The 57,671-nt window shown below is 50.2% G+C and carries 23 protein-coding genes (1 of these 23 running past the window's edge); 15 read left to right on the forward strand and 8 right to left on the reverse strand.

Going from position 1 to position 57,671, the window contains the following annotated elements; all coding sequences use genetic code 11:
• The coding region (locus MXE39_RS08545; protein WP_247073985.1) for a hypothetical protein at nucleotides 1–318 on the forward strand (318 nt) is incomplete at its 5' end.
• 891 nt (nucleotides 319–1,209) lie between these two features.
• Nucleotides 1,210–4,230, forward strand: a complete 3,021-nt coding sequence (gene glnE / locus MXE39_RS08550) for a bifunctional [glutamate--ammonia ligase]-adenylyl-L-tyrosine phosphorylase/[glutamate--ammonia-ligase] adenylyltransferase (protein WP_246978267.1) — start codon at nucleotides 1,210–1,212, stop codon at nucleotides 4,228–4,230.
• A gap of 3,025 nt (nucleotides 4,231–7,255) precedes the next feature.
• On the opposite strand, the gene MXE39_RS08555 is transcribed toward glnE, so the two are convergent.
• The 4 genes from MXE39_RS08555 to MXE39_RS08570 form a co-directional block, all read right to left on the reverse strand.
• Nucleotides 7,256–8,173, reverse strand: coding sequence for a flagellin (locus MXE39_RS08555; protein WP_246978266.1), 918 nt, complete (start codon nucleotides 8,171–8,173; stop codon nucleotides 7,256–7,258).
• A gap of 359 nt (nucleotides 8,174–8,532) precedes the next feature.
• Nucleotides 8,533–8,982, reverse strand: coding sequence for a DUF4156 domain-containing protein (locus MXE39_RS08560; RefSeq protein WP_246978265.1), 450 nt, complete (start codon nucleotides 8,980–8,982; stop codon nucleotides 8,533–8,535).
• A 663-nt stretch (nucleotides 8,983–9,645) separates the two neighbouring features.
• Complete coding sequence (lpxL, locus tag MXE39_RS08565; RefSeq protein WP_246978264.1) at nucleotides 9,646–10,674, reverse strand: LpxL/LpxP family Kdo(2)-lipid IV(A) lauroyl/palmitoleoyl acyltransferase; 1,029 nt, start codon at nucleotides 10,672–10,674, stop codon at nucleotides 9,646–9,648.
• Nucleotides 10,675–11,535: 861 nt separating this feature from the next.
• On the reverse strand, nucleotides 11,536–12,549 hold the full coding sequence (locus MXE39_RS08570; protein ID WP_246978263.1) for a substrate-binding domain-containing protein: 1,014 nt from the start codon (nucleotides 12,547–12,549) through the stop codon (nucleotides 11,536–11,538).
• 2,842 nt (nucleotides 12,550–15,391) lie between these two features.
• Between MXE39_RS08570 and galE the strand changes: the two genes are divergently transcribed.
• The 4 genes from galE (at nucleotide 15,392) to melB (ending at nucleotide 28,247) form a co-directional block, all read left to right on the forward strand.
• Entirely contained in the window at nucleotides 15,392–16,411 is a 1,020-nt protein-coding gene (gene galE / locus MXE39_RS08575; protein WP_246978262.1) for a UDP-glucose 4-epimerase GalE, read from the forward strand.
• 629 nt (nucleotides 16,412–17,040) lie between these two features.
• Nucleotides 17,041–18,081, forward strand: a complete 1,041-nt coding sequence (locus MXE39_RS08580; RefSeq protein ID WP_246978261.1) for a UDP-glucose--hexose-1-phosphate uridylyltransferase — start codon at nucleotides 17,041–17,043, stop codon at nucleotides 18,079–18,081.
• 6,114 nt (nucleotides 18,082–24,195) lie between these two features.
• The gene (gene galK / locus MXE39_RS08585) at nucleotides 24,196–25,350 is read left to right on the forward strand and encodes a galactokinase (protein WP_246978260.1); all 1,155 of its coding nucleotides are present in this window, start codon (nucleotides 24,196–24,198) and stop codon (nucleotides 25,348–25,350) included.
• A gap of 1,031 nt (nucleotides 25,351–26,381) precedes the next feature.
• A complete protein-coding gene (gene melB / locus MXE39_RS08590; protein ID WP_246978259.1) occupies nucleotides 26,382–28,247 on the forward strand; it encodes a melibiose:sodium transporter MelB in 1,866 nt (621 codons plus the stop codon).
• Nucleotides 28,248–29,246: 999 nt separating this feature from the next.
• Here the strand turns inward: melB and MXE39_RS08595 are convergent.
• Nucleotides 29,247–30,419 carry an aminotransferase class I/II-fold pyridoxal phosphate-dependent enzyme gene (locus MXE39_RS08595; protein WP_246978258.1) on the reverse strand — a complete coding sequence of 391 codons (1,173 nt, stop codon included), beginning with the start codon at nucleotides 30,417–30,419 and terminating at the stop codon, nucleotides 29,247–29,249.
• Nucleotides 30,420–31,913: 1,494 nt separating this feature from the next.
• The gene (locus tag MXE39_RS08600) at nucleotides 31,914–32,294 is read right to left on the reverse strand and encodes a RidA family protein (RefSeq protein WP_246978257.1); all 381 of its coding nucleotides are present in this window, start codon (nucleotides 32,292–32,294) and stop codon (nucleotides 31,914–31,916) included.
• A gap of 606 nt (nucleotides 32,295–32,900) precedes the next feature.
• On the opposite strand from MXE39_RS08600, the gene MXE39_RS08605 reads away from it, so the two are divergent.
• On the forward strand, nucleotides 32,901–33,065 hold the full coding sequence (locus MXE39_RS08605) for a hypothetical protein (protein WP_246978256.1): 165 nt from the start codon (nucleotides 32,901–32,903) through the stop codon (nucleotides 33,063–33,065).
• A 463-nt stretch (nucleotides 33,066–33,528) separates the two neighbouring features.
• Here the strand turns inward: MXE39_RS08605 and MXE39_RS08610 are convergent, their stop codons facing one another.
• Nucleotides 33,529–35,463: a polysaccharide deacetylase family protein gene (locus tag MXE39_RS08610; protein WP_246978255.1), complete on the reverse strand. Its 1,935-nt coding sequence runs from the start codon at nucleotides 35,461–35,463 to the stop codon at nucleotides 33,529–33,531.
• Between the two features lie 870 nt (nucleotides 35,464–36,333).
• On the opposite strand from MXE39_RS08610, the gene MXE39_RS08615 reads away from it, so the two are divergent.
• The 7 genes from MXE39_RS08615 (at nucleotide 36,334) to MXE39_RS08640 (ending at nucleotide 55,863) form a co-directional block, all read left to right on the forward strand.
• Complete coding sequence (locus MXE39_RS08615) at nucleotides 36,334–36,957, forward strand: sugar O-acetyltransferase (protein ID WP_246978254.1); 624 nt, start codon at nucleotides 36,334–36,336, stop codon at nucleotides 36,955–36,957.
• A gap of 1,823 nt (nucleotides 36,958–38,780) precedes the next feature.
• Nucleotides 38,781–40,226, forward strand: coding sequence for a helix-turn-helix transcriptional regulator (locus MXE39_RS08620; RefSeq protein ID WP_246978253.1), 1,446 nt, complete (start codon nucleotides 38,781–38,783; stop codon nucleotides 40,224–40,226).
• A gap of 554 nt (nucleotides 40,227–40,780) precedes the next feature.
• On the forward strand, nucleotides 40,781–40,909 hold the full coding sequence (locus MXE39_RS12980) for a hypothetical protein (protein WP_281503490.1): 129 nt from the start codon (nucleotides 40,781–40,783) through the stop codon (nucleotides 40,907–40,909).
• A gap of 433 nt (nucleotides 40,910–41,342) precedes the next feature.
• On the forward strand, nucleotides 41,343–47,066 hold the full coding sequence (locus MXE39_RS08625; protein ID WP_246978252.1) for a DEAD/DEAH box helicase: 5,724 nt from the start codon (nucleotides 41,343–41,345) through the stop codon (nucleotides 47,064–47,066).
• 258 nt (nucleotides 47,067–47,324) lie between these two features.
• Nucleotides 47,325–50,477, forward strand: coding sequence for a helicase-related protein (locus MXE39_RS08630; RefSeq protein ID WP_246978251.1), 3,153 nt, complete (start codon nucleotides 47,325–47,327; stop codon nucleotides 50,475–50,477).
• A 157-nt stretch (nucleotides 50,478–50,634) separates the two neighbouring features.
• Entirely contained in the window at nucleotides 50,635–54,840 is a 4,206-nt protein-coding gene (locus tag MXE39_RS08635; protein ID WP_246978250.1) for a hypothetical protein, read from the forward strand.
• A 213-nt stretch (nucleotides 54,841–55,053) separates the two neighbouring features.
• Complete coding sequence (locus MXE39_RS08640) at nucleotides 55,054–55,863, forward strand: hypothetical protein (protein ID WP_246978249.1); 810 nt, start codon at nucleotides 55,054–55,056, stop codon at nucleotides 55,861–55,863.
• 646 nt (nucleotides 55,864–56,509) lie between these two features.
• Here MXE39_RS08640 and MXE39_RS08645 read toward each other — a convergent pair.
• Nucleotides 56,510–56,722: a hypothetical protein gene (locus tag MXE39_RS08645; RefSeq protein ID WP_247073987.1), complete on the reverse strand. Its 213-nt coding sequence runs from the start codon at nucleotides 56,720–56,722 to the stop codon at nucleotides 56,510–56,512.
• A gap of 693 nt (nucleotides 56,723–57,415) precedes the next feature.
• Between MXE39_RS08645 and MXE39_RS08650 the strand changes: the two genes are divergently transcribed.
• Nucleotides 57,416–57,671: the 5' portion of an aldehyde dehydrogenase family protein gene (locus MXE39_RS08650; RefSeq protein ID WP_246978248.1), read on the forward strand. The gene runs 1,238 nt beyond the window's last position; 256 of the gene's 1,494 nt are visible here — the first part of the coding sequence; its start codon is at nucleotides 57,416–57,418; its stop codon lies off the right edge, out of view.

Genomic DNA, 57,671 nt, shown 5'->3' on the forward strand with positions numbered 1-57,671 from the left:
AAGAACAAGAAGACTCTTGAGCGCGAGGCGGCTATGGCTGCTGCTGGTGAGGTATCGTCAGCTGCAGGGGTATTCTCTGAGTCTGACAAGCCTCGCAGAGGCCGTCCTAAAGGCAGCAAGAACAAGAGGACTCTTGAGCGCGAGGCTGCTATGGCTGCTGCTGGTAAGGTATCGTCAGCTGCAGGGGCATTCTCCGAGTCTGACAAGCCTCGCAGAGGTCGTCCTAAAGGCAGCAAGAACAAGAAGACGCTTGAACGAGAGGCGGCTATGGCTGCAGCAGTAGTAGACTCGTTAGACATTAGCAATCCATCAGTCTGACACGCTACGTAGAAGTTAAGCTCAAAACAGCCTCACTAAAGATGATTTACGATCATTCGTATTAGTGAGGACATGCAAAACTGAGAGGTAACGTATTATGAAAAGTTTTCTTTAACTGTTCCAATTAAGGTTGTCGATCCCACCACATAAAGCTATTACATATTTAGATTTATAGATTAAATTTATTCTATTATTTTAGAAAAATAGATCTGGGGTGGGACAAAAAATTTCAAAATTAGCGTATACAGTATCTATAGAAGCGAGAATAAAAATATAAAGGCAGAAATTTCTCCTTCAGACGAGGCTTTTGATGCGTTCTGTGCTGAATATTGCCTTAGCAGGGGCGCCAAACTGGAAACTCCTTTCTGACAAAATGACTGACCTTTGACATGCTCCGGCATATTCAGGCATGAATGTCAGAATCAAAGAGGCAAATCACTGCATGCATACTGGACATATTGGATAAGGGAATATCAGGAACAATAGGCCCCTGTAGCCAGGCATATGAGGCACGCATAGTGCCTTTGGCCAGGCATATCCCCTTGTACCGTCTTACACAAAGAGCATGCGACCATCTCAAAATAAGAGTAGTCCTTACTCCCCCCAGGTCTTAACGGCCGTGGACTTTATTACAGCTCCTGCATGAAAGGGCACATAAGCCCCGCAACATGCAGGAGCTGTCTTTTCTGGAGCTGGCCATATCACCCTGGCTGTGCCAATGACCAGCTTCATGGCAATGGCAAAAGTCATGGCCAGCCCGGCTGCCCCTGCAGTGGAGCTGTAAGGGGACAGGCACCGTAATATGCGGCTGTGTGCGGTCGGTACTTGCATTCTGTATGAGTACAGGATAATTTGTTGGTAATAACCGACTGGCTGTCCTGAGGAGTCTACATGCTGGTATTGAATGATTATCCTTATGCTATTTTCCCTAATCCGGCCCGTTTGCCGGAACTGCCTGAGGAGCTGCTGACTGATGGTCAGAACTACTATGAGCGTCTCAGGCAGAGGGCTGCGCCTGAGCTGATGGATGTGTTTGAACACCGTCCTGACCTTATGTATGTCCTGTCCATGTCAGAGTTCGTGGCCAAGACTCTCATTCAGTATCCGCGTGAGTGTGCTCAGCTGATTTCTCAGGGAGCGCTTGATGATCCTGCCTTTTCCCTTGATCCTGGAGATGCTGTTAATGAGGCAATTGTTGCCGGTCTGAGCGACATTGAGCTCAAGAAGCGTCTTCGTGTGCTGCGTCGCTGCCGCATGGTTATCATTGCCTGGCGTGATCTGACCGGTGCAGCAGAGATTGAGGAGGTATTCGTTTCTCTGTCCAATCTTGCCGAGTGCATAGTAGACCGTACTGTAGAGGTAGTGCGCGAGACTCTCAAGCCTGCCTTTGGCGATGCCTTTGACAAGGAAGGCAAGCAGATGCCTCTGCTTATACTGGGTATGGGTAAACTGGGCGGCGGTGAGCTCAACTTCTCCTCAGACATTGATCTGATGTGCTGTTACCCTTATGACGGCCAGACCGAGGGCGGCTCACGCTCCATCACCTTCCAGGAATACTTCACCAAGGTAGTTCAGCGCCTTTCCAATCTGTTAAGTGAAGTTACTGCTGACTCTTTCTGCTACCGTATCGATCTGCGACTGCGTCCTTTTGGCGATGCCGGTCCGCTTGTGTCATCATTTGATGCTCTTTCTGTCTACTATGAAACTCAGGGGCGTACCTGGGAGCGTTATGCTCTGGTAAAAGCCAAGCTCATTGGTGACTATCACCGCTGGGGTGATTACGGTGATGAGCTCATTGAACTGCTTCGTCCTTTTGTGTACCGCCGTTACCTTGACTACGGTGCCATTGAGTCCCTGCGCAAGCTCAAGCGCATGATTGAATCTGAGGTGCGCCGCCGTAATCTTGGCGATAACTTCAAGCTCGGTTCAGGTGGCATTCGTGAGATTGAGTTTATTGCCCAGGTGTTTGAGCTGATGCGCGGTGGCCGTATCCCTGAGATGGTTGAGCGCAGTCTGCGCCGTACTTTGCGCAATATCAGCAAGCTGCAGCTGCTGCCTGATGAGGTCTGCGTTCGTCTTGATGAGTGCTATATCTACCTGCGCCGTCTGGAAAACATTACCCAGATGCTTGCTGACAAGCAGACTCAGACTCTGCCAGTTTCCCCTAAGGATCAGATGCGTGTTGCCATAGGCATGTGCAAGGGCAGCTTTGAGGAGCTTACCGAGGAGCTGGGTCGTATCAGAGATATGGTTCATCAGGAGTTTGTCTCCATCATGCGCGACAGCGATGATGACCGGGAGGCTCAGCTGGCTGAAAGCGCAGAGCTTTGGGAGTCAAGCCTCAATGCTGATGAGCTTGAACCTGTGCTGGTTCCATTCATGGCAGAGCCTGGTATGCCAGAGAGCAGCAGTGAAGGTCGTGCCACTTCCTCAAGGACTACTAATGCTCATGCTCTGGCTCAGGGCATTATTAACCTGCACCACACTCTCAACCGTATGCCGGTAGGACCTAAAGGCCGTGATACCCTGGTAAGACTGATGCCTAAGATCATCAAGGGTGTTGCACGCTACAAGGATGCTCCGGCTCTGTTTAACAAGGTATCACTGCTGATTGAAAAGGTAGCCCTGCGTACCACCTATCTGCAGCTGCTGGTAGAAAATGATGGTACCCGTGAGAAGCTGCTTAACCTGCTCAACGGCAACAACTTCGCCGGTGCGCTCATAAGTGCCTATCCTATTTTGCTCGATGAGCTGATTGCTCCACGCTATTTCACCTCACCGCCTCATACAGCCGAATACATGGGATGGCTCAATGAGCGCCTGCTGCGCATTGATCCCGAGGACCTTGAGGAGCAGATGGAGGAGCTGCGTCTGTTCAAGAAGACCATGGTGCTTCGCATTGCCATGTCCGATCAGTCACAGTCTCTGCCTCTGATGAAGATTTCTGATGCCCTTACCTGGCTTGCTGAGGCTATCCTTAAGGAAATTGCTCTGCTGTCATGGCGTCAGACTGAGAAGAAATTCGGTACTCCTGAGGGCAAGGACGCCAGTGATCCGGGCTATGCAATTATTGCCTATGGCAAGCTCGGCGGTATTGAGCTTGGTTACAAGTCCGATCTGGACATGGTATTTATCCGTGACGTTAATGACGGCATGACCACGGGTGATAACCCTGTATCTGCAGCCATGTTCTATCAGCGACTTGTACAGCGCTTTATGCATCTGTGCACCACCCGTATGTCTGGTGGTGTGATTTACGAGCTGGATATGCGTCTGCGTCCTGATGGCGACTCAGGCCTGCTGATGACTGATCTCGAAGCCTATGAAAACTATCAGCTCAACCGTGCCTGGACGTGGGAACATCAGGCTCTGGTACGCGCCCGTCCTGTAGCCGGTTCTCCTAATGTTATTGAGGCCTTTAACCGTATTCGTGATCAGGTACTGCGCACCAGGCGTGATGAGGTAAAGCTCAGTGACGATGTATACGCCATGCGTATGAAGATGCGCAATTACCTTGATCGCAGCTCAGATAAGCTCTTCGATCTCAAGCAGGGACGCGGCGGAATGGTTGATATTGAGTTTATCGCTCAGTACCTGTTGCTGCGTGAGGCTCCAAACCATGCTGACATGGTGCTGTGGTCAGATAATGTACGTATTTTTGATGAGTGTGCCCGTCTTGGCATTCTTACCGAAGATACTACTGTAAAGCTCAAGCAGGCCTATCTTGCCATTCGTGAGTGTTACCACCGCGTCAGCCTTGCTGACCTGCCTCGCATTGTGGCCATTGAGGACCGCCCTGAGGCCTGCGAGGATGTGGCAGTAATCTTTGATGAAATCTTCAAGGACGCAGCCGCCCGCTTTGTACCGCCTCACTACGGCAAGGCTAACGCCCTGCCACCAGGCACTTTATAAAGTACAAAATAACACCATCATCAGCCCAGCTCTGCCACTGCCAGCATGAGCAGGCAGTATCAGTGTGCGTTGCAGCATAAGCAGAAGTATAAGCACCAGCAATAAGCATAAGCATAAGCACCAGCATGAGCATAAGCATAAGCAACAGCATCATCATCCTGAATCTGATACCTGAGCTTAGCAGTCTCGTGTATTGCCTTGATTACAAGGCAGTACATATGCCCAGCAGTGTGCTCAACAAAGACTGACAGTCCAGTCGCATTGCTGCGCAGCAGGCCCAGCCTAAGTGGCAGCAGCATGCCAGTCAGTTATGGCAGAGCAGAGCAAATAAAGAACAAAGGCCAGATACGCTTACCGTGTCCGGCCTTTATTTTTCTCTGAGGATGCAGCGAATCAGGAAAAGCAATTATCTGAAACAATTTCCGCAGCACAGCGTTGCATGGCACCGCCTGAATGGCACATATCTCGCCTCGAACATTTTCCACGGCGCCATATAATAACTAAAACGAGAAGTACAACAATATATGCTACATGACCCCTGGCCCATGGTTTTTTTCTTGTCTGCCGGATTTCTAATGCATACTCCTGTCATTAACACCAACGATAAAGATTGACTCAAAATTGTCATGAAAAAGACGATATTAAAGGAGAAGAAAGCAAATCCTTGCAAGAATGATATGTAAGGCAAGACTGGCAAGGCCATGCCTGGTCCAGCCAGTAATCCCAGATAAGGCTATGCTGTAGCTGTCTATTACTTAGACCTGATGCTTGAGTGCAGAAAATAAGTGACAGACTGCTCAGCTTAGAGCAGCTAATTCTGAAGAAGACAATCTGGTACCGGCCAGCGCCGCTAACCATGCACTGACGGCAGTAAGGCTGCCAGTCAGCGCAGCTAACCTTGCGCTGATGGCAGTAATGCTGCCAGTCATCGCAGCTAACCTTGCACTGACGGTAGTAAGGCTGCCAGTCAGCGCCGCTAACAATGCACCTACGGCAGTGAGGCTGCCGGTCAGCGCAGCTAACCTTGCGCTGATGGCAGTAAGGTTGCCGACCAGCGCAGCTAACCTTGCTCTGACCGAAAGTTAAGGCTCCCGGGAAGGGACGCTCACATTCGCCACTCCGTAAAACTGCAAAAGTACGGACCTTTCCCGGAGTTATGTTATAGGAAGCCCGGTCTTGCGGATCCGGGCTACATGACGGGGCATGTAGCCCCGCCAGCAGTTTATGTAACTCATTTGAATGTCTGATGTGCATGCGCACCGATCTCTCCAGGGACTGTATTTCACAGAAGTTCTGTGACCCAGCCCGGATCTCGATCATGGCATGCACATGAGCGCCTGCGATCAAAGGCGCTTTCAGACAGGAGATCTGACCGGCACAGCTCTATCTGTGCTTTGCCGGTCAGATCAGGCAAATCATATGGCTTTACCAATGCTTGCAGATAGCCGTTTAAGCAGTAAAAGCTGGTAAGCCTGCTAAGCCTGTTTGCAAAGACAGCCATAATCCTTCTCTGATAAAACACAGGCCAGGATAAGGACTGTCTGGGTCATACTCAGCTCAGCTTGCGGCTATATTTGGCTGTTTAGGGAGACCTGGTCCCCTGAAGGAGAGTTATTTATCTAACCTTCAGTTTTTGCCAGCCAATATTTCAGGTGTTTCAGAAAAAGATGCAGGAGTTTGTCTCTCTGCATTATCGGCAATTTAACAGTAATGCCGAAAGGCAAGCTACTTTCAGGGCCTGCCAATTGCTCTGCAGCATGGCAGCATGCACTACACAGCTGATGCGACACTGTCATACCGGATTGAGTATTGCTGTTGTCCTGTAATAAAGGACGCCTCAACAGAGCAGGGGCACAGCATACTGCAGACGTAAGCGCGTTAATAACTAAGACGCAGAGCAAATTTGATTAGCAATCAAATGTTCCAGATCCTGCTGTTTCTCAGATGCATCAGAAAGGACCAGCCAGTCTGTGCTTCTGTCTCTCCTTATAAGTCCTGGTAAAGACCGGCCTAACTCTGCAGTCTTCTGGACCATGTAACACAGGTGTTGTAATGCTCCGGAGCATTGATGGACAGCAGATAACGGTGTGGTAAAAGCTGCTGCCTGTATTAAGTATAACGATGCAGGGGCTTTATCCTTTAACCAATTACGTATGAATATCCCTCATGGGGCATAAGCTCTGACATGCCTTAAAAACCATTAAACAGGCTGTTTGTGGCACGTGCTCGTCACGATAAAACCACACTGAATGCCTTGCATTTTTGTGCATCTTTAAAAAATTATGCTAATGCTCTGTAACTGCAACTCCCCGCATAAACGGCAAATAAAAGGGGATTATGTATGTAAAGTCCTTATAAATCAGGATGTAAATAAGATGTAAATAGATACCGAAGAGACATGATTATGAATATATATGCATTATTTATCAAAACTATGAGATAGATCACACTTTATCGGGAACTCATATTTGCATATATGGAGCAAAAATCCAGCTTTATTATCAGATCATGCTAATTTGTATGTATTTCAAAAAACACGAAATACACATGCCAGACAGGCTCAACAGCCATGCATGCAGACTGCTCTAACATAACCCAGCACTATTCTTATTCTTAAATACTCTGTCTAAGCCACAACAACCATCACCACAACCATGAGAGCGCTCATGGCTGCTGTTACAGTCATAGGCTCGAGCAACGAGTTCCAGAACGGCGTCGTTACCGGCTGAGGCATAGCATGTGCAAATACGGCAAAGCCGTCGTGCTAACAGGTGACACAATGGCTGGCAAAGCTATGAGCCTGTAAAACGGTATGACATACCTGGTAACATAAATGTGCTTCGAGCAGCAAACATGAACAAAGCACCGTCTTATTTGGATTTCACAGGTGAAAGCGTTACGCGTTACAAAACAATTTGTTTGTTGCAATTATCGTGTTTATTATTGCTTTATAAAACAAAAAGGCTCACAACCATAAGGAAGTGAGCCTTTTCAAATTCAGTGTCGGCCGCAGGCCATGTGGATATTAGCCGAGCAGGGAAAGACCGAGCTGTGGACGGGTATTAGCCTGCATAAGCATGGAGGAAGCAGCCTGCTGAATAATTGACTGCTGTGACAGATTGGCTGATTCTTCGGCAAAATCTGCATCGCGAATTCTGCTGCGGGCGTCTGCCTGGTTGGCAGAAACGTTTGCCTGGTTGCGAATTGAGCTCTCCAGTCTGTTCTGCATTGCACCTAGTCCAGCGCGGGCTGAATCTACAGCTGCAATCATTTTATCCATTCCAGAAATGGCATCTGCGATATTGCCTGATGCTGTAAAAACAATACCTTTAGCTGCAGACCAGAACTTTTTGAGGTCATTATCAGCAACACCACCAACCTTTGCGATCTGAGAGAACTTCATTGCATTGATTTCAAAGCTGATGGTATCGCCCTTGTTAGCACCGACCTGCAAAGTCATCTTACCAACTGAATTTACACCACCTTGGTTACCGCCGCCACCCTTGGTCATTACGCCGTAGGCGCCGTCGAGGATCTGGCCACCGCCAAATGTTGTCTGCTGAGCAATACGGGTAATCTCTGTTGCCAGAGCTGTAGCTTCTTTCTGCAGGGCCTTGCGGTCGTCAGCAGTATTGGTGCCGTTGTTAGCCTGGACAGCCAGAGTACGAATCTTCTGGAGCATGCCAGTCATTTCGTCCATGGCGCCTTCGATGGTCTGAGCAAGAGCAATACCGTCAGAGGCATTGCGGTTACCCTGGTTAAGGCCGTTAATCTGAGTTGTCAGACGGCTGCTGATTTGTAAGCCGGCTGCATCGTCTTTGGCACTGTTAATTCTCAGACCAGAGGAGAGTCTCTGGTATGTAGTAGTCAGCTGATTCTGGACATTATTAAGGTATCTGCGTCCGTTAAGAGAGCTTACATTGGTATTTACATATACTGCCATAATCTGGACCTCTGATTTAATACCTCAGCATAAATAAGCCATCTTAACACTGCTGGGGTCTGCATGGGAATAAGCGGTTTCTTATCACTTGTATTCAAGTTAACGCCTGTACAGTTAATTGGTTGATGCGCTGAAATGTTTAGCAAAAAATCTGTGATACAGAGCGCATGCATACGTTATTTATAGATACATAGATCCGGTGTGCGAAAGGCTGGGGCAGTACAGGATGATGTGTGGGGATGTGTACTGGAGCCTGGTCAGGTTGAGCTGGTGTGCCCTGACATCTTTCAAACATGAACAAAAGGATTATTTCCGCAAGGAAATAAGCCTTTTGCGTTGCTGTTCTGCTTATGGCTGGTTTATCGGCCGTAGTAGAAGTAGCGATCGTCCAGGTTGAGGGTTGGCTGAGGCAGGCCGTACTGAATGTGGGCCTGGCCATAAGGGTTATTCATTACGGGACCAACGTCAAGTGGACAGCGGTAGGCACGGCCTGACAGGGCAACACCCACATCGACGCTCAGGCGGTTGAGCAGCTGGCCATAGGCATAGGTCTCTACAAGATGGCTGGCGCCCAATTTGGCAGCTTTAAGCTTGAGGTCATAGCGGGCATTTTCAATGGTCATGCGTGGAGGGGTATCTACATTTCCCAGAAAGGCGCAGCCACGTACTTCATATGGCAGGGCGGTGATAACTCCAAATGCCATGGCCTCGTCATAGGCCGAGGAGCATCCATTGAGCAGTGGCGCGCAGGCAACGGCCGCTGCCAGAGCGGTAGCGGAGCTCAGTTTGCTGATTCGGGAAAGCCTCATAAGCAACCTCAGTATGGTCAAAAAAACGGTTTATTCTCTAAAGACAGGGCCCCTGTTTTCGCCGTATCTGCAAATACGGCAGTTAATATGAAAGCAGGTCAGCAGGACTGTCGGGCACGTGTTGTTCTCTCAATAAAATGAGGCTTGTGCAATGTTAAGCATTTATGGTCTCTCTCTCCTGAGACTGCGCACGTGCGTGATGGCCATTATACAGCCTTGTTATCAAGGCTAAACAGGTGCATCACTGCCACTGGCCAATAATGAAGACCTCGTCACAAAGGGGGATCAAAGCTGTGCACTGTAGTGACGCGCAAAAGGGGCAGATAAAGCCAGAGCGGGCGGATTATTCGGAGGCTTCGTTGATTGACGTTTTTTCAGCCTGATGTGGACTGTGAAGGGATGGAGGTTGTTGCAGCAGCGTTTCATGGATGGGATCTGTGTGTTTTGTGCTTTGGCGACAACAGGGGCGGCTGGATGCAGAGCGTGAGTATATGGGGGATTAGAGCTGGGCAGGATTTATGATGCTTGCCTATTTTGGGTGATTGGAGCGGGGCAGGGTGGAGGATGATGCGGCGGCAGCGTCTGGTGGGGCTGACGCTGCCGTCTGGCGGCTGGGCAGCATGGCGGCTGCGTTTGCAGCTGCCGCTGCTGCCCGTGGAGGGCTTATTCGATGTCAGGGTAGCGGGATGGCTCGCCTTCTGGAGTGGTCTTAAAGCGGCGGTGCATCCACAGGTACTGGGCAGGGTCTGACATGATCATCTGCTCGATAACCTTGTTGGCGCGTGCTGTGTCAGCAACAGGGTCGTCTGTTGGGAAGTTTTCCAGAGGATCAAGTACGCGCAGACGGTAACCGTTCTTTTCACGTACCAGCCAGAATGGCTGAACCTTAACATCCTTAATACGGGCAAGGTCGTGCAGACCGGTTACAGTACAGGCCTTGTCAACACCAAAGAAAGGCACGAATACGGAGCTGCTGCGGCCATAGTCCTGATCAGGGGCATACCAGATGGGATAGCCTTTCATTACTGCCTTGACCATTGAGCGCACGTCAGTACGGTCTACCAGAGCAAGATTGGCGCGCAGACGGCCATTGACCTGAATGAACTCCCAGACAGGGTGGTCGGAGCTGCGGTAAACACCAATACCTGGTTTGATAGCCATGGCATAGAGGCGGGCTCCAATTTCCAGGGTAACCATATGGCAGGTAAAGGCAATGGTACGGGTATTGGCCTCACCAAGCTCACGGGCTTTTTTGAGCTCGTTTTCATCAATGATGAGCAGACGGCGCAGGCGCCAGTCGGGCCAGAACCATGCAATACCTGTTTCAAAAGCGGCTATGCTGGTGTTTTCAAAGATACGTTTTTGCAGCTCGGCACGCTCCTCATCGCTTTTTTCCGGGAATGCCAGTTTGAGATTGGTTGAAACCACATAGCGGCGGGACTTGAAGAAGCGGTGCATGAGTTTGCCAATCAGGCGTCCTGTTGCCAGTATGCAGCGGTAAGGCAGCAGATTGACGATGAGGTAAAGAGTAATAATGGCGGCCCATGAGCCCCAGAAAGCAGGTCGTAGCAGGTCCCAGGTAAAAGGTATTCCTTCAGTCACACCCGTGCCCCAGGAAATATTACGCTGGGTGTTACGGTGTTGTCGGGAACGCTCTTCAAAGGATTTATGAAGCTTGATTTTCCTTGCCATCTGTTTTGAAAATTCCTGCTTAGCTTTGGTATAGCCCGAGTTGTTGCCGCAGATCTGCTCACAGCAGCGCAGGCTGCAGCAAGTGATACGAGTTGAGTTTAATGTTCAGAGGAACAGTGAACAGAGAATCTTTGCAGACATGAGTTTCAGTACCTGGGATCCTGACAGTGCTTGAACGCAGCTCAATTGGGCATTGTGAATTGTGGCATTGATTTGCCTTGCACTGCCGGCCTGATAAGTCCTGAAGCCATGAACAGTCATTAAGTTGCTGACGTACGCTGGCCTGGCCTGGCCTGGCCTGTCTTGTCCTGGCCGGCTGTGGCCGTGTATGGCCTTGCCTTGTATAGCATGGACTGTAGTGGCCTGGCAGGGCTGGCCTTGCATGGCCAGGACTGGCAGAAGCATTGGTGTGACTGTCAGCTGTCAGAGCTGAGAAAAACGGCAGTGGATGACTGGATATGATTTGCTGCTCAGGCAGGTGTTTGATAACAGGGCCCAATGGACTTGATGTCCGTAACTATGACCTCTGTAGCCCGGCAAAGGCCCCAGTTCCATCATTTTAAAGAATAGCACATCAATGCCCCTGTCATTAAACACTTACATCCATTTTGAATGTTTGTGTATGGTTACTTGTGCTCTAAGAGCTAAAAATAAGCCCGGCAGTGCCGGGCATGGTTGCAGTACTGTTTGTCATATCTGGACCAGGGATCAGAGCAATAATCAGGGGCTGTGGCTTGTGATTGCATGTATGGCCAGTGGCAGGTATCTGGTACAGCGCGAATCTGGCTGATAAGTTCAGACTTTTTAAGCGCTTTTGGGGGCCTGACATCTGTGTGATGGACCAGGTGGCAAATGCTGTTATCAGGCTCCAGTTATGTTGAGTACGCTGTCGCGGCGTACCAGGGAGACGTCCATACGATGAGGGGCCTCTACAGTTTCATTGCTGTAGAGCTTGATGGTACGCAGCACGGCTTCCTCGGCCATTTTGATAATAGGGTTATCGACTGTAGTCAGGGCCGGCCACATGCTGTAGCTCAGATAGAGGTTATCAAATCCGGTAATACTGATATCTCCAGGTACTTTCAGTCCCTGGGAGTAGAAGTAAGGTATGGCACCTGCTGCCATTACATCGCTATAGCAGGCAATGGCAGTGAAGTCTTTGCCCGGGGTGCAGCGCTTGAGCAGCTCTCTTGCAGCCTGAGTACCGCCCTCAAGTGATGGAGGGGCTGAAAACACCAGGCCTGGATTGAAGTTTATGCCATTGGCCGTAAGGGTATCGACATAGCCCTGCAGACGCTCTCTGGCGTCAAGAATCTCGTGCTCTGAGTTGAAGAAAGCAATCTTGCGGTGACCGTTGGCTATAAGCTCATTTACGGCCATGCGCTCACCCTCGTAATTGTCTGTGTTCAGACAGCGGGTTTCGTAGCCAGGAATAACACGGTTAATGAGCACCATGGATGGCATCTGCTCCATGTACATGCTCATTTCATCGTCATCAATGGCCATAGCGTGAACTACAAGGCCTCGGCACTTGTAGGCAATCAGGGATTCAATGGCATTGCGCTCGCGTTCGGCATCGTGATGGCCCTGAGCTACCAGCAGGCTCAGTCCATAAGGCTGGATGGCATCATCAGATGCCTTGATGGCAGTAGCAAAGTAGGGATCGGCAACGTCTGAGACCACCATGCCGATAGTACGATAATCGCGCTGAGCCAGAGCTCTGGCATTGGCGTTAGGGTGGAAATTGAGCTCACGCTGAGCCTGAAGCACAGCTTCACGAACTGAAGGGCTTACCCTTGGGGAATTGTTGATAACACGCGAGACGCTGGCAATAGAAACATTAGCCTTCCTGGCTACATCACGAATGGTTGACATATAACTCAACTCCATCAATCCTGTCAGCGCCCATCTCACCGCTGATTTGTGGCGCTATTGCCTGAGCCATGATCTGCATAGATCATTACAGGCCGCATTCTTTATGCGCTAAGGCCGGCCTTACAGCAGGCAGCAAAAACTCTGCCCGGACAGCTTCCTGGTGTTTATGAGGTTTCAGTTAAGCCTCTATCAGCTCCCGGCAGATAAAACCATATTTGTTCTTTACCATGCCTGCCTTTGTGTGCAGGCGTCATGGGCATCTTCACGCAGCTGCTGACCACTGCTGCTCAAATGATGTCTTAAGACAGCCGCTGCACAGCACTGCCATTTTTTCTGCTTTATGCAACGTGCATTTGCTGTGGCTGAAGAGCCATGGCTGTCTGAATTTATGATATTTACTGAAACCTTATTCCTGCAGTGGCATCTGCAGCAGCAGATGCATCTGAGGTTATATCTGCACTCGCAACAGCTGCAAAGCGGTCGGGACGTGATGCATTGACAATCTTCGCACCACCGTCATGCACCTGGCGGAGAAAGCAGATGAAAACAACACTCAGGAGAGCTTTACTCCCGGTGAGATGGTCCTGATGGTGCTGTATTTATCTACAGCTGGCCCGGACCTCTCTTACTGTGCCATAAACTGCAGACAGATAGTGCAGCCCTGAAGTTGTTCTGCAGCTGTAAACTACCAGTTAAGGAGCAGCACGCATAATCTTTAAACTTCTAACCACACAGCAAAAGTTTTGCGCTGCAGTCAGATCAGCCTTTGGCCTCCTGCCTCAGTTGCCTTTCTGATTCTTTACTGGCAGCGTTATGAGTGATAAACACCATACATGAGCCAGAATAACAGCGTAAACACAAGTGCAGGATTGCACGTATTTTATGCTCTGATCCCTGTTAGGGGCTGACCTGTCAGGCAAAGATGGCTGTTGTTCTCCTGCAGTACTGTTTTCCCGAAAAAAGGCGCTTTTTCGCACCTGTGTTCGTATCTGAAAGAAAACAGTTACAGTATGCCCCATTATGGCCTGCCAATGGGCGGGGCAGCGTTTACAGAATTATATAGCCTCAACTGGGCAATCGCTGCAGTCATTGTCACATTTTAGCATCACAGTATGTCCAGCTTTGTAAGTCACAAAAACTGAACCGCTGGGTACGGTGTGCATATATTTGCTATCCCGTGCATGTATCAGGGCATTTTGCTGAAATGATAACGTTATCATCATTTCCGATATTTGTATAATAAACTTTCGATTTGTGCATATGTAAATATATTGTCGAACCTTGTCTGACAGGGCGGCTGAACAGCATATTTGCCGTCACTGACTTTCAATGTTTTGCTCAGCTGCTGACAAAGACCGATCTTGCATTAGACCTCATGCCTTACGTGACACGCCATGACATACCGTTGATACGAGCAAGACCTTAAATTCGAGCGGCAGATCATAAAGCTCAGCAATGTTATGGCCATGGTTGTGCAATGGCCATGGCAGAGAGTGCCGTCCGTAACTGACCATGGCTGCCTTGAGACTGTCGAGAGCTGTGAAGTCTCTCTGTGCAGTTGCGAACTGGCCGCAATGACAGTCGCTTGATGGCTGCGATGAGGTTCAAGTGCTGGACGTCAGTGACAGTAACGAGCAGGCGGTGTTCATGGACGTCAGTGACAGTAACGAACAGGCAGTGTTCATGGACGTCTGTGATGACACGCCTGTAACGGTCATACATGAGGCATGCAGCATATCTGTGGACGTTTCGGGGCACCTCAGAGGTTCAGCGGCGGGACCTTGTGACAGATATGAGTTGGCTGATATGTACATGGTCGTGTACAGAGGGCCCATGGTATCTCAGGCTTTACGGGGCACACTTGCACCAGAGGCTCATGGGACAAACTGTGCAACAGGATAATTCCAGGGCAAGTCACTGCATCCAGTGAACACTTGAGCACACCAGTGCATTGCAGTGCAGTGCATTGAGTGGACGGGCATTATCCTGGCTTTTGCCCTGGTGCTGTGCTGCCTGCCGTGCAGGTGAAAATTGGCGCATATGGCCGAAGAAATTCCGGCTGGCAATGATGGGGCGAGCTTGCGTGCACGGGCAATTTGTGAGCCGGGGCAAGCTTTTGTTACTGCAGACAAAAAAGTTACGTCAACATGATCGGCCCTGGTCAGATTAGGCTATAATGAAACCATAAATTCGGGTTATCGTTTACATCCTGATAAACAAGCCATTTTTATATTTTTTGAGCCTGACGGTGAACACAGAGGTAAAACTCTGATGACAGGCATATAAACAGGCCTGACCGGCAGCTGAACCAGCCCTTAAAGCTATCATTATTATGATGCTGTTTCGGGATAGTGTTCGTAAATTTGAGACAGGGTATATGAGCCTTTTTACAGGCTCACAGATGGCTTTAAATCAGGGTGTTCAGTGCCACTGAGGTCAGATGGAGTTTCATGGGCTCCGTAATGCTGTTCCGACTTTTTCCAAGCTTGCAGACCAGCTCACGGAAAGAGTGATAACAATGCGTTAGACTGACAGTTCAGGGCTGTTGCAGATATAAGTTTTACGAAACCGTGTTCGTAAAAGTTTTTATCACTGGCACCGCATTTACAGGCTGTACACACAGGGCCAGCGGTGCATAACGGCACAGAGCCTCCGGCTCTTTGCCCTGTAAAGCAGGAAGGACGCTGCAGCCTGGATTTAGATACGGAGCTCGTCTCCATTACAGCCCCACAGGCTGAACTGCAATCAGACAAAGCTGCAGGGCATAAGCCCGGGCCTGTTACGGTTCAGCAGGCGCAGTGCCGCTGTGGCCGGGCATTATGACAATTCGAGGACAAAGTTAATGGCTACTATTTTAGTTACTGGCGGTGCAGGTTATATCGGTTCTCACACAGTAGTGGAGCTGGTCAAGGCCGGCTACGAGCCAATCATTTTTGACAACTTTTCCAATGCCAAACCGGCTGTATTAGCCCGTATCAAGCAGATTTGCGGCCGCTCCGTTCCTTTCTACAGCGGTGATATCCGTTACTACGATCAGCTGGCTGCTGTCTTCAAGAACCACAAGATTGACGGCGTTATCCACTTTGCGGGCCTCAAGGCCGTAGGCGAGTCCGTCAAGAAGCCACTTGAGTACTACGACAACAACGTCAACGGTTCCCGTGTACTGCTGCAGGTAATGCGTGACTTCAACTGCCACAGCTTTATCTTCTCCTCATCCTCCACCGTATATGGTGAGCCTGATTCCGTACCATTAACCGAGAGCAGCCCGGTCAAGCGCGCCAACTGCCCTTATGGCCAGACCAAGGTTGATGTTGAGTACATGGCTCAGGAGTTACAGGTTGCAGAGCCTGATTTCTCCATCACCCTGCTGCGTTACTTCAACCCTGTCGGTGCCCATGAGTCCGGTCTGATTGGTGAAGACCCACGCGGTATTCCTAACAACCTCATGCCATACCTCACTCAGGTAGCCGTAGGCCGCCTTGAGTGTCTGTCCATCTTCGGTAATGACTACCCAACTCCAGATGGCACCTGTATCCGTGACTACATCCACGTAGTTGACCTGGCCATTGGTCACGTAGCTGCCTTAAAGAACTGCCTGAACAAGCCTGGTGTTCACATCTACAACCTGGGTACCGGTACCGGCTACAGCGTTCTGGACATGGTCAAGGCCTTCTCCAAGGCTATCGGCCGTGAACTGCCACACAAGTTCGCCGACCGTCGTGCCGGTGACGTAGTATGCTGCTACGCCGACCCATCCAAGGCTGAAAAGGAGCTGGGCTGGAAGGCTACCCACACCCTGGATGACATGACCCGTGATGCCTACAACTGGCAGAAGAACAACCCTAACGGTTACGAAGACTAAATACCTCGGGCTAAGCCCTGGCATTGAGAGCTGAAGCTGGTTAAATCAGATGCTGTTCTCACCCTTAAGATACAGGGCATCAGCGCTCCGCTGGGGCGTAGCTGGCTGAAGCCGCGCTGAGCACGTCAGCGTCGCAGCAAAGACAGCACAAGTCACACCAGCTGCGCCTATCAGGAAATGTCCGCTGAGATAACATCCAGCAGACCTGCAGCCGACCTGCAGCACCGGCAGACCAGCATTACCGGAAGACCTGCAATACCGCAAGTATGCGGCGCTGGCAGTAATGCAGGGTATAACTCACCTTACAGCGCATCTGTCGGCGCTGTGTACAGGGTCAGCTCACAGCCTCTAAGGATAATGCTGCTGTGATAAGCAGCCCCGGCCATGTACAGTTGCATTGAACATGCGCAGGCTAACGAGACTGGCCTTTCCCGGCATCCCCCTGCCCGGAAGTAAAATGCACAGGATTATGGACGTGATCAGGACATGATCAGCACCGATTATGTTCAGCAGTATTGATCGTCCATCCTGACTGCTCTTTCCTGTACAGCGGAGAGATTTTGGTTCAGCTGCCCGACCGGCAAAAGCAGTCTGGCAGCTGACACACAGATTAAAAAGGATTTGTTGCCATGAGTAATTTCAACGTTTCTGATCATCCACATCGTCGTTATAACGCTCTGACCGGTGAGTGGATTTTAGTTTCTCCACACCGTGCCAAGCGTCCATGGAATGGACAGGTAGAGAAGTCTGCCAATGAGGTCAAGCCAAGCTATGATCCTGAGTGCTACCTGTGCCCGGGCAATACCCGTGTAAATGGTGATGCCAATCCAAAGTATGAGCACAACTTTGTGTTCACCAACGACTTTGCCGCCTTAATGCCGGACACTCCACTTGACGGTCCTGAGGGCGACGATATCTTCAAGCTGGAGCCAGCCCGTGGCACTGCACGTGTAATCTGTTTCTCAGCTGACCACTCCAAGACTCTGCCTGTTATGGACGTCAAGGAAATCCGTGGTGTAGTTGATTTATGGGCCACCCAGCTGACTGAGCTGTCTGCACAGTACAAGTGGGTTCAGTTATTTGAGAACAAGGGCGCCATCATGGGCTGCTCCAACCCTCACCCACATGGCCAGATCTGGGCCTGCTCCTTCCTGCCTGAGGAAATCACCAAGGAAGTTGAACAGCAGAACAGATATTTTGCAAAGCACGGCCGTCCTTTATTACTCGACTATGCAGAGCGCGAGCTTGAGCTCAAGGAGCGCATTGTTGTTGAGACCAGACACTTTGTAGCTCTGGTTCCTTACTGGGCATTCTGGCCATTTGAGACCATGATTCTGCCTAAGTTCAAGGTAAAGTCCATCAACGAGCTCAACGACGAGCAGCGTGATGATCTGGCTGACTGCATCAAGAAGCTGACCACCCGCTACGACAATCTCTTTGAGTGCTCCTTCCCATACTCCATGGGCTGGCACAATGCTCCAGCTGACGGTGAGCCACACGATGGCTGGCAGCTGCACGCTCACTACTATCCACCTCTTCTTCGTTCTGCAACCGTCAAGAAGTTCGTGGCCGGTTTCGAGCTGCTGGCTGAAAAGCAGCGTGACCTTACTCCAGAGCAGGCGGCTGACCGTCTGCGTAGCCTTGATGAGGTTCACTACACTCTCAAGTAGTACCAGTCAGGCATCTGCAGCATTCTGATTACTACAGCATTCTGATTAATGCAGCGAGCCCGGCATCCTGCCGCACCTCAAAACAGGCAGGATCATCCAGACTTACATGCATCAGCCTCTTGCCTCCGGGCTGATGCTGCAGCACAAAAGCCGGGCTCGCTAAATTTAAATTATCGACACATCGGCCTGACTGAAACCCAGCCAGGCCGATTTTTTTCAGCCCCCTCAAAGGCAAATCCCGCCCCGACCCCTGTCCCTGACATTGGGGAGACAAATTCTGAATTAAGAACCTCATAAGTATCTGATTTAGCAGACAGGCATGATATGGATGTTGTTTGAAACATTATTCAGTGAATGCCTTTAAAACATAAATTTCCTAGTCTAAAGGCTCATGAGCCACTGCAGACTTATTTTTAGTCATAAGAGTCATAATCAAGATAAATATGCGGATTAGGAAATTAATTTTGGTCTCCCCAATGTCAGCGTCCAGTGAGCAACCTGACTTACGGCTCCAAAAGCCTCCCATCATATTCCCCGCACTAATCTGAATCTCAAGCCCAATACTAATCCCAATCCCAACAGCCTGCCAGGCCCCAGCTCTCAGCGCAGCCAAAGCTCCGGCACATTTGACGTTCTAATCCGCAGCTCCATCACAATCTCAAAATCAATCTAAATCACTGTATCCACAGTCATTTCAATTCCCCGTCAGTAAAGTCCTGCTCTTTAAGCTGGCCGGCTTTTATTGGGGGCTGTCAGTCACCAGTCCAGCTCTTATTGGGGCCGTCAGTCTCCATGCCGACTTTTATTGGGGCCGTAAGTCACCAGTCCAGCTCTTATTGGGGCTGTCAGTCACCAGGCCGTCTCAGTTCTGTCAGCGCACAGGATCTCCATACCAGAAGAAATCACAAGAGGCACAGTTATCTCAGACCGGCATACCCAGCAAGGCACCACCGAACAAAGCCTCTGTATCTCCAGTCATGCGTGCGGACCAAGTCAGCATAAGAAAATCAGTTGCAGCTGTGGCAAATGATGCTGCTGAGGGCAACGACAGCCGTTCAAATATCTGCGGATCAGGGCCATGCATAGCATGCTTTACAAAATAAAAATACTTTACCTTAAAATTAGTAAAGCATAATTATTGTCAGAGCGGTAATGCTATATCAACCAGTTTGTAAAGCGTCAGTAATTATGTAAGTGCATGTACACTGATTAAATATTGCGTGAGCGACTGAGGTCAAAAAGCTTGTTTAACTTAATAAAAGCCGCCAGCACCTGAACATGCATCAGTGCCCAAACTTCGTCAGCAGGGCGGAGGCGGAAAAGGTACAGCCAGCTGCAGATTGTAAGCTCACTCAAAGGGCTGGGCCGGACATTATGGCTGTATGGCGGGTTGTCTGCGGATCAGAAATTGTACTGCCAGAGGCCGGGCTCAGGCTGTGAAAAGGTGGCGTGACATAGGCCGAAACCGGCCAAAGCCGGCCGAAGCCCGGCGGTTGCCGGTATGTTTCAGGGGCTTTCAGAGTTGTTATGTTGTTCCTTGATTACCAAACAGACAAAAATGTAATGTTGGGACTATGCTGCAACTGTTTTTGCCTTATAATTAAGCATCACCACAAGTCTGGCATGAGCTATGAGCCATGCTTTTCTTGACATCAGCGTGCTGACTGCAGTCTTTTGCAGAGCCAGGCACGCAGCGTCGACAGCGTATACTGTGCACCTGTCTGTTTTGCAGCCTTAGAGCCTGTGCTCATTTACAGCCAGTGCTCGTTTGGAGCATGTGCTCACCTTCAGGCAGGGTATGAAGCCCGTAAGCTCATACCTGGTTTATGGCCAGTTCCCGACGGAGCGAATAATCAGCCCGGCTGAACTGCCCTTAAGTCGCATACGGACATGTTTAAAGGCTGGCGGCGTTTAAAGGTACATTGTAGTTTGTATGTAAAGTGTCGTCTGATGCCGGTCAGGAATGCCTGTTTACGGCCGCAGACAGAGCTTGCTGATTTCTGATCTGATACTCCCGCAGAGCAATCTGCCTGAGGCCCCGGCAGCTGTAAGCAGCCCGGGCCTTTTAAAGTGCAGATGCTCTAAGAGTTACCTGTGCTTTAAATGGCTTGAGGTCATATGCATCGGTATGCTCAATGGAGCAGGGAGATTAGCAGTGCTGTGACTGATGTTACGGCGGCAAACAGGCTTGAAAAGCAAAGGCATAACAGATCGTAAGACCGGCTTCATGTCCCGGAGCCGCGATGTCCTGGCTCTTATTCCTGTCAGCCCTGCAGCGGCTGTAGAACTGCAGCCCTGCAGCTTCGTCACTACAGTCATGAGGCTGCGGCACTCCAGCCCTGCAGATCAGTGTTTCTGAGCAGCCGAGTGCTCAATGGCCATGCCTGCAGCCGAGCAGAGGCCAGCCATGGAGGAACTGCGTGCCAGGACCTGCCATGGAGGCAATCTGTGCAGGCCCAGCCATGGACGCGATCTGTGCAGGCCCCAGCCATGGACGCGCCTCATAAGGTATCCTTGGCCGGACATATACACAAATCAGTTTAGCCTTTGCCATAAGGCAAATTCCGCAACATCTGCACCAGGCGACGCACCCTCCATACTTATAAGATCTGTTACAGCATGCTTTGTAAAACTTTAAGTCATACAAAGTGCTGACTCTTAAAGGCCAACAGATATACCTGAGCTTAAACGACATCAAAAGCTCTGCTGGCCACATCACTGCGCCACCCCGGTATAAGAGCTTATGGCGCTGCCCGACTCCGGGCACATTCTGACGAACTTTCTTATATCAGCATCAGCTTGCCGTGAGGCAGGCTGTTCTATCTTATTGTTAATTGCTCTTTGCTTTTACTTTACTCTTGCCTTTACCTTCAATTTACCGGCACCTTTACCAGCATATTTGCCCATTTTCATCGCATTACCAGCATCTTTTCCCGTAACCATCCCTTTACCTTTAGCATCTTTATCACTTCTCTGACTTGCAGAGGCACAGACACCTTTATCTGTTCAGCTCTCCAGTTGTGATGCACGCTGGGTGGCTGGCTGTGCATCGTACCGGGCGATAAACAGTATGACTCCAGGCTATGGCGCTGCTGTCTTCAATGACAGGCGCACCTGGCTGCCATGATGGGGCTTAATGGCGACTCTGAAAAATGAGGGAAAACACTGCAAAAGCTGGCAAAAAATGACGAATAGCTGTGTTTTTTAGCTGGTTTTGCGCGTTTTTAGGGGCTTTGGGCGTGTGGCGTGCCACTTTGCGGGGCCGCGTGAGAACCTCACCTGGAGACAGATTGGACAAAATAGTGAGATAGATCGCACTGTTTGTGACTCTGCGCGATCTGTGTCACAAAACGCGCTATACTTAACGTGTAGCCTGTTTTGACAAGGGTTATTGATTGAGCGGTTATCGTCCTTGCAACCGCCATAGTTTTGTATTCAGGCTCAGGCGGCCTGCAGCTGCGATTTGATCTTGCTGCAAGGTCTGCTAAAGGTATTCTTCCAGATACCTCAGGGTCTGAATGGCGCGCTTTATTATGAAAGCGTGACGTTCCGCCGCAGATGCCGGTCATGTTTACTATGCACCTGGTGCGGCACTGTCACACATGGAGCGGATACGTTTTCATGCTGCAGCTTAATGCAGAAGGTGCTGCAGCGATGAGCCACAGTGATGGCTCTGCGACCACATGAGGAAATCGATGTTCAATTTTTCTGCATGTGTAAGCGTTACCACAGATTTGTATGCTGAGGCTGTGCCGTCAGCATGACTGAAGGTCAGCAAACAAAGAAACAGTGTCGGCGCAAGCTGGCACTACAACAACCCCAAGGTGGTTCAGAGACGGCCTGAAAGCGTGGATCTTTCCATCTCATCAGACTGCTCTCTGGCCTGCCTTTTTGCCCGGACTCCTTTAGTCATTTCACAGAAATATCCTTGTACCTGGCCATGACCCAAAACCGGGCTGGCCTTATCCTTCCTGGTCTTTGTACAGCAGGCTGCATCTTACATCTTAAGGCCCCCAGCGGCCCCATACCTGGCAGCCATTCATACCTGAGCTTTTCCAGTCCCCGTCCCTGTTCAAAGGTCACGCATTCACCCTTGCATTCACTGAGCATGAACACTGAACAGTTGAGAGCACTCTTTCCCCATATCTCTGCCTTACTTATACTCGAACTGTAACTAACTGATTCACATACCTGTACCTTGTTAATCCAGGATACAGTACCTTACTAATCCCCGTACCAGTAACCAGAAGCTCTGCCTATGTCTTTGCCTGAGCCTTCCCTGAACCTTTGCCTAAGCCATAGCCGCTTTCATCACACGACCTGACAGACACTGTCCAGCATGGCCTGACGGCTTCATTGCATCAGGCAGAATGACGGGAATACCGGACGTATGCTCTGCCGGTAGCAAGCTCATCAACTGATCCAGGCACGCTTGCGTTGAAAAGCAGGTTCGCCAGCTGACAGCCAGCTTCCCATGCAAAGCTGCAGCTTATCCTGAAAGCATACAGTTCCACGAGCATAAGATCCCATGCCCATAATGGCCAGCCCTCACTGTAGTATGCGGGGCTCATTAAGCAGACAGACACCTCCCGTAAAGCCTTTCCGTACTCAAAAGCCATCCCTGTCAGTGACAGGCGTCTCTTAGCCCCCAGAATCAGCCCGATGCCATAAGCCCATCCTGTCTGGACAGGCAGCGCTTCTATCCGCAATCAGGCCGCTCCCGACAGAACTGGATGCCTGCGCAGGCAGCACAGCTGGAGCAGATGCTGTTAGGGCCCCAAATGCCGTACCTTGTACCTTATACCTTATACAGGGCACTGACGCTCACTGTAAGAGACGTACGCCTCAATATGTTCCTGTGCAGGCAAAGAGCGTTGCAACAGCAGCAAACCCGTCAAACAGCTGCCTGATGTTTGTTAAAGCATGGCAATAGCTGAACCCCTTGCTGTCTCCTTTAGTACCAGCTTTTCATATGTTCATCCAGCAATATATATGTTCGTCGAGCAATATACAGGCGCAGCCATTTATCCTTATACACGTTAGTGCTTTCAGGTGTCTGTAAATCAAGAGGTCAATCCAGAGGTCAATCTATGGTGCGCTCAATGAGCCAGCCCATGGGGTAAATGGGCAATTATGCAGGCCGTGTGTTCATTATCCGGATAATCTGCCTTCCTTGACAGTATTGAGCCTCCTGGCTGCTGCTCGGGAAGAGGCGCTGGGGAATGAGGTACTGGGCTGCAGCGCTGCTTTGTTCAGGCTGTTGGGGATTTGCTGCCGTTTTGGTGTGCTTTTCAGGCAGGGGATGGAGGCTTGCTGCCTGTTGTTCCGGGCTTTTAAGCAGGGGATGGAGCATTGCCGCCTTGCTGCGTTGGGGCAGCAGCCTGTCTGCAGGCTGCAGGGATGAGATGCTGTCAGCTGGTTTCTTTGGGGGCGGGACGGTTGGAGCTGGATTGTGGATGTTATGTTACAAATGTAATTTTCGAATACGTGTTCGTAAAACGAAAAATGTTTGGGGGTTTTGTCGTGTAAAGCTGATAAATATCATGCTTTATCAGGTGTTGTGGGCAGGGTGGTGGGCCGTGATTATTGCGTGTAACTGTTACTTTTTGAGTGAAAAATATGAATGGGCGGGGTAATTTTTTGTGATTTTGCCATGATGGATGGCATAAATACGGGATTTATTGAGGATGTATGACAAGCTGGGCGGCATTTGGGGAGGTTTTTGTCTGCGGGGCTGTTGTTACATGCTGTTACAGGGCCGGTTTTATGCGGGGTTTGGGGCATTTTCAGGCATTATTTGGGCTTTTGTGTGCTGTGAGCCAGGTCAAAAAACACAGCGTGTAAACGTTTTTTTGATAGTATTTGTCGTATAATGGCCTCAAATTCAAAACAGGGGTAAGTGCCTGTTTCTGGTTGTAGTGCCTGCAGGGGACTTCTGAGTCCCGAAGATGAAGGTCTGAGGCCGGCGGGAGCAGCTTTTGTTCTGTTCTGCCATGGCCTGATGTGACCGGATAACATATGCAGGACGGGCCCATGCCCGCAATATCACAGCCCCCGGTGCTTTGCTCTCCGGTGGTACAAAGGCAGGGTGCTGCCTGTTACAGAGGATTAATCATGAGCGATGTTCGTCTTAAGAGTGCTGAGGAATTTGAGCGTCACTTTGGCTGCAAGCCAGAGTATCTTTCCTATGCTCCTGGCCGCGTTAACCTGATTGGTGAGCACACCGACTACAATGACGGCTTTGTGCTGCCATGTGCCATCAAGTACGGCACAGCCATTACCGCCCGTAAGAACGGCACCGACAAAATGCGTCTGCTGGCTGTAGACATCAATCACGACACTGATGAGTTCGTATGCAGCGCTACTTTCAATGCTCATGAGTCCAAGACCTGGTCAAACTACCTGCGTGCCATGACCTCCCTGATTATGGAGAAAGGCCACAAGGTAGAGGGCCTTGATATTGCCATTTCCGGTGATATCCCATTAGGTTCAGGTCTGTCTTCCTCCGCTTCTCTGGAAGTTACCTTCGGTAATCTCTTATCCCAGGTTTTCGGTCTGAATATTCCTCTTCAGCAAATCGCCCTGACCGGCCAGGCCTGTGAGGCCTTAAACGGCTGCAAGTGCGGCATTATGGATCAGACCATCGTAGCCTGCGGCCGCGCCGACAGCGCTCTGTTAATTGACTGCCGCTCTCTTGAGCTCAAGCAGATCAGCGTTCCTGAGAATCTCGACATTCTGATTGTCAATTCCAACGTCAAGCACGCCCTGGTAGGCGGTGAGTACAATGAGCGCCGTGAGCAGTGTGAAAATGCCGCCCGTATTCTGGGTGTCAAGGCTCTGCGCGATGCCACCATGGAAATGCTTGATGCCCACAAGGCTGACATGGACGACGTAACCTACCGTCGTGCCCGTCACGTCATCACTGAGGATGATCGTGTACTGGAGGCTGTAAAGGCCTTTGAGCAGGGTGATCTGGCCAGTCTTGCTACCCTGATGTACGCCTCTCACTGCTCCATGCGTGATGACTTTGAAATCACCATCCCTGAGATTGATGGCCTGGTTGAAATTATCCGTGAGGCCATTGGTGAGAATGCCGCAGTCCGTATGACTGGCGGCGGTTTCGGCGGCAGTGTGGTAGCTGTTGTCGATCCTGCGAAGGTTGACCAGGTCAAGGCTGCCATCGATGCCAAATATGAGGCTCTGGCTGGCCGCAAGGCAACCATTATTGAAACTCATGCCTTTGATGGCGCAACTTTTACAGCTCTGTAAAAGTTTAATAATGCAGCCGTTTGTGTGTTTGAGGCTGCATGACAGCAGGGAACAGGATTGCAGCTTTCTGTTGAGCTGCACTCCACCGTTAAAAACGGTAATTGTGTGAAAGCCCGATTAAGCTGTCTTTGGCTGCTGCAGAGTGATTCTGCAGCAGGCCTCCCCAGGCTGGTGTGGACAGCCTTATTTTTTACCAGTCAATGTAAACGATTACATGGCCTTAAACAGGCCGGACGGGAGTATGGTGTGTTACTTGCCGACAATTCTGTGCGTAAGCACTCCTGTTACAGGAGTTGCTCTCTGATCTGACCTCACGAGCATTTCTGCTCAAACTCTTATTTCTCCGAATATCCGATACTTAAGATGCCACTGGCATCCCTTTAGCGGTCCGCATTGTAAGCGCTTACATTGGTGTTGTGCGATGTGGTCCGGTGGCCGGGCCGCTGCAGCGGCCCAGGCACCCCTGCCGCGCCCTTTGCGGCTCTGGCAGCAGCTTAAGCCGCGCGTGCGCCACAAGTGAGCTGTGCTGCATGAGCTTCATATGAGCAACAGTGTGACAGCGCAATACAGCTAAACTGCAGGTATTGCAGATACTGCTGCAGGTGCAGGCACTCTGGTGCTGTGAAGCATGGCGGGGACCTGGTGTCCTGGCTGGGAGTCCTGAGCTGGTGGGCGTGATGTGGGTGGCCGGAGATGGTGAGATTTTGAGCAGAAAGGCTCAGCCCCGCAGTGTGACGGGGGTGAGGCATGAAGGCTCAGCCCCGCAGTGTGACGGGGTGAGGTATGAAAGCTCAGCCCCGCAGTGTGACGGGGGTGAGGTATGAAAGCTCAGCCCCGCAGTGTGACGGGGGTGAGGCATGAAAGATTTCGTTTTGTTGTATAGAGGGAAGTAAGCTCTTCTCTGCAAGGTGTGACATGGACAGTCTTTTTGGGACTGTCTTATGGGCAGCGGCAATGGCTGTGTGTGGCCTGAGCTGCAGGTGCGGGGATAAGCTGAGCTTGACTTCACTGTGTGTATCAGGAGTTATATCATGGCTGAAAGTCCAGTTACGCTAAAGGAGAAGGTCTCCTTTGGTCTTGGTGCCGTGGGTAAGGATCTGGCCTACTGGGTCATGGCTGCCTACCTTATGATTTTCTTCACCGACACTGTGGGCCTGAGTGCTGCTTTCGTCGGCTTTATCTTCCTCATAGCCCGACTGTGGGACGCCTTTAACGATCCTTTCATGGGATGGATTGTAGACAATACCAAGACCCGCTGGGGCAAGTTCCGTCCATGGATTCTCATTGGTACCCTGGTTAACTCCGTCATCTCCATCATGATGTTTACCAATCCGATTCATTTCTTCGGTTTCAACATGACCGAGGCCATGATCTACTGCGGTATCTTCTACATCCTGTGGGGTATGTCCTATACCATTATCGATATTCCTTACTGGTCATTTATTCCAGCCTTCTCCACCGATTCCAAGGTACGTGACATCATGTCCGTAATCCCTCGTACCGGTGCCATGATTGGTGGCCAGTTTGTTGTAATTTTCGGTCTGGGCCTGATTACCTTCCTTGGTACCGGCATGGGCGATACCATGTCAGACGGCTTCTTCCGTTACGTTATCTTAATCAATATCGCCTTTATCGTTACCGAGATTATCTGCGTACGCAATATCCGTGAGCACGTTCAGACTCCACTGCGTCAGAAGATTTCCGTAAAGGGCATGATTCAGCTGCTGGTAAAGAACGATCAGCTCCTGGTCATCATTATCCTGACCATTATTCAGCAGGTTGCTCAGAATCTGGTCAATGGCGCTATCCTGTACTACTTCAAGTACGTTATCGTCAGCGAGGAGTCCTATCCTTACTTCATGGCTGCCGGTGCCGTCTTCCAGTTCATCGCTTTTGTAACCTTCCCATATGTGGTTAACTTTACCTCCCGCAAGTTTGTATATATCCTGGCTGCCTTGCTGATGGTAGGCGGCTATATGGGCATGTTCTTCAGCGGTTCAGGTGCTGATGCCTCCATCTTCATGTCCGGTGCCTCCTACTGCATCGCCTCCATGGGTGTTGCCATGTCACTGGTAGCTACCACTGTAATGCTGGCTGACACCGTAGACTATGGTGAGTACAAGTTAGGTACCCGTTCCGAGTCCATCGTATTCTCCATGCAGACCATGACCGTTAAGTTCGGCTCTGCTTTTGCCGGCTTCCTCTCCGGTCTGACCCTGACTCTGGTAGGTTACGTTCCTAACGTTCCTCAGACTGAGAGCACTATCTTCGGTCTGCGCATGGTAATGTTCGTTGCCTCTACCGTAGTTCTGCTGGTAATGCTGGTTCTGTACATCAAGTACTACAAGCTCAACGGCGAATTCTATAAGAACATGCTCTCTGCCCTGCAGTCCTCCCGTGACCAGGCTCAGTCCTCCAGGGAGTCTACCCGCTTTGTCCGTGCCGCTCTGCACGTTCGTACCGTGATGCTGGACTGCGATATCACCGACAAGCAGACTCTGTTATCACAGATGATTGACAAGGTAGCCCTTGTAGAGAACCTCAACGAGTCTGACAAGGAGGCTTTCCTCAAGGACATTATGGAGCGTGAGGCTTTAGGTCCTACCGGCATTGCTGATGGTATTGCCATTCCTCATGCCAAGTCTGACCTCATTAAGAACACCACTCTGGTTATTGCCAGACTCAAGACTCCAATGGACTTCAATGCACCTGACGGCCGCGCCTGTGACCTGATCTGCATGCTGGCCAGCGTCAACGATGGTAATGCTCACCTCAACGTGATTGGCCGTCTGGGTCTGATTCTTGACGACAAGGCCAATGTAGAGGCTATCAGAGCCTGCAATGACCCATACCAGCTCGTTGAACTCATCTCCAACGCTGAAAAGAAGTTCCTCTAAGAGCCTCGCAAGCTCTGTGAGCCCGGGCTGTGCAGCACAGGCTGTCAGCCCGGAGCCTGACGGCAAAGGTCCGCACCGGCATCAGCTGACAGGTCCCATGCCGCCAGGAACAAAATAAAAGGAGGCTGCACTGCCTGCCATAAAGCAGACAAATGCAGCCTCCCTGCAGCCGGCTCAGCTGCCATGATAAGGCAGCACAGGCCAAAGCAAAGGCGCAAGCCCGACTGGTCTGAAAGGACCACAGATTTCAAGATTTCACTGTCTTATCAGCATTCAGGACAGACAAGCGCATCCGACCGGGCGGTCACGATGCCGGCCTGAACCTGGCAATACCGCAGCCCCGGGAACACAAAGCTCCCCGGGCATAAAGCGCCCCTGGCATCAAGCGCCCTGGCAAGAACCCGGCCCTGATGTCGCAGCAGTGATGGCACAGCCATCAGCTGCATAAGTCGCGCTGAGCCCTCACGGGTTGCAATGGATGGGCCGGGATGACCCTGGAGGTCCAGGTAAAGCCCATTGGGGCGGCACGGTAAGAGTAAGACCAGATCTGATAAGAGCAAGACCGTTTTTGCTGAAATTATCAACTCAGCAAAGTTGAGAGCATGTCTGAGGTGTCAGGAACACACCACCACACAGACTGACATAGTAGGACTGCTCTTCTCTCCTCCATGACAAATCCTCTAAGGCCAGAGTCCACATGCTCTGGCCTTTTTTAATTCAGGCCAGAGTCCACATGCTCTGGCCTTTTTTAATTCAGGTCAGAGCTCAGCACCAGGACTGGTGAGGCTGAGGATCTGCTCTGTGCTGAGGGTATGACCGGGGCTCAGGATGAGGCTGCAGTCAGCAGCGGCGGTAGCGGTGTGGCCGGAGCGGCAGCTCGCAGCTGTGGTAACAGAGAGACCCGGCATGCAGCCATCAGCTGTGCTGACAGCGGGCTGGGCCGGGGCTGATGCACTGAGCTGTGGTGAGAGCTGCTTCTGGATCGGTGCTGTCTGTCTGTCAGGCCTGGGCGCGGGCGCGTCTGATGCGCTCGATGAAGTCCTCAAGTACGCTCATCGGACAGCCTATGTTGATGCGGCCGAAATTGTCAAAGCCAGGACCGAAGTGGCTGCCCGGGTGGAAGTGGGCTCTGACCCTGTCATGGAAGAAGTCCATGGTTTCCTTTTCACTGCCAAAGACAGGGTTGAAATCAACCCATAACAGGAAGGTGCCCTCACGTGGCTTTACAATCACGCCTGGCAGCACCTCAGGCAGGGCCTTGCGCAGATATGCATCATTGGCGTCAATGACCCTGTTGACTTCATCTACGTAATAGCCGCACTTCTGGTAGGCAATCTTCATCATGGTATTGCCGAAAATATTTGGCTCGGTGTGGCCATGACGAACAAGGGCGTTTTTGACTGTGGAGCGGATCTGGGCATCAGGTGCGGCAATCCATGACATGTGGCAGCCCATGACATTAAAGGTTTTGGACGGAGCACTGGTTACAATCAGATATCTGGTGATATCACCCTCAAGGGCCAGCATGGAGGTGAACTTGCCGCCCTCTGCCACAAAGTCAGAGTGAATCTCGTCAACAAAGAGAATGATCTGATGGCGTACACAGAACTCTGCCACCTGCTCAAGCTCCTCACGGGTCCAGATACGGCCGGTAGGGTTATGAGGGGATACCAGAATCATCATGCGCACACAGTGGTGCTCAAGCTGACGCTCCAGATCCTCAAAGTCCATGACATAGCGTCCCTCACGCTCTACAAGCTGTGGCTTGAGCACAGTACGGCCGTTGGCAGCGGTAATCTCATTAAGAGGAGGGTAGTAAGGGCTGTTGAGGATAACGGCGTCCCCTGGGCTTGAGAAAGCCTGGACGCACAGGGAGGTAATATTAACAATGCGAGGGGCATACAAAATAGTGGCCGGGCTTACCTTGAGGCCATGACGCTCCTTCATCCATGAGGCCACACCCTGCTCAAACTCATCGCTCTTGCAGGTATAGCCATAAAGACCGGTGCTGGCAATGCTTACCATGGCCTCCTTAATCTCTGGAGGGGTAAGAAAGTCCATGTCAGCGCAGCCCATCTGGATAAAGTCGTCACCACCGAGCATACGGTTAGGCACATCCCATTTGAAGCTGTCGGTACCAAGACGATCGATAACGGTAGAAAAGTCGAGCATATGCCCTCCGCAACAAAGAAAAACAACATCCCCGCCCCGGGCACCGGCAAAGGCACCGGCTCACAACAGGCCTTACAAGTGTCGTATTGAGTGGTCCTTAGCTCAGGTATTGCTCACAGGCTGTACCCTGGACAAATGAAGCGGGGATCTGCAAAGTTAGCACAAGCTGATTGCAGATAAAACCATGCAGGATTAATCACCTGATCAGTGCAGGCATCCCGGACGGGACACAGAGGCTCAGAAATGGCAGCTGTGCCATATCCCTGTGCTAAAAAATATCAATGTCATGACTTTCAGGGCAAGCTGCCTGGCACCACCACAGGGCCGAACATGGGCCATACAATAGCGTTACAGCGCCTGGTATTACACTGGCTGCGGACCACCACTATGCTCCATTGCAGCCAGCAGTGCCAGGGGTATGATCTCAGCTGTAGGCACGGATCAGCGCACAGCAACTGCCATAGTCACAGGTCATTGCGCTTCGAGGTCAGGGCCATGCCCGGCTTTGCCAGAAGCATGGTTTGCCAGCAGCAGGCTTTGCCAATAATAGTCTCTGGCCTTAGCCATAACTTTGCCCGCTGCCTGAGCCCCGTTAAAAGCCTTGCTGTGGCCTCAGCTCAGCCCTGACGGCTGCTATAACGACTGTTCAAACCGCTGATGCAGCTCAATGAGGACATTTATGTCGTGGCTGTTCATCCACTGTTTACCCTCGTCTGTATGGATGTTGGGCATACACAGCTGCAGGGACAGTCAGTACTCATGATTATTGGCAGTGAGTCTGTGCTTGCCAGGATGTCCAGAGACTCCATGAGGAGCATACCTGTCAGGACAACCAAGAGATAAGGACAACCATCTGGTCGGGACAGCCACGAGGTCGGGATAACCATGTGGTCGGGATAACCATGGCTGTCGGTACGACCAGAGCTATGGCCTTAGATGCGTGCCACTGGTGGGCGCAGGTGCTGGAGCTGGGGCTGAAGCTGGTGCTGACCAGCTTTGCAAGTCTCCTGGAAGGTATGACGTCCCGTATGCGTAGCAGTGCCGGCAGGGCCCTTAAAAAGCAAAGGAGCAGTCCCCTTATGGAGACTGCTCCTTTTGCTGATACCGGCAGTAAGCTGCCTGTACCCTGCTCCATGTGCTGTAAGCCCTGCAGTGCAGGCCTGTCTCCATTCCATGCATGCCGTACCAGTCAGTATGCCCAGGCTTAAGCAGCACATGGCGGCAACTGCCAGCGATGCTGACAGTTCGGTTTTCTGTGAGCTCGTGGCTGCGGGCTGCTCAGGCATCCGGCTGTCAGGGAGCGCAGACATGCTGTTGTCTGACCTTGTAAGCACATGGGGCTGACAGAGTGGCACAGGGGCCTCACTATGATGTCGGTGCACGGGATTAAGGCATTGCTCCCGGTATGAGAGTCAGGCGTGCCGACGGTGCCGGGGCAAAGGCCTTACGGACGGAGCCAGTATTAGCTTCAGCCGGGATTATCCTGTGCAGAGATTAGCTGCGGCAGCAGATGCACTCAATCTCAACCCTTGCGCCCTTAGGCAGATCCTTTACGGCAACGCAGGAGCGGGTAGGGTATGGCTGGGCAAAGTAGGTAGAGTAAACTTCGTTTACGGCAGTGAAGTCGCCGATGTCAGCCAGGAATACAGTGGTCTTTACCACGTCAGCGAGGGTAAAGCCGGCCTCTTCAACCAGAGCCTTTAAGTTGGACAGGGACTGGTTGGCCTGATCCTTGATGTCCTCTGGCATGTCGCCGCTCTGTGGGTTTACCGGAATCTGGCCGGAAACAAAGAGCATATTGCCGAGGCTGATGGCGCTGGAGTATGGACCGATAGCCTTAGGAGCGTTGGCTGAAGTGATGACTTCTTTAGACATAGTGACCTCAAATAATCAAAAGAAAAAGCTCAGACAGTCATGGCGTCATGGCAGGTCCTTCTGCCTGAGGCTCATGCAGGTCTGTAAGCTGGCAATCACAGCATGAGGCGGTGACGCACTGTAACAGCCATAAAGCTACGCAACCTGACCATAGTTGTAAAGTCTTTTCATGCAAGCGGCTAAAAATTCCCGCAACTGCACCCTCATGCCCCGTCTGCCCCATAAGGGTACCTGGTAAGCCTTAGCATCTGCCAGCAGGTCAGCCAGGCAGGAACATGCCCGGAGCTGCCAGGCTTTTGGGTGGGCAAATGGTGCTGACCTTGACAAGGCGGGCCAAAATAGCACCATCCAGGTACAGGTCAGCCCTGCTCAGAGCCGGTAAAGCTGCACTGACAGCAGCGGCCGGATGAGTAAAATGAGCTTACCTGATGCACCGTATGCCTCTGTAAGATTATGGCACTTATGAGGACTCAGGCAGCCTGCCTTATGTCTGCAGAAGTACTGTTGTGGTGCGGGCGCCTGCAGCAAGGCGCCATCCTGTACAGGGACAGTAACCCACTAACTGCAATGCTCCTGTCAGTCATGAACACAAATGGCAGGCAATGCATGGGGGGAGAGCATAATGCCGGTGTTGAGCAGGGCGGGCGCCTGCAGCACGAGGCCATCCTGTACTGGTGCGCTCACTTCAACGCCACTGTCAGTCATGAACACAAAGGGCAGGCATTGCAGCGTATTTTATGGGAGCTTGATGCCGGTAATATTCAGGGCTGAGTTTTCGGACCTGGAAAATGGGCTCTTGGTACCATATGACAGTTTCGCCATAAGACAAGGCTGTCTGCTGATATGGCGTCAGGCGCTGCAGCTGATGCAGGCCATGATTAACCGGGTACAGGATACGAAGGCAGTTGCGGTACATGTCTGGCTGAGTGCGGCAGCAGGCTCTGCAGCTGAGGGTAAAAGCCACCGGTGATGCTGGCCATTACCATAGCCAGGCGCAAGGGGCAGGGGACTGAGCATCAGCTGAGCTCAGACTGAGCTGGCGCTGACCAGCAGGGCAGGGGCTGGTGGGCCGGTCTGTTAACAGGGTATGGCGGGGCCTGATGGGAGTTATGGTACGGAAACGACTCAGGCGCCATGATGGCGCCTGAGGCAGTGGAGTTGCTGTTGCGGGCCGAGAGCCGTCATCTCTGTAGCTGACAGGGCTGGCAGGGGACTGCACGGACCGGCCTTTGTGTCAGTTGTGATGTCCGTAGGCCTTTTCTTCGCGCTTCATCTTGATGAAGTTGTAGCGGCCGGAAATCTTACGTCTGAAGGTGAGCATGCTGTTGCGTGGGAAGATGGCAATACGTCTAATCTGGAAAGGATCGGAGTCCATGTTGATATTGCCTGAGTCAGTAGCCAGAGCGTAGGTAAAGCCGGCCTTTTTGACCTCCTCCTTAACATCCTCATTAAGGTCGCCATAAGGATAGGCAAAGGTGGTAAAGGCATGACCATAGGTCTGCTCAAGGCTCTGCCTGCAGCCGGCAATTTCATCGCGGGCCTGCTCAAGAGGCAGCTGGCTTAAGCGAGGATGGGTTCTGGTGTGAGCACCAAACTCAACGCCATATGCCTCCATTTCCTTAATCTGCTCAGGAGTCATCAGGCTGAGGCGCTTTTCAGGGCGCTCAGCGTTATCGGCATCCCAGGCATTGCAGGTTGAATCAGAGAGCAGGAAGATAACAGCCTTGGCTCCATACTTCTTAAGCACAGGGAACATGACGCGGTAATTGTCTTCATAGCCGTCATCAAAGGTCAGCACAATAAACTTATTGCCCCTGTCAAAGCGCTTTAACATCAGATTGTTTTCAGCCAGCTCCTTGAAGGTAACAGTCTGATAGCCTTTGCTCTTTAACAGCTTCAGGTGACTTTCAAAGCGCTCACGTGTTACCCATGTACCATGTACACCGGCCTCAGCCTCGCTTTCAATGACGCGGTGATACATGAGAACAGGCACCTCATAGTGACGGTACTCAACAAAGGTACGGCTGTAGAGCTCTTCGATGGTAGAGACAATGCGCTCCATGTTGAACTCATGAAGCACAGTTTCTCTAAGTGAGCTCAGCTCCTGGACGGACAGGTTCACGGCAGCCTCAACGTCATCCTTAAGGGATGAGAAATCAAGGCGGGTCTCATTGACGCAGTTGATATCGCCAAAGTTTGACGACAGGGCAGCAGCCAGTGAGCTGGTGGTGACAAGGCCTTCGTAAATGGCCTCGCCAACAGCAATCAGAGGACGGCCTGAAAGTACGGCCTCAACACCTACACGACCTGCACCAACGATGACATCAGCTTTACGCATCAGCTGATGCACATCAGTGCGGTAGCCCAGGAACTCAACATTGGCAAGGTTGCGGAAGCTGTCGAATCGCTCAGGAATATCCTTGCTGCCAATAATCTGGATATGGATATGCTCGTGAGGGCTTAACTTGCTCAGCACCTCATAGGCCACATGGCCCTTAGGTCCTGACAGACGTCCTACCAGGGCAACACGGATTGGGCGTGGTGAGCTCTGGACAGCAGCGGCAGCTGAGAGAGCAGCAGAGTCTGCATCAGTGCCTGCGGGTGCAGCAGAGTCTGCAACAGTGCCTGCAGTGTCAGTGCCGGAGGAACCGGACGGAGTGGTATTCTGCCTGGATAAGTCTCTGTCACTGGCAGAGAAAGTAAAGACTGACGGGTCTACAGGATTGCGCAGCAGCAGGGTGCTTGCTTCATCGTAGCCCAGCTCCTTACAGATCTGGGTGCGGATGTTTTCACATACGCATATGCTTTTGACACCGAAAGCCTTAATGAGGCGACGGCTGGCATGGACAGGCTGTCGGCCATGAGTGGTGGTAATGAGGGGGATACGGCAGATCATGCAGGCAACAGAGCAGACCCATGAGGATGCACGTGAGTGGGCATGTACTACCTGAATATCGTGTTCTTTGATGAGCTTGCACAGCTTTATGATATGGCCGACGCGGGCAGATAAAAAGCGGTTGTTAAACTCGAGGGGAAAGAACGGTGCTTTGCATTTTACAGTCAGGGTGTCAGATACGATAAATACGTTATGACCACGATCAATAAGCTGGTCAGACAGGGTTGCTGCATAGACTTCAGCACCAGTGATTTCGCGCTGCGACAAGGCCATCAGTATGTTCATTAGTCACCCATGTTGCTTTTTTATGGAAGAACGTCGACAGAGGCAGATTCTATCATAACCATGTCTCTGATTAACGTATATAACAGGCTCAAGGGCCTTTCTGGGCGTATAAATTCAGAAATACAAACAAACAAACCGATCCGTGGTGACACCTTGATGCCCGACTGCCCCGTAGCACCCAGGACCAAAGCCTGCCTTCGGAACCTGACTGTGTGCTGCCCGTCCCGGCCGTAACGGGATGCAGCAATGCCATTGTTCAATGGTTCCATGTCTGTCTGCTGTGTATTGGCAATGAGCTGAACCCGGGCTGGGCTTAGTGGCCTTACCGAAATGGGATTAAATGGACATCAAATGGACCTGATGGTAAGGGTAACATGGGCCTTTGTGGCAAGCCTGGCAGATAAAGGCTGAGGATAATCATTAATGCGAGATCAGTCTGGCAGAGACAGCCACGTTGCCTGACCATATCGCCATGAGCACATGCATGAGTACGGAGGGCAAACCTGGCCAAGCCGGGCTAACAGGACAAAGCAGGTTTACAGGACCAGGCGGGTTTACAGGACCATGCGGGCTTACAGGATCATGCCGGGCTTATGACATAGGCTGGGCAGGAGGACAGGCAAAGACCAGTGCTTATGTGCGCCAAAATGACTCAGCTTATGATGGTCAGGGGCTGATTCTGGGATACTGATCAGGCATTGGAACAAAGATCTCTCAGGTAAGCAAAGTTGTTGTAAATTCAACTGATGAGACTTCATGGGGCACAATGCAGCCTTGCGCATGTTTAACCACTATGAGCGCGATCCGTCTGCATGATTGCCCTTGAGCAGGTATGAGAAACATTTGAGGTCAGCAAGCATGTTAAATGAACAGAGAAAGCTTCGTGATACAGGATATCTGTATGATGCCAATGAGCCCAAGATGATATCTGAGCGTGCCCGTGCCAAGGATCTGTGCTGGGAATACAACACTCAGATTCGTCCATCAGACAGCACTCGCCAGCTTGAGGTGCTCAATGATCTGCTGGGCAGTCACGGTGAGAACACCACTGTTGTTGCTCCTTTCTACTGTGACTACGGCTACAACATTAAGACAGGCGACAACTTCTTTGCCAATCACAATCTGACTGTACTGGACTGTGCCAGGGTGAGCATAGGCAATAATGTTTTCATTGCCAACAACGTTACTCTGACCACAGCCGGCCATCCAATTGATACTGAGAGGCGTAATAAGGGTCTTGAGTACGCCTGGCCGATACGCATTGGCAACAACGTCTGGATAGGTGCTGGAGTGTTAGTGCTGCCGGGCATCACCATTGGCAGTAATGTCGTTATTGGCTCGGGCGCCGTAGTAACCAGGGATATCCCTGATAACGTAGTTGCTGTAGGTAATCCATGTCGTGTCATGCGTTCGATAACCGAGGCCGACAAGGAAAAGTATCTTCAGCCTCATCCATCCTGCCAGCAGACCTTCCAGCTCTAGCTGACAGCACACTAACGCTATGGTCACGATGTATTTTGCTCAACTTTCAGGCTGCCAATCTGTCAGCGGCCAAAGCGCAACCTGCACCGGGCAGCGACGGCAGCAGCGGCCAAAGCGCAACCTGCACCGGGCAGTGACAGCAGCAGCGGCCACTGCGCAACCTGCACCAGGTGGTGACAGCAGCAGCGGCCAAAGCGCAACCTGCACCAGGTGGTGACAGCAGCGGCCACAGCGCTACTGACATCCGGAAGTGTCGGCAGCCGCCGTCCCATAGTCCTGCTGACAGTTGGCAGTGACGACCGAGCCGCACCCGGCCCAGGCTCTTGCCATTTCCTATGGCTATTTGTCTCTGTTGTGATTTGAGCGGCGGGGCGCAGATGACGGCCTCATTTATCCGTCCTTCTATCTGCTCTGCTATGCAGGAAATGAACAGATAAGCATGCATTTGCTGCCCCACAGCACAAGCTGAACAGTCAGACATGGCTTTATCAGCAACATCTGACGGCTTGCCGGGAAATCATTGCTGACTCATCAGGGCCGACTATCAGGGCTGATACTCAGCTCATGAAGCATGAAATGTCGGGCCGATAGTGGTACGTTGCGCACCGTGGCATCAGGACTGACTCTCAGGGACGATCCTCATGGTGGCTTCTATGGCAGATGCTGATGCGGTCGTATTGCTGATTTGGCCTGTAACACCTGACCATGAACTTACAAAGAAAAAGGCATGTCTTCGGACATGCCTTTTTCTTTGAGCGCAAATATCTAAAGGGACGAGGCTTATCTCAAGTGCGTGCAGAGGACGGTGCGACCATGGTAGTGGGGACAAATGAGTGTTTGTTGATGCGCGGGCGGTACTGCAGAACAGGCGAATGCCAGGTCCTTGCAAGGCAACAGCCCATGACTGAGCTGCGCCTTGCAGTACTGATATGCAGCTGGAACGACTATGGATGTATGGTTTGGTAACGTGCTGGACTTTCATGGGATGGTCAGGTCGCATTCTCTTTGAGGGCTGTACAGCCCCCTGTAATTTGCTCCCTGAAGTTATGAACGGCTTTTGCCTGTTATTAAGATAACACATCCATGTAAATTAATATGTAGTAAGTCTTAAATGCGATAAATATGCTGTTCTTTTGATAAGGCGCTTCATAGGGTGCCTTGTCTTTTGCCATGAAAGCATGGGGTTCGGGCAGCCTGTAATGGCATTGGATGCTGCAGGCTATGATAGGGTGACCGGGCTGCTATATCCGCAATAAATGGCCTGTTAATGGGCTTTTTGTGGGAAAAGGTACAGGTCGGAGAGATCTGGTGGAGTATTGGGCAGTCAGAAGGGGCGGTTTTGTTGGAATAAAGATAGATGAAAATTAATGTGCAAAGGGTTTGTTGTTTGTGAAAGTGGCATTCTCAGGCGGTTTGCAGATAAATAGTAGCTGTATAGAAAGAATTTTAAAGATTTAAGTATTGAATATGTTGCAATTTATCTAGATATAGATATAATGACCACATTGATACAACAAATTGAACTTAAAAAGTATCAAAGTGGTCACCAGACAACGTTTTACTCAGTCATACATCATGGGTAATAACAGCTTCAGGTTTCTGTGAGCCTGACTGGTGTCGGATTGTTTGAACAAACAGCTTGAGAGGGCAGTAGCTGGCTGCAAAGATGTAAAGCCCGGCTGCCTGGATCGAGCAAGAGAGTAAAGGTGACAGTTTCTGTACTGCCTGCAGTATTAAAAAAGCATTTGTGCTGTTGTGTCCTTGCTATATGCCCCCTGTATCTGTCTCATACAACAGACAGAGCCTGATTTGTGAGGTTATGTATGAAGCTTAGAGAGGGTGATATTGATCCGGGAGTCCCTCCATATCCGGATCCAGTAACCATAGACCAGACCAAGGCCAACATGGCCTATTACCGTAAGCGTGCCGGATATTCTCAGCGCGAGGCATCGGTAGCCCTGGGCATGAGCCAGGCAAATTACTGGTGCTTTGAAGCAAGCGTGGCTGGCAGAGAAAGGGCGCTTATTCTTCCTTATCGCATGCTCAGGGCCTTTGCCAGTCTCTTTGGCTGCCCTGAACACCTGATTGACCCAGCCCAGCCGGTCAATCGTGACGGTCGCCGTTTCAAGTCGATTTACATTGACGGTACCCTGGTTCACTGCGTAGAAAATCCTGTAAGCGATGATGACTATGCCAGCAACTTCAGATACTTCCTTGGCCTGTCATGCATGTCGCTTAAGGAACTGGCTGAGCGCACCGGTCTGTCAGAGTCCAGTGTGGGCAAGTGGCGTAATGGCTGTACCCGCTATCGTGGCAATAACATCATGCGTGCTCTGAAGGCCATGAACTGTATGGAGCACCGTGATCTCATTGTTAAGCCACGCAGAGTAGTCAGCGGCGAGCCTGTTAGGTTAAAGGATGGCACTGTTGTGAACTTGAGAGTGCCTGCCCTTAACATGGCTGATCTCAAGAACAATCTTGCCTATCACCTCAATGCCAATGGTCTTGCTTACAAGGACATAGACTTGCTGCTGCACTATCAGCCAGGTACCATCAAGCGCTGGCTGGATACGTCCAACAATGGCTTTATCACCGTTGATGATGCCAGGGTGCTCTCCGGTATGTACTGCTTCAGTGAGGCAGATATCTCCATTACCGTTCTGCACGCACATAACGACAGAGATAGGGGCTGTGGCTGCGGTGGTTCTCAGTATGGCAGCGGCCATGGGGGCGCAGCTTACGCTGGCGCAACCAATGCAGGTGCTGCACATCCTGGCTCAGCTCACGCAGAGGCAGCCTCAGTATTGGGACAGGGCGGCACAGCTGGCCTGCAGCCTGACTCCTCCATAAACTCCATCATGAATCAGCCCATGTCTGTCTTTTCAGGTAATAACGAGCACAATGCCCGTCCTGCAGATGCAAAGACAGGCAGCATTGCCGATTTCCTGAAAATGACTGACAGCAATGCCAGCATGGGCAGCATGCTTGCCTGTGATGACAGCATGTTCAACTACGATACCGGAGAGGGTATTCCATTGGGATCACTGGTGCTTCTTGAGCTCTCCAGCGGCGACGTCACGGACTACATAAGCCGTGTAGTCTGCGTCAGACTCAATGACTCAGAAGTGGCCATTCGACGTCTCAAGTGCATCAGAGGAGTAGTAAGCCTGTGCACTGACAATCCTGACATTAAGGAAAATTGCATTCCTATGCCTGAGGATGCCGTTATCGTCGGTCACGTGTTAGGCACAGTGCTGCGCTCATTCTGATCGCCCGTTACCCCATGCGCAGCTGCCACAGCCGCCTCCTGAACGCTGCTCCAGCAGCTGCCTCAGGGCCATTGCTCTCCGGCATCGCCATGGAGCAGCCGGGCCACTGGCCCCCAAAATAAAGGCCTGGAGGCATACGGCTCTGACATCTTTACGGCTCAGGCCGCATGGTGCGATAACCGAACAGGCAGCATAGCCGCACTGACCGCCTGACGGCTCTGGCCGCAAGGCTGCACTGACCGACTGCCGACCACAGCCGAAAGGTTGCACTGACCGCCTGACGGCTCTGGCCGCAGGGCTGCGCTTACCACGGAGCATGCGTCATTACCCGCATCATGAGGTATACATAAATAAGAAAGGGCACGTCTTATCAGGACGCGCCCTTTTGGCAATTGAATGTGAAATCTCTTTAAGATATTAATCTAATAAAATATATAAAGCGTTTTAATTGCCAGGTATTGAAAATCATTACCCATTCAGCTCATACCTTCAAAAACTTTACAACCTGCTGTAGCCCAGGTCATATCCCTGGTTGATGAACATGCTTCATACACATGGGCAGTGACTATGGCAGTGGCCATAGTTGCGGCCGTAGCAGTGGCCTTACTCATTCCATGTTCTATTCCCAGGTCCTGTGCTTTGCTCATAACCAGAACGCAGATCATGCTCTGAGCGCTCCTTAGGCTCTCAGAATTGTCTGAGTGATATCAGTGATTGACTGGCGTGATTTGGGGGCTGGAGCCTGTGTGGCTTGGAGGGTTGGAGATTTCTGTGCAGGTAGATCTGATGGCTGTGTACGGGGCGGTCTGCAGGCTGCCTTTGGCTGGCTGGTTTAATTGAGTTGCAGGCAGTTTTTTCTGTCAAAGTAGCTGTTATTTGATAATCGTGGATGGGGCGGGGCACTTATTGTGGTCTGATATGGTCTTTTTGTGGTGCCAGTCATTTATGACGGGCAGTGTATTGTTGTACACTGGTCTGATGTGTCCTGACCGGACTAATTACTGATGTGAATGTGTCAGTCTCTGGCATGGCTGTCGTGTCACCTGTCAGACAAAGGGAATGGACTGTGCAGCTTAATCCTTATCCCTGTATGTGGCCAACAAGGAGTTGAACCAAGTGAATATCATTGATTTTGCCAATAAGCGCGATGAGCGATACCTTGAGTACATCAAAAGCTCAGTCAAGGTAAGCGATGAGCGTATTAAAACAATGGTTGAGTCTGCTTTTGACAACAAAACTCTCTGGCCAGACAGGCTCATTCAGTTCAACCCTACGTTTGCACCGGGCAAGTCTGTAGAAGAGATGATTGCCGGAGACAGTGACGGACCAAACAAAGTAGACCTTGACCCGCGTCTGAGCAGCTTTTTCCAGAACCGCTTCCACAAGCATCAGGAAGATGCCTTGCGTCTTGCTGCCGCAGATAAGGACTTTATCGTCACCTCAGGTACCGGCTCAGGCAAGTCACGTACCTTCATGGCCTCAATCTTCAACTACATCCTCAAGAACGAGCAGCAGGTCAAAAACAGGACTGTCGCTCTGGTAATTTATCCGATGAATGCTCTCATCAACTCCCAGAAGCAGGAGCTGGAGAACTATCAGAAGATCTGGGAGGATTCTGGTCTGGGCGAGTGCCCTGTTACCTTTGCCTGCTACACTGGTCAGGAGACTGAGGTTCAGAGAGGTGCGGTTCAGAAAAATCCACCTAATATTATTCTGACCAACTACATGATGCTCGAGCTGCTCATGACCCGTAATGGTGAGAAAGGCCTGCGTGACAGCTTTCTGCAGTCATTGAAGTTTATTGTATTTGATGAGCTGCACACCTACCGTGGCATGCAGGGTGCGGACGTGGCCTATCTGATCCGCCGCATCAAGGCTCAGGCAGAGCAGTATGACTATCACAAAAACAATGTAGGTGAGATTAGATGCCTTGGCACCTCTGCAACCATGGTATCTGGTGAGAAGATCAGCAGCAATGAGCGCGTAGACACAGTTGCAAAGGTGGCCTCTGATATTTTCGGCAGCACCTACACCAGGGATAATATCGTTGAGGAAACCCTTACCCAGGGTATGGCCCCTGATCCTGTATCTGATGAGCAGTTAAAAGCTGCTCTGGAAAGAGGCTGCCCTTCATCATGCTCCAGTCTCAGCGAAGCTGTAAGTTTTGGTGATGATGTCATTAAAGACGAGCTGGAGAGATTTACCTGCTGGGAGATCAGTCGCTGGGTAGAGCAGAATATTGCTTTGCAGAAAAATGATAAGGGCATTTATCAGCGCGGCACTCCTCTGTCCATTGAGGCCATGGCGCAGAAGATGGCTCATGCTGCCTGGGGCTCTGTAAGTGAGAATGATGATAAAAAGCATTTCGAGCTGAGCAAGGGCAGAATTGAGGAAATGCTGCAGTGGGCCAATATCATCAATCGCAGCAATTACACTTTACAAAACCGAAAGTCTGTCATGCCATTCAGGATTCATCAGTTCATCAGACAGACTGGTACTGTGTATGCGACCCTTGGCAAGCCTGATTGTCGCTCCATAACACTTTATGATGTGATGTATTTCAACCGCAATGACAGGGCAGATGAAGGTGCGGTTGATGATGACGGCTACAGAAAATTTGTCTGCCAGATTGAAAACTCTTCATATAACAGCAGCAGAATTTTCTACTATCCGCTGCTGTTCAGCCGCTATTCAGGTCAGGAGTTTTACAGTGTACAGCTGGCTGCTGACACTGCTATTTCAGGCTACCGTATTAATCCAAGAGATATCGATCTCCCTCTGCCAACTGTTGAGGAGCAGAAGGAGGCCGAAAATCAGGGCGGTGAAAGCCTTACCATGGGATACATCATTGTTCCTCATGGCAATCAGACTGTAGATGATCTGCTAAGCTGCTGTAAGGAAGATGAAGATCCTGATGACTCCTACGACATTTTTGAGGATAAGCCATCCAAATCCAAAGCCAAAAAGAAGAGCAAGGCCGCTCTGAGAAGAGAGCCAAAGAGATTCTGGTTCCGCGCTGACGGTATTGGCTTTGATGATCCTGTTCATGCCGCTGATTATGACGACATGATCGAGGGTGTTTTCATCACAGCACCGCTGGCCTTTGACCCTACAGCCAATCTGCGCTTTACCTACAAGCCTTCTGACTACTCGCGCCTTTCCAAGATAGGCAGCGAGGGACGTTCTACTGCCACAACGGTTCTCAATTATCTTGACATTGTAACCATGAGGGAGAAGTTCGATGTCGGAGTTAAAGAATGCAAGGTAATGACCTTCGTTGATGCCCGTCAGGACGCTGCTCTGCAGGCCGGTCACTTCAACGATTTTATCTGCAGTGCCCTGTTAAGAGCTGGTCTTCTCAAGGCTGTAAATGATTTTACAGAGCAGCAGCTGGCAGCAGCCGCCAGCGACTCCGCTGGCGCATCCGCAGATGCTGCATCCGCATCCGCTGGCGCGGCTGCTGATGCCGCTGCAACTGACAGGCTGGAATTGCGCGCTACTCCTGGCAAGATTATCGAGGCCCTGTCTCTTGATTTTGAGGACTACATAAAGGACGAGAAGTTAGGCTACAGCCGCGCCAATGAGTCACATGAGACTCTTAACAGGTATCTGCTGTGGCTCCTGATGGGAGATATCTCTCACAACTGGTCTGTGAACATGCCAAATCTTGAGGCATGTAACCTGGTTGCTGTGGGCTACACCGGTCTTGACACCATCGATACCGACCCTGTGTATAAGCAGGGCTTCTGGTCCGTGTTTGAGGGCCGCACCGACTTAATCAAAGAAGTAATCACCATGGTGCTTGATTACTTCAGACTTAAGCGCGCCGTGCACGATGTGGTAGCAGACCTGCAGAGCGCTTCTGAGCTCAAGACTGCCATCTTAAATGACTTTAAATATCCCTGGCGACTTGATCTGGGGGCATCAATCACCCTTGCAGCTGCAGTCTGTGTCAACACCAGGGATTCAGGCCGTAACAGAAACAGGACAAGAAACCTCTACAGTGAGCTGGTAAGTATTGGCCCACGCAGTAACTTTGCAAGGAAGCTGCGCAATACTGTTGCTTTTAACAGGCTTTCACAGATTGAAATTGATAAGGATGAAAACTACTCATCCTTTATGACTGAGCTTCTTGACTCTATGAGCGCTTTCCTGATTAAAAGGGAAAGCAACTGTTACCAGCTTGATAACAGGGTTATCTACTTCAGGTTGCCTGATGAGAATGGCTGTAAGGTAACAAGTTTCGATGAGATCAGAGGCAGTGGCTGGAATGATCCTGAGTGCATGATCTATGACAGTCCTGAGATCAAGTCCAAAGAGAATGAGTTCTACAGGGCCCTGTATGAGGAGGTAGCCAAAATTTACTCTTCAGGAAAGAAGAGTAAGGATGGCAGCGAAATGCTCCAGGCACGCGAACATACTGGTCAGGTAGACAAGGAAGTTCGTCAGCAGACAGAGAGCGACTTCCGCGATGGCAAGTTCCCTGTTCTGTACTGCTCACCTACCATGGAGCTGGGTATTGATATCAGCGAGCTGTCTGTTGTTGGTATGCGTAATGTGCCTCCAACCCCGGCTAACTACACCCAGCGTGCCGGACGTGCAGGCAGAAGTGGTCAGGCTGCTCTGGTATACACTTTCTGCAGAACCAGAAACCCTCATGACAGCTACTATCTGAAGTATCCTGAGAGGATGGTCAATGGTGCTGTTAAAGAGCCTCGTATGGAGCTTATTAACGAAGATCTGATGAGGGCCCACCTGCACTCTGTCATTATGTCTATCAAGCCTGTTCCTGCCTTGAGCCAGTCAATGAGCCGCATCATCAACGACATCAAAACAGATCCGAACATTGGGCTGACAGATGAAGTCAAAGAGAGTCTGGAGCTTGATGAGCAGCAGATAGAGCAGGTCAGGACTGTGTTCAATACCTTAATATCTTATGAGGGTATTCAAAATAAGCTGGGGTCGGTTGACTGCCAGTGGTTTGATGACCAGTGGATTGAGCAGCAAATCAGAAATTACCCTGGAGATTTCGACAATGCATTTGATCGTGTGCGTCGTGTTATCAGAGATCTTGATGCTCTGCTCAATAAGCAAATGCTCAGCAGCCAGACTGTTCGCTCCCCTGAGATAAGTCTCGATCGCATTTTCATGCAGATTTCCAGGATCTACAGAGGCGATGACAGGGATCCGCAGAACAATGAGTTCTATCCTTTCCGCTATCTTGCTGCTGAGGGATTTTTACCAGGTTACAATTTCGAGCGCTTGCCGGTACGGGCTACGCTTAATTACACTCCTGCCAGCAAGAGTCAGATGTCAGGCAGTGGATTCAGGTATTTAAGCCGCTCTGGAAAGATAGCTCTGCTGGAGTTCAGTCCATTTAATACCATTTACTGCAGTGGGTCCAAGTTCAGTGTCAATCGTCTGAATATCTCTGGAGAGCTCAAGCGTGAGTGCATCAAGGTCAATGAGCACACTGGTGTTATCTGCAGCATTGAGAAAGATGACAGCCAGCAGCAGGCTGACATGCTCGATATCGTAACTGGTGAGACCATTATCCAAAAGGAGCTTGGTTCTTTCTGCTGCAAGATTGGCGATGTTACCGCCAGCGAAAAAAGTGGCATCAGCTGCCGTGAGGAGGAGCGTGAGTCAGCCCGTTATACCGTGGACACTTACATCAGGCCTGACAGCAGTGACTCCATGATTCGCAATGAAATCAGGACTGGTGATGACACCTTGATGAAGATGACGTATATGCCTGCATGTAAGGTCGTCTTTATGCTCAACAGCGCCTCAAAATCCAGTAATGGTGGCTTTTACATCGACTGTACTAATGGCTATTTCAAGTCTGAAAGAACTGTTGAAGAGCTCCAGAAAGCCAGCGACAAAAAGTCAAAGGCCACCAGATCTGAAAGCGACATAGACAAAATCAGAACCATTAATCTCTACAATGAGATTCAGGCAAATGGTATCTACTTCATACCTGATGTCTCAAAACTTGAGATGAAGAGCTTTGACTCACTTGATGGCACTGTCATTGATGCTGATAAGGCTGCCAGTGCCCGGGGGGCTGTTCTTACTCTGGCCTTTGCTGTCAAGAAGGCAATTGAAGATACGCTCATGATTGAAAGCTCGGAGCTTGCTGTAGAGCTTGTTGGCAATGATCGAGCTCCAAACTTTTTCATCTACGAGAGTGCTGAAAGCTCACTTGGTATTCTTAAGAGTCTGATTTGCAGCCAGGACAAGCTGCGCTCAGTGTTCCAGAAAGGATATGAAATCTGCTATGGAGACAAGGAGTATGACCCTGACGGTCAGGAACTCAGGGAGCTCAAGCCTGCTGATTACAGTAACCTTCTGAGCTACTACAACCAGCCGTTCCACACCCTGATAGACATAAGATCTGTGTACCTCTCCCTTAGGAAGCTGTGTGGCGACTCATGGCAGCTGCACTTTTACGGTCAGCAGCTTATGTCATCAGAGGATTATGAGCAAAAGTTCAATGAACTGATGCAGCTCAAGGACCCTGACAGCTCAACCGAGACTGCTTTCCTTGAGTATCTGCACAGCAACGGCATAAGACTTCCTGATGGTGCTCAGTTGAGGATGTCAGAGTTCATGATTCAGCCTGATTTCTATTACAACGACGATAAAGGTGAGGCCAGATATCTGATCTTCTGTGACGGCACCCCGCACGACAGACCTGAGGTCAGGAAGAGTGACATTGAAAGACGCGCCGAGCTTGTAAACACCGGCAGGTTCAAGGTATTGACCTGGAACTACAGAGATGACCTTGCAAGCTTCATCAGCAGAAACATCTCCCTGTTTTACAAGGTCCGCGAGTAGCCGCAACACTTACCTGTTTTACAAGGTTCACGAGTAGCAGCAACCTTCTGCCTGAAACCGGCTGCACTGAGCAGCATGACCATGCATGCACTATCGCACGTGTGCACGAACGCACTCGAGAGTGCATGCACGGATACATGCATAAATGCATATCTCCATGTCCTCAGTTGCAGTACTGAATTTGCATTACAAAATTAACAGGAGTGCATATTCTCAACAGCACTCTGGTTATCAATAATTGTTTTCTGAGGAAACGCCATGTCTGGTGATACCCATAAACTTCAGTTTAAGACAGGAACCCTGGTTGAATTCCGTAACCGTCCGTGGGTAGTGCTTCAGTCTGAGAAGCGTACCATTATGAAGCTCAAGCCTCTTGGTGGTACTGACGATGAGATTACAGGTGTTTACCTGCCTTTATATGCTGACAAGGGATGCAATACCGAAGACAAGGTTATTGACACGGCTCTGGTCAATCTCGGTCTCAAGTCATGGCAGTTTAATCCTCCTGAGCTCAGTGATCTGTACTCAGATCCTCATACCAGACATCTGTTTCTCGATGCCTGCCGCCTGTCATTCCGTGACATCTCAGGACCTTTCATGTCCCTGGGACGACTGTCCTTCCAGCCACGTCCTTACCAGATGGTGCCTTTACTTCTGGCTCTTAAGCAGGAGAATGTTCGTCTGATGATTGCAGACGACGTAGGTATTGGTAAAACCCTTGAATCTCTTCTTATTGCCCGTGAAATGCTGGCCCGTAAGGAAATCAAACGTTTTGCTGTTATCTGTCTGCCTCACCTGTGCGAGCAGTGGCAGAATGAAATCAAGGACAAGTTTGGCCTTGATGCTCACATCATCCGTTCATCTACCGTAACCCGTCTGGAAAAGAGCCTGCGTCAGGATCAGAACATCTTCCGTGATCTTCCTTACATCATCGTCTCCATTGACTACATCAAGCAGGATAATCGTCGTACTCTGTTCGTCGATCACTGTCCTGAATTTGTTATTGTTGACGAGGCCCATACCTGCGCTTTACCTCACAGCAAGACCAAGGGGCAGCAGCTGCGTCATTCCTTAATCAAGGATATTGCTTCACGCGAAGGCCAGCATATGGTCATGCTTACTGCTACCCCACACAGCGGTCATACCGAGGAGTTCCAGAGCCTGATTGGCATGCTCAATCCTGAGTTTGCCAGCTTTGATCTTTCTACTCCAAAGCAGCGTGAATCTCTTTCAAAGCATTTTGTACAGCGTCGTCGTGCCGACATTCGTCCATACCTCGGTGATGGAGAGAATGTTTTCCCTGAGCGTATGGCTATTGGTGCTGTTACTGAGGCGGCTGCAGCTGCAGCATCAGGCCGTGGCCGTCGTAAGAAGGATGATCATCTGGTTGATGCGGAAAACTATGTACACTCCCAGAGCTACTCTCAGATGCTGCAAAGCATTATCGACTATGTTCAGGAGGGCATGCGCAATGTGGCTAATGAGGACAGAAGAACTCAGCGTACCACTTACTGGGACCTGCTTTCTTTGATGCGTGGTGTGATGTCATCACCTGAAGCCGGCATCAGAATGCTTCAGAACAAGCTTGATAAGAAAGCTGAAAGAGCCGAAGTAAGCGAAAGCACAGACGAGGTTCCTAACATCTTTGCTTTCAACGACAGTCTCAAAGACCTGCTAACCGGCGATGACGTCGTGCCAGAGACTCTTGAGGCTGCCAAAAAGGCTGAGCGTGAGCGTTTTTCCAGCTTTATTAATGTTCTTGAGAGCATTAAGGAAAATGATGACGACAATAAGGTCAGACGTGCCCTTGATATTGTTAAGTTTGCTCTGTCTGAGGGCATGAATCCAATCATCTTCTGTCAGTATATTCAGACTGCAGAGTATGTAGGTGATTACATCAGAAAGGCTCTGAGTTCTGACAAGAAGCTCAAAAACATCAGCATTGCGACCATTACCTCAAGACTTGCTGATGAAGAGCGCAAAATCAAGATTGAGGAGCTTTCCAAAACAGAACAGCATGTGCTTGTATGTACTGACTGTCTTTCTGAGGGCGTTAACCTGCAGACAGGTTTTGACGCTGTAATCCACTACGATCTGCCATGGAATCCAAACCGTGTAGAGCAGCGTAACGGCCGTATTGACCGTTTCGGCCAGCTCTCTGCAAAAGTAATGATTGCCACTCTGCACTCCAGCCAGAACCCAGTCGATGACATAGTGCTGCGTGTGCTTTACCGCAAGCAGGAAGAGATTCGCAAGCGTCTGGGCGTCTATCTGCCTATATCCGACAATGATGAGTCCCTGATGGAGTCCATCATGCAGCGCGTTATGGAGTATGGACAGAGACATGTGGACGACGGTTCACGTCAGCTCTCCCTTTTTGAGTCCATGCCTGAGGTTGCTGAAAGTGAGATGCTTGATAAGGAGTTTCTGGTCGAGCTCAAGAGTATGGAGGACTTCGAGCGCAAGTCACATACTTATTTTGCTCACAACACCAGGCAGATGGATCCGGCAAATCTTAAGAACTCCCTTAACGCCGCCGCCCAGGTAATGGGAACAGTTGAGGATACCTGCAATTTTGTAGTTGGTGTGTTAAAAAACATGCTGCTTCTTCAGGTTGATAAGGACAGTGAGCTTTGCTACTCATTCTTCAGAAACCATCTGTTCAACTACTCTGACACCCAGTTACGTAAGTTTTTCTCAAGTGAAAACCAGACCGGTGTAGCCAAATCCAGGTCAAAGCAGGATGCAAACCGTATTCGCATCTCATTTGCCTCTCCTACACCAAAGAACTACATGTATGTAGGACGCAACCATTCTCTGGTTGAGTATCTGAGCCGTGCCGTCCTCAACGAGACCATCAAGAACACCCATGCATCACGCGCACGCCTCCATGCGCTCGAAAACGGCACTGAGCAGAGCTCTGACAGTGCTGCAGGACCAAGCTCGGACAAAGCCAGACTGCGTGGCTGTCGTGGCATGGTCATGAAGACTGCATATGTGCAGGAGAAGACCACTGTTTTGATGATGCGCGTACGCAGCGTAATCAGTGATGTGAAAAATCCTGAGCGTGAGCTGGTTGGTGAAGAGATGATCTTCATGGGTTACCAGGGCAAGATTGAGGACAGAAAGTTCATTACCGCTCAGCAGGCCAGGGAAATATTTGATAACGCTACCCCGGCCAGCAAATTGGAAATTGCTCAGCAGAAACAGGTCTTTGCTGACGGTATTGACTGGACTTACGACGAGCATGTGCTGCGCAGCTACACGGATGATGTAGCACAGGAGCGTGCTGAGCACATGATTGAAGCATTCAGCATGTACCGTATCTACGCCCGCTGCCCGGAGTACCAGTACGTATCCCCGGTATTGCCAATGGACGTAATAGGCGCCTACATCTACCTGCCAGCCTGACCGCCAGCCAGCGGCACCATACCTGCAGCACCCTCCCGTAAAACAAAGGAAACCATGGGATGGTGCGGCTTCAGATCCCAGATAATCAGAAGCCAGTCCTTAATACAATAACCATTGCATCTGCTTTATAAATCATTTTACATGCAGGATAAGAGTAATGAACTACACATCCATTCATGTGCACGGAAACTTGCTGACAGAGGAAATTCTTAACTCTGTAGAGCGTGATAAGACCTACACTGGCAACTCTGACAGTGATTATGGCGAGCCTGACTCTTTATCCTATGCTATAGACTATGCATGGTCATCGCTGAGGGCAGACTATAACTTCTTTACATCCCGTCCACTGCTCAAAGATCAGTATGGAACTACACGTTCCCGCAACCTTACTGAACGCCTTCTGCATAGCCTTGGCTACAGCCTGACCCGTCAGGATGTAAAGATTGTTATTAATGAGGCTGGCTACGATATTACTTATCTGGCCAAAGACCTCAACGACATGCCCTTCCTGGTGGTAGGCGATATCGCTGCTGCTGATGGGGATGGTTCAGCCGAGAAAAAGTCGGTTAACAGCCTTGATGCCCGCAATAAGGGCATGCATCGCCAGCGTTCGCCGCATGCCACCATGCTTGCTTACCTCAACTCAACTGACAATATTTACGGTGTAGTAAGTAATGGCATTACCTTGCGCCTGATTCGTAGCAGCGGTCAGCTGGTTAAACTCAGTTACATCGAGTTTGACATCAGAAAGATGGTGGAGGAGGACAAGTACACTGAGTTCTGTCTCATGTACAGACTGCTTCATGCCAGCCGTTTTAAGGTCAGTCAGGATAAAGCCTGCATTTTTGAGCAGTGGTTCAATGCCAGCATTGAGAGCGGTAACCGTATTCGTGATGGCCTGTCAGATGCTGTACAAAAGGCAATGGAGGGTATTGCCAATGCAGCACTGCAGGGAGAGGGTGAGGGTAATCAACTCCTGCGCAACAGCCTCAGCAGTGGACTGCTTAGTGAACAGGAATTCAATAAGGAGCTGATTCACTTTATCTACAGGCTTCTGTTCCTGTTTATCATTGAGGACAGAAAGCTAATTTTCGACCCTGATTTTGCTCAAAACGATGAGCAGAAAGCACAACTTGAGCAATTTGAGGCCGTATATTACGAGTTTTATGCAGCTTCACGCCTGCGTCGCAAGTCAGAATTGTCATGGCTGAAAAACAGAGAGTTTAATGACCTCTGGACAGGCCTTATGGAGACATTCCGCCTCTTTGAAAGCGGTAGCTTTGGTGAGGCTATGGGAATAAAGCCTCTTGGCGGAAGGCTTTTTAATGAGAACACGCTCAGGTATCTGAAGAACTGCTCCATAAACAATGAGCAGCTGCTTGAAGCATTCTCATGGCTGGATGAGTTCAGCGACCCTAAGGGCGCCAAGGTACGTATCAACTATGCTGCCCTTAATGTCGAAGAGTTTGGATCCGTTTATGAGGGCATTCTGGAAATGCGCCCTCGCATTACCCAGGGCAGCTCTATTTCAAGCTGGTATTTTGAATATGATGCCGGTCTGGAGCGTAAGACTACCTCATCTTTCTATACCAGGCCGGATCTGGTGCAGGCTCTGCTCAAGATTACTCTTGAGCCTGCTATCAAGGAGCGCATAAGCCAGCATGAAGGCAACCCGAAAGCTCAGGTTGATGCTATGTTGTCAATGAAAGTCTGTGACCCTGCCTGCGGCTCCGGACACTTTGTGCTGGCCATGGCCCGCACCATTGCCTGGTATGTCTGCTCCATCAGAACTGGTGAGGACAATCCTGTTTCATCTGATTACCGCCGCGCCCTGCATGAGGTTATTGCACAATGCATCTACGCAGTAGATCTCAATCCTGAGGCTGTAGAGCTGTGTAAGCTGGTTCTCTGGATTGAGGGGTACTGCGCCGGCATGCCGCTGTCTTTCCTTGACCATCACATCAAATGTGGCAACTCTGTCGTAGGACTTGGTCACAGCTTTGACATGCTGTTCAATGGTGTGCCTAAAGAGGCTTTTGCAGTTAAACAAACTGACAAGGAAACAGACAAGGAAGTAAAAAAGGCAATAACAGCCTGTAACAAGGCTGCTCTTGAGCATTTTGTCACTAACAATGGCACCATCTCTGATGGTGAGGCCATTGGTCAGGGTATGTTGCTGGACAGTCAGAATACCAGCGTCAATGTTGCCCAGATCATGGCCTCAGTTGCTGCTACCATGCGCAAAATCACTGACATTAAGGGCAATACCGAGGCTGATGAGCAGCGCCGCAAGTGTGCGGTAGAGGAGGTCATGGCTAGCCGTGAAATGCAGATTCTGCGCAATGCTGCCAATATCTACACCTACTCATACTTCCATCTTTTTGATACGCGAGACCTTGTAGCCATACGCGATTCAGGCACCGATGCCAGCACACTGCATGTTGTCCCGTCCATCCCTTATACAGGCACAGTCTACTCAGCCCTGCAGCAGCTCAATACCGATGATGATAGTGAGCACGATCCCCTTGGTATCAGCAATGTAGTAGAGACACCTCTGAACAATGCGGCAGCAGAGGCTGCATCAAAGTACAAGTATTTCCACTGGGCCATTGAGTTTCCTGAGGTTTTTGCGGACGATGGCGGTTTTGACGTCATGTGTGGCAATCCGCCATGGGATAAAATTAAGGTTGAAGATAAGCAGTGGTTTGCTCAGCATGGCCGTAAGGACATTGTTAGTGCTGGCAATGCCAGCATTCGCAAAAAACTTATTGATGAGCTTGATAAGCAGAATGACCCTGTAATATCGCTTTACAAAGCAGCCATTCATAATGCAGACAGTATGGGGCGATTCATACGTGCTGCAGGAAGATGTGTGCTGACAGGCTCTGGAGATATTGATTTATTTCCTCTGTTTGCAGAGCACTGTTTGAACTGCTGCATGGATGTTTGGGGACTGGTACTTCCTACTGGAATTGCTACTGCAGATAGCAATAAGGCGTTTTTTCAGAAGCTTAGCGAAGAAAACAGACTTAATGCACTGTACGATTTTGAAAATTCCGACAGAATTTTTGATATCCATCGTAGTTTCAGGTTCTGTATTATTGCTGCTGGCCATGGTAGTCAAGTTGAAAGAGATGTAAGTGTTGGCTTTTTCCTGACTAGACTTGATCAGATTCTGGATGAAAACCGCGTCTTTACTTTAAATACAGGTGATTTTGCCAGATTCAATCCAAACACAAGAACATGCCCCGTGTTTAGGACAAGTTATGACGCTCAGCTGACTCAGAAAATCTATACAAACTCGGTAGTGATGTGTAATGAAAATGCGGGCGATGAAACTGTTAAATCTCCTTGGAAAGTAAGGTTTGCAAGCATGTTTCATATGTCAGGAGATTCTGACAAGTTCAGAACATTTGCTCAGCTGACTAGCGTGGGCGCTATAAGGGAGGGCAGCAACTTTGTGCTTGGTGATATGGTCTATATCCCATTGTTTGAGGGCAAGATGGTCGGACAGTATAATCACCATTTTGGAGGCTTCGATAATAGAGCCAACGAACGACCATTAACAACCTTTGCACATGATCTGGATGACCTCAGGGATCCTGATCTTTCAATAGAGCCCTGGTACTGGGTTAAAAACAATGTCCCTTTAACAAAAGTGCCTAAATTAGTTGCTTTGGAACAAAGTGAAGGTAAGCAGTCACGTTGGTCGTTAGCAGTAAGAGACATTGCAAGGTCTACTGATAGAAGAACTGCAATAGCCTCTCTGCTCAGGTATGATTTCGCTATTGGAGGCACTCTCAACCTTGTGTTTTGCAATCTCGGTATTCTGAGGAGTTTACAGCTGCTTGGAATGATAAATTCCATGGTATTTGATTATGCTGCCAAGCAAAAACTGACCGGTGCGCATCTTTGCAAGTTCATTATGAAGCAGCTTCCTGTTCTGCGTCCTGATCAGATTGATGAGCAGCACCAGTGGCAGATCGTCAGACGCGTTGCTGAGCTGACTTACTTCAACCACGATATGGATGAGTTTGCTTCTGACCTTGCCGGAGAGCTTACCGATGAACAGAATGCACTGCTTGACGGCAGGCTGCTGCGCAAAGAGCCTTGGATCTTCAATGAGGAGCGCCGTGCAGTGCTGATGGCTGAGCTTGATGCCATCATTGCCAGTCTGTATGGCCTCAATGAAGAGGAGCTGATGTATATTCTGGATCCTGAGACCAAATTTGGTGAGGGCTGCATCCATGAGACTTTTCGTGTGCTCAAAGAAAAGGAGATGGAGCGCTTTGGTGAGTACCGTACTTTCCGTCTGGTGATGGACGCATGGCATCGCCTGCAGGAGGGCACCCTGTTCAGCTGATGCTTGAGCATGGGGTGCAGGTAGACTCCCGGCCATTGCGGCCCCGACCATGGATGCCATGGCCGGGGCTGCGCTTTTATGGCGGGCTGCACTCTGGCAGGGGACTTTGTTGGTGAGGGGCGTGAGCCCTGTCCTGGTTTTGGCAGATGGCTGTGGGAGCCCTGTGGCTGATGCTGTAGACTTTACAGCGGTTGTCTACAGGAGTTTGTTGTTATGAGTGACAGTAAGACAGTTAAATCAGGTGCAAACAGTGAGGCTGCCCTCAAGGACCTGCGTTCAGTTATGCAGGGCATGACCATGCCTTACAGTGATGCTGATATGAGACGCCTTGGCCTGGAACTGCTCAATTTCGTGCTGGCAGGTTCTCAGCACAGTAGAATCAGCTCGCTCGGTGCTGATGCTTGGGCTGACGGGGCTTCAGCGTCCCATTATGCTGATGCCTGTGGTTGTGACGATATGGAGTGCTGTGGTGATGAGGACCTGGTTGATATGGAGCTTGATGACCGCTATCAGGACTATGCAAGCTGCTTTGGCAGTGAGGCAACAGTATCTCCGTACGACTGTCTGCACGGTCAGCTGCTCGAAGATATAGACAGGGTAATTGCGTTCTTCTTTGACTACTATGGCCTTGCTCATGAGGGCCGTTCAGCTGGTGCCAAAACTACGGCCTTTGGCTACCATGCTCTTGATGTGATCCTCTATATCTCCTATCTGCAGAATCGCAATGCAGCAGTTAACCTCGAGTCACTGCCTGTCAACTGGGCTGAAACACTGCCGGTCAATCTTTCAACTACATGGCTGCTTGACGAGTTTGAGGAACAGCCACGTGAAGATTATCAGCAGATGCCGTCACTGGAGCTTGATCGACGTATGGACCGCATGGACCTCCTGCGCAATCTGTCAGATGAAGACAGAGCACTGCCGCTGCGCGAGTATATCTATGAGCAGATAGTAGAGGACTTCAAGATTCTTGCACGACTTTGCATAGAGCGCTGTGTTTCTCTGCGTGACGCCATGTACTGACCGGGTGACCTTTCATATCCGGATATTGAGAGTGCCTGGTCTTAGGTCTTTATCCTAATCTTCTTAGCACACGCAGCAATATGTACTTCTTTGCTTCACCAATATGACAAAGGGCAGCCTCAGGGCTGCCCTTTGTAATTGCAGGATCTGAAAAAGATGCAGTGGTTTAGACAGTACTTTACAAAGTATTTTAGTTTGTTACAGCCTGGTGATCTGGACCTGATTCATGTGAGCGGCCTGCGGAGAGTGATGTTGGGGGTATAGCTTGCAGAGAGCTCTGGGCAGGGACATGGTCATTGCCATGGTCATTACTATGGGTGTGCGTTGTCGATCATCCTGCTCCTGGCAGGCAGGCTAATGCTTTACTTGGGGAACTGTACTTCTCTTTGATGCAGGCTTGTGAGCTTGTTGCATGCATGCATGATGTTGATGGCTGAAAAATGCAGCTGCATTTATGTTGTTGTCCTGGTGAGGGTATCAGCCCTTGATCTGTATGCATGATGCCTATTACCAGGTTACTGTTGCATGGATTAATGCATAAATTCTCTGTTTGCGGTGCGCTGTGATGTCGTTTTGAGTCTGCTGACGTAGCTCTGGAGCTGTGATGGCTGAAATTTAAGGTGTTGTGAAGGCTGTTTTATCAGCTTTATTGCAAGTCTTTGATATTGCTTCGACTTGTATACATGGTGACGTCGCGGTGAGCGGTACTTTTGGAGCTGTTATAGCGGGGCAGTGAGCTGATGGGACTTGATGCAACACTGCCCGCCTGTCCAGGCAATGCTCTTGCTGGCTTTTCAACCATATAATGCTGGTACTGAAAGTACCGGTTTGCTGGCAAAAATGCTTCAAAAAGTATCATTTGAGGAGCTGGAATGGCGGTATGAGGCAGGAGTTCTGGCTGGGGTGGTACGGGAGTATGCACCGGATTAAGGATTTAATAAACAGGTTAAATATCGTGCTTAAGGCATGAATTTGGCTGGCATGGGTGCTGTTTTTTCATAATGGTAACAGTTTGGATGTATGGCTTTTTATGGTACGGGCTACTGCAGGACTATTTGTGGGGTTATAGTTGGACAAAAAGTCCTGGTAAGTTGTCAGTTTGTCAAGATATGGTCTGAAAAAATGCGGGCAGTTTTGAGTTAAGAAATGGTACTTTTGGTGCTTGTATTTTGGACATCATTTACGTGGCTGCTTGTATACAAGATTACTGTGCATGGCATATATACAAGGCTTACATGGGAATTAACAGACTGCCTTTTATCATCGAGTGGACGTCATGGAGGGAAATCTTAAGTCGATAATGTTTTTCAAAAGGTGATTTTCAGACAAAAATCGACACTTTTTCGGGGCCACGGACGTGATTTCTCTGGTAATAGCAAAAAAACTGTGCGCTGCTTCATAGATTTTTATCTTTTTGACGAGCGTGGGATCCATATCTCAATACGCTCAAGTCTGATGCAAAACCGTATCAACTAATAATCTGACGCAGCATATTTTCAATACACTGAGCACACAGTTTAGTTAGTTCAATGCAAATATGAGGTGCATGATAATGAACAAGGAAGATGTCAAGTTCCAGGAGTGTTACAAGCTTTTCATCGGTGGTCAGTGGGTTCCAGCCTCTGACGGTGCCACTTTAGAGAGCCGCTGCCCAGCTGATGGTTCTTTACTGGCCAAGTTTGCCGATGCATCCAAGGAAGACGTCGATGCAGCAGTAGCTGCCGCCACCAAGGCTTTTGAGACCTGGTCCAAGAGCTCTGCCCGTGAGCGTGCTGATGTATTAAACAAGGTTGCTGACATCATCGATG

It is taken from the genome of Anaerobiospirillum sp. NML120511 (assembly GCF_023050955.1).
Lineage (GTDB): Bacteria > Pseudomonadota > Gammaproteobacteria > Enterobacterales > Succinivibrionaceae > Anaerobiospirillum.

What these genes read in the sequence shown, in the direction of transcription:
- glnE (WP_246978267.1), top strand. Translation starts at nt 1,210, where the DNA reads ATGCTGGTATTGAATGATTATCCTTATGCTATTTTCCCTAATCCGGCC.
- MXE39_RS08600 (WP_246978257.1), bottom strand. Translation starts at nt 32,294, where the DNA reads ATGTCTAAAGAAGTCATCACTTCAGCCAACGCTCCTAAGGCTATCGGT.
- lpxL (WP_246978264.1), bottom strand. Translation starts at nt 10,674, where the DNA reads ATGGCAAGGAAAATCAAGCTTCATAAATCCTTTGAAGAGCGTTCCCGA.
- MXE39_RS08630 (WP_246978251.1), top strand. Translation starts at nt 47,325, where the DNA reads ATGTCTGGTGATACCCATAAACTTCAGTTTAAGACAGGAACCCTGGTT.
- MXE39_RS08640 (WP_246978249.1), top strand. Translation starts at nt 55,054, where the DNA reads ATGAGTGACAGTAAGACAGTTAAATCAGGTGCAAACAGTGAGGCTGCC.
- MXE39_RS08615 (WP_246978254.1), top strand. Translation starts at nt 36,334, where the DNA reads ATGTTAAATGAACAGAGAAAGCTTCGTGATACAGGATATCTGTATGAT.
- MXE39_RS08635 (WP_246978250.1), top strand. Translation starts at nt 50,635, where the DNA reads ATGAACTACACATCCATTCATGTGCACGGAAACTTGCTGACAGAGGAA.
- MXE39_RS08605 (WP_246978256.1), top strand. Translation starts at nt 32,901, where the DNA reads ATGGGGGGAGAGCATAATGCCGGTGTTGAGCAGGGCGGGCGCCTGCAG.
- MXE39_RS08555 (WP_246978266.1), bottom strand. Translation starts at nt 8,173, where the DNA reads ATGGCAGTATATGTAAATACCAATGTAAGCTCTCTTAACGGACGCAGA.
- MXE39_RS08610 (WP_246978255.1), bottom strand. Translation starts at nt 35,463, where the DNA reads ATGGCCTTGTCGCAGCGCGAAATCACTGGTGCTGAAGTCTATGCAGCA.
- galK (WP_246978260.1), top strand. Translation starts at nt 24,196, where the DNA reads ATGAGCGATGTTCGTCTTAAGAGTGCTGAGGAATTTGAGCGTCACTTT.
- MXE39_RS08580 (WP_246978261.1), top strand. Translation starts at nt 17,041, where the DNA reads ATGAGTAATTTCAACGTTTCTGATCATCCACATCGTCGTTATAACGCT.
- galE (WP_246978262.1), top strand. Translation starts at nt 15,392, where the DNA reads ATGGCTACTATTTTAGTTACTGGCGGTGCAGGTTATATCGGTTCTCAC.
- MXE39_RS08620 (WP_246978253.1), top strand. Translation starts at nt 38,781, where the DNA reads ATGAAGCTTAGAGAGGGTGATATTGATCCGGGAGTCCCTCCATATCCG.
- MXE39_RS08560 (WP_246978265.1), bottom strand. Translation starts at nt 8,982, where the DNA reads ATGAGGCTTTCCCGAATCAGCAAACTGAGCTCCGCTACCGCTCTGGCA.
- melB (WP_246978259.1), top strand. Translation starts at nt 26,382, where the DNA reads ATGGCTGAAAGTCCAGTTACGCTAAAGGAGAAGGTCTCCTTTGGTCTT.
- MXE39_RS08645 (WP_247073987.1), bottom strand. Translation starts at nt 56,722, where the DNA reads ATGATACTTTTTGAAGCATTTTTGCCAGCAAACCGGTACTTTCAGTAC.
- MXE39_RS08595 (WP_246978258.1), bottom strand. Translation starts at nt 30,419, where the DNA reads ATGCTCGACTTTTCTACCGTTATCGATCGTCTTGGTACCGACAGCTTC.
- MXE39_RS12980 (WP_281503490.1), top strand. Translation starts at nt 40,781, where the DNA reads ATGGGCAGTGACTATGGCAGTGGCCATAGTTGCGGCCGTAGCAGTGGC.
- MXE39_RS08570 (WP_246978263.1), bottom strand. Translation starts at nt 12,549, where the DNA reads ATGTCAACCATTCGTGATGTAGCCAGGAAGGCTAATGTTTCTATTGCC.